The organism is Eubacterium sp. AF15-50 (assembly GCF_934835595.1).
In the GTDB taxonomy this organism is placed as follows: Bacteria; Bacillota; Clostridia; order Lachnospirales; family Lachnospiraceae; genus Eubacterium_G; species Eubacterium_G segne.
The window spans coordinates 25,802-67,506 of sequence record NZ_CAKVZL010000002.1 but is presented as its reverse complement, the minus strand read 5'-3'; the positions used below and the strand labels follow the sequence as shown (position 1 = coordinate 67,506).

36 protein-coding genes are annotated in these 41,705 nt (G+C 35.2%); 2 read left to right on the top strand and 34 right to left on the bottom strand.

The window, feature by feature from the left end; all coding sequences use genetic code 11:
• The coding region (locus Q5O73_RS10580) for a ferrous iron transport protein A (RefSeq protein WP_368076725.1) at positions 1 to 148 on the bottom strand (148 nt) is incomplete at its 3' end.
• Between the two features lie 71 nt (positions 149 to 219).
• Positions 220 to 462 carry a heavy-metal-associated domain-containing protein gene (locus Q5O73_RS00720; RefSeq protein WP_118589106.1) on the bottom strand — a complete coding sequence of 81 codons (243 nt, stop codon included), beginning with the start codon at positions 460 to 462 and terminating at the stop codon, positions 220 to 222.
• 284 nt (positions 463 to 746) lie between these two features.
• On the opposite strand from Q5O73_RS00720, the gene Q5O73_RS00715 reads away from it, so the two are divergent.
• Positions 747 to 1,838, top strand: coding sequence for a fibronectin type III domain-containing protein (locus Q5O73_RS00715; RefSeq protein ID WP_302668817.1), 1,092 nt, complete (start codon positions 747 to 749; stop codon positions 1,836 to 1,838).
• Positions 1,839 to 1,942: 104 nt separating this feature from the next.
• Here the strand turns inward: Q5O73_RS00715 and Q5O73_RS00710 are convergent, their stop codons facing one another.
• The 3 genes from Q5O73_RS00710 to Q5O73_RS00700 form a co-directional block, all read right to left on the bottom strand.
• The gene (locus Q5O73_RS00710) at positions 1,943 to 3,223 is read right to left on the bottom strand and encodes a hypothetical protein (RefSeq protein ID WP_186839767.1); all 1,281 of its coding nucleotides are present in this window, start codon (positions 3,221 to 3,223) and stop codon (positions 1,943 to 1,945) included.
• A gap of 100 nt (positions 3,224 to 3,323) precedes the next feature.
• A complete protein-coding gene (locus Q5O73_RS00705) occupies positions 3,324 to 4,448 on the bottom strand; it encodes an AI-2E family transporter (protein ID WP_021953734.1) in 1,125 nt (374 codons plus the stop codon).
• 127 nt (positions 4,449 to 4,575) lie between these two features.
• The gene (locus tag Q5O73_RS00700) at positions 4,576 to 6,249 is read right to left on the bottom strand and encodes an InlB B-repeat-containing protein (RefSeq protein WP_302668816.1); all 1,674 of its coding nucleotides are present in this window, start codon (positions 6,247 to 6,249) and stop codon (positions 4,576 to 4,578) included.
• Positions 6,250 to 6,548: 299 nt separating this feature from the next.
• Here Q5O73_RS00700 and Q5O73_RS00695 point away from each other — a divergent pair, with 299 nt between their 5' ends.
• Complete coding sequence (locus Q5O73_RS00695; RefSeq protein ID WP_302668815.1) at positions 6,549 to 7,280, top strand: polysaccharide deacetylase family protein; 732 nt, start codon at positions 6,549 to 6,551, stop codon at positions 7,278 to 7,280.
• 274 nt (positions 7,281 to 7,554) lie between these two features.
• Here Q5O73_RS00695 and Q5O73_RS00690 read toward each other — a convergent pair whose 3' ends face one another.
• The 29 genes from Q5O73_RS00690 to Q5O73_RS00550 form a co-directional block, all read right to left on the bottom strand.
• The gene (locus Q5O73_RS00690; protein WP_021953731.1) at positions 7,555 to 7,827 is read right to left on the bottom strand and encodes a hypothetical protein; all 273 of its coding nucleotides are present in this window, start codon (positions 7,825 to 7,827) and stop codon (positions 7,555 to 7,557) included.
• Between the two features lie 12 nt (positions 7,828 to 7,839).
• Positions 7,840 to 9,591, bottom strand: a complete 1,752-nt coding sequence (locus tag Q5O73_RS00685) for a Na/Pi cotransporter family protein (protein ID WP_302623973.1) — start codon at positions 9,589 to 9,591, stop codon at positions 7,840 to 7,842.
• Positions 9,592 to 9,707: 116 nt separating this feature from the next.
• Complete coding sequence (locus Q5O73_RS00680) at positions 9,708 to 11,060, bottom strand: cell wall metabolism sensor histidine kinase WalK (protein ID WP_302668814.1); 1,353 nt, start codon at positions 11,058 to 11,060, stop codon at positions 9,708 to 9,710.
• Positions 11,061 to 11,071: 11 nt separating this feature from the next.
• Entirely contained in the window at positions 11,072 to 11,743 is a 672-nt protein-coding gene (locus tag Q5O73_RS00675; protein ID WP_302668813.1) for a response regulator transcription factor, read from the bottom strand.
• A gap of 87 nt (positions 11,744 to 11,830) precedes the next feature.
• Positions 11,831 to 12,481 carry a phosphate signaling complex protein PhoU gene (gene phoU / locus Q5O73_RS00670; protein WP_118589116.1) on the bottom strand — a complete coding sequence of 217 codons (651 nt, stop codon included), beginning with the start codon at positions 12,479 to 12,481 and terminating at the stop codon, positions 11,831 to 11,833.
• Between the two features lie 2 nt (positions 12,482 to 12,483).
• Positions 12,484 to 13,233 (bottom strand): phosphate ABC transporter ATP-binding protein PstB, encoded by a 750-nt coding sequence (pstB, locus tag Q5O73_RS00665; RefSeq protein WP_021953726.1) that lies wholly within the window; start codon positions 13,231 to 13,233, stop codon positions 12,484 to 12,486.
• 3 nt (positions 13,234 to 13,236) lie between these two features.
• Positions 13,237 to 14,082 carry a phosphate ABC transporter permease PstA gene (gene pstA, locus Q5O73_RS00660; protein WP_302668812.1) on the bottom strand — a complete coding sequence of 282 codons (846 nt, stop codon included), beginning with the start codon at positions 14,080 to 14,082 and terminating at the stop codon, positions 13,237 to 13,239.
• A gap of 5 nt (positions 14,083 to 14,087) precedes the next feature.
• On the bottom strand, positions 14,088 to 14,915 hold the full coding sequence (pstC, locus tag Q5O73_RS00655; protein WP_302668818.1) for a phosphate ABC transporter permease subunit PstC: 828 nt from the start codon (positions 14,913 to 14,915) through the stop codon (positions 14,088 to 14,090).
• Between the two features lie 101 nt (positions 14,916 to 15,016).
• The gene (locus Q5O73_RS00650) at positions 15,017 to 15,910 is read right to left on the bottom strand and encodes a substrate-binding domain-containing protein (RefSeq protein WP_302668811.1); all 894 of its coding nucleotides are present in this window, start codon (positions 15,908 to 15,910) and stop codon (positions 15,017 to 15,019) included.
• 198 nt (positions 15,911 to 16,108) lie between these two features.
• On the bottom strand, positions 16,109 to 17,260 hold the full coding sequence (locus tag Q5O73_RS00645) for a leucine-rich repeat domain-containing protein (RefSeq protein WP_302668810.1): 1,152 nt from the start codon (positions 17,258 to 17,260) through the stop codon (positions 16,109 to 16,111).
• A gap of 46 nt (positions 17,261 to 17,306) precedes the next feature.
• Positions 17,307 to 19,043, bottom strand: a complete 1,737-nt coding sequence (locus Q5O73_RS00640) for a metallophosphoesterase (RefSeq protein ID WP_302668809.1) — start codon at positions 19,041 to 19,043, stop codon at positions 17,307 to 17,309.
• A gap of 27 nt (positions 19,044 to 19,070) precedes the next feature.
• Complete coding sequence (locus tag Q5O73_RS00635; RefSeq protein WP_118589122.1) at positions 19,071 to 19,508, bottom strand: GatB/YqeY domain-containing protein; 438 nt, start codon at positions 19,506 to 19,508, stop codon at positions 19,071 to 19,073.
• A 97-nt stretch (positions 19,509 to 19,605) separates the two neighbouring features.
• A complete protein-coding gene (locus Q5O73_RS00630; RefSeq protein WP_302668808.1) occupies positions 19,606 to 21,441 on the bottom strand; it encodes a YgiQ family radical SAM protein in 1,836 nt (611 codons plus the stop codon).
• Between the two features lie 188 nt (positions 21,442 to 21,629).
• Complete coding sequence (locus Q5O73_RS00625; protein ID WP_302668807.1) at positions 21,630 to 24,005, bottom strand: DUF4125 family protein; 2,376 nt, start codon at positions 24,003 to 24,005, stop codon at positions 21,630 to 21,632.
• A 28-nt stretch (positions 24,006 to 24,033) separates the two neighbouring features.
• Positions 24,034 to 24,846: a metal ABC transporter permease gene (locus Q5O73_RS00620; protein ID WP_021953717.1), complete on the bottom strand. Its 813-nt coding sequence runs from the start codon at positions 24,844 to 24,846 to the stop codon at positions 24,034 to 24,036.
• On the bottom strand, positions 24,839 to 25,543 hold the full coding sequence (locus tag Q5O73_RS00615; RefSeq protein WP_118589125.1) for a metal ABC transporter ATP-binding protein: 705 nt from the start codon (positions 25,541 to 25,543) through the stop codon (positions 24,839 to 24,841). Before Q5O73_RS00615 ends, Q5O73_RS00620 begins: the two co-directional genes overlap by 8 nt.
• A gap of 16 nt (positions 25,544 to 25,559) precedes the next feature.
• Positions 25,560 to 26,567, bottom strand: a complete 1,008-nt coding sequence (locus tag Q5O73_RS00610) for a metal ABC transporter solute-binding protein, Zn/Mn family (RefSeq protein WP_302668806.1) — start codon at positions 26,565 to 26,567, stop codon at positions 25,560 to 25,562.
• Positions 26,568 to 26,578: 11 nt separating this feature from the next.
• Positions 26,579 to 26,977, bottom strand: a complete 399-nt coding sequence (locus Q5O73_RS00605; protein WP_021953714.1) for a Fur family transcriptional regulator — start codon at positions 26,975 to 26,977, stop codon at positions 26,579 to 26,581.
• Positions 26,978 to 27,058: 81 nt separating this feature from the next.
• On the bottom strand, positions 27,059 to 27,874 hold the full coding sequence (locus tag Q5O73_RS00600) for a Cof-type HAD-IIB family hydrolase (RefSeq protein ID WP_302668805.1): 816 nt from the start codon (positions 27,872 to 27,874) through the stop codon (positions 27,059 to 27,061).
• A 478-nt stretch (positions 27,875 to 28,352) separates the two neighbouring features.
• On the bottom strand, positions 28,353 to 30,086 hold the full coding sequence (locus Q5O73_RS00595; RefSeq protein ID WP_302668804.1) for a proline--tRNA ligase: 1,734 nt from the start codon (positions 30,084 to 30,086) through the stop codon (positions 28,353 to 28,355).
• Positions 30,087 to 30,206: 120 nt separating this feature from the next.
• Positions 30,207 to 31,025, bottom strand: a complete 819-nt coding sequence (locus Q5O73_RS00590) for a fibronectin type III domain-containing protein (protein ID WP_302668803.1) — start codon at positions 31,023 to 31,025, stop codon at positions 30,207 to 30,209.
• Positions 31,026 to 31,200: 175 nt separating this feature from the next.
• Complete coding sequence (locus tag Q5O73_RS00585; protein ID WP_118589131.1) at positions 31,201 to 32,892, bottom strand: S8 family peptidase; 1,692 nt, start codon at positions 32,890 to 32,892, stop codon at positions 31,201 to 31,203.
• A gap of 355 nt (positions 32,893 to 33,247) precedes the next feature.
• Positions 33,248 to 34,687: an ATP-dependent Clp protease ATP-binding subunit ClpX gene (clpX, locus tag Q5O73_RS00580; protein WP_302668802.1), complete on the bottom strand. Its 1,440-nt coding sequence runs from the start codon at positions 34,685 to 34,687 to the stop codon at positions 33,248 to 33,250.
• A gap of 155 nt (positions 34,688 to 34,842) precedes the next feature.
• Complete coding sequence (locus tag Q5O73_RS00575; protein ID WP_302629246.1) at positions 34,843 to 36,411, bottom strand: S1C family serine protease; 1,569 nt, start codon at positions 36,409 to 36,411, stop codon at positions 34,843 to 34,845.
• Between the two features lie 148 nt (positions 36,412 to 36,559).
• Complete coding sequence (locus tag Q5O73_RS00570) at positions 36,560 to 37,882, bottom strand: LCP family protein (protein WP_302668801.1); 1,323 nt, start codon at positions 37,880 to 37,882, stop codon at positions 36,560 to 36,562.
• A gap of 23 nt (positions 37,883 to 37,905) precedes the next feature.
• Complete coding sequence (gene galE, locus Q5O73_RS00565) at positions 37,906 to 38,922, bottom strand: UDP-glucose 4-epimerase GalE (RefSeq protein WP_118589135.1); 1,017 nt, start codon at positions 38,920 to 38,922, stop codon at positions 37,906 to 37,908.
• Between the two features lie 37 nt (positions 38,923 to 38,959).
• Entirely contained in the window at positions 38,960 to 40,261 is a 1,302-nt protein-coding gene (locus Q5O73_RS00560) for a YbbR-like domain-containing protein (RefSeq protein WP_302668800.1), read from the bottom strand.
• Positions 40,191 to 41,075 (bottom strand): diadenylate cyclase CdaA, encoded by an 885-nt coding sequence (gene cdaA, locus Q5O73_RS00555; protein ID WP_302668799.1) that lies wholly within the window; start codon positions 41,073 to 41,075, stop codon positions 40,191 to 40,193. The genes Q5O73_RS00560 and cdaA overlap by 71 nt, the downstream gene beginning before the upstream one ends.
• A gap of 39 nt (positions 41,076 to 41,114) precedes the next feature.
• A complete protein-coding gene (locus Q5O73_RS00550; protein ID WP_302668798.1) occupies positions 41,115 to 41,615 on the bottom strand; it encodes a hypothetical protein in 501 nt (166 codons plus the stop codon).
• Between the last annotated feature and the right edge of the window lie 90 nt (positions 41,616 to 41,705).

Sequence of the window (41,705 nt, the reverse complement as noted above, 5' to 3'; positions counted from 1 at the left end):
GTATGAGTCCCATATCAAGAAAGTGTCGTCTAAGCTGACCCTCACCGCCTACTTTTACTATCCTTCCTGTCTGTCCCTGTTTCAACTGAGAGAGTTTCAATTTTATGCCTCCAATATGTAATACGTATATTTTCTTCCATATTACCACATTGTTGCATTATTGCAACAACTCTCTTGACAAATCATTCAGGTTTTATGAACAGTGTTTTTTTAATTGTTTTAAAAGAAAAATTTCTTTTTATATGGTTCACTGGTCATGGAAATATATGTATATCCTGTATCATTTATCACTTTTTTTATTTCTTCTTCATTTAATTCATTCTCGCTAACCACAACCGCTTCTTTTTTCTTGTGGGAAGATGTAATTTTCTTTGCCTTTATTACTTTTCTTAAGGCATCATTTACATGTGCCTCGCACATTCCACATGCCATTCCATCTATTTTTATAGTTGTTTTAATCATGTTTATTACACTCCTTTTCTCATTCTTAGTTAGTTGATTCTAACCTTTTTTTATCTTATCACACTGTTTTATTATTTCAATATTATTGCACAAAGCTTTTTCGTAATTTTTATGTAATTTTTTCGTAACATTTTCTTGAACAGGTTACCATAAAATGGTATGATATTATACGTGGGTTAAAGGTCAGATTATAATAAATTGAATATATTATTGGGACTTTTCCTGCTTAAGCACTAAGAATCGAGGAAAAATATTTGAAACATTTGAAACAATTACTATTTATTATGGTATTGTCCATAAATATTTTAGCTATATCTTCATTGATATATGCAGATGACGGAACCAACAATTTAGGAAGTGAGGACACACCACCACCGGAAACAACTACCTTGTCAGTAGACGTAACGGAGGAAGAAGCTACCACAGAGGTTGTCCCGGTTGTTCCTAAAACATATATAACTTCCATTGTAGAATTAAACAAAGGTGTTAAGATATCCTGGAAGAAGCGAAAGGATGTTACCGGATACAAGATTTACAGAAGTGTTAAACCAAACAATGGTTTTAAGCGAACCAAAACCATTAAAAAAAGCACCACCGGTACCTTTAAGGATTTAAAAGCAAAGGCCGGCACAGTTTACTACTACAAAATTAAATGTTATAAGGACAAGCTTTTATCAGATAGTTCTAATGCGGTGGTATTTAAAACTTCCGATTCGGATTTAAAGCTTGATTTTCATAAGAATCTGGGAAAATTCGTTAAGAAGTATGTACATAAAAAATATCCATGTAATGTTTTAGTTAACAAGTATGTAGAATCATGTAAGACTTTAGCTCCGGGAAAAAAAGCAACCCGTTCGGGACAGTTTACAAGTATAAAGGTAAACAAATCTCCCGTTGCCAATGACTGGAAAAGCGGAAACGTAAAAATAACTTATAAAGTTTCAAGAAAGAAATGTACTTATTACTTAAAAGGAAATATAAGAAAAACAACTTACCCGTTGTTTAAAACATCACTTAAATTAAATGATGTTGACACCGAATCTAATATGGAGCATTTAATACCGGGAGACATTATAGCCTATACCTCTTCTAGTGGACGTGCCCATCACGTAGCCATATATATTGGCAAGTTTGATACTAAGCAGGATTTAGTTAATTATCTTAATTCTGATGCCGTAGGACTTAACTGTACAGGAAATGAAAGCTGGATAAAGTCATGGAACGGCAGTTGCAAGCACTGGGTTATCCAAGGCGGCATGGGTAATAACAACGATGTTTATATATGTAACAATGCTAATGTAACAACAACAAACCGTTTTTCAAGTCATTTTTGTTCACTTAGAAAAAGATTAACGTTGTTCTCACCATTACAGTAATTAATAAACAATTTAATACAAATAAAGAAGGCAGATGGTTATTAGCCATCTGCCCCTTTTTAATTATATTAAAATTACCCTTTTTGGAAATTTTAAGTTTTTTCCTATTTAACTTTTACTTTTTTAATAGCTGACCAAACGCTATATGCTTTCTTGCCATTTACTGTCTTGTAATATCTTGCTCTGACATATATTGTCTTTTTAGCTTTAAATTTCTTTTTATTCTTAATAGTTACAACATTCTTTTTAGCCTTAACAGTTTTCTTTCCTGAATATGACTTAGAACTCTTGCTGTATGATGTGAAATACTGTACTTCGTATCCCTTAGCACCTTTAGCCTTCTTAAGAGAAACCTTCATAGTTCCTTTTTTAGCCTTTGCTGTAGCCTTTGATACCTTTGTAGCTTTAGGAACATCACTTCCTGCTACTACCTTGAAATCCTGAACATCAATTGTTCCACTCATATCATTTTCATTTGGATATTCCATTGTAAATGAACCAAATGCAAACTTAAATCCCATTGTGCTCTGCTTGTATGCTAAGCTGTCACCAGGAATTGTTACGTTAGCTGTTACAGTAACATAATCTTTATTTCTGCTGTCTAATGCGATGAATGTGTAATCACCCTTCTTGCTGTAAACAGATTTTCCATTGTATGTAGCTTTAACATTCTGTAATGTAAGAGCCGGATCGCCGTCTTTTTCATTATTTCTGTATGCTTTGAAATGAACATGCTTAACATAATTCATAACACCTGTTCCAACAACTGTTCCAACGTGGCTTACCGGATTTCCTGTAGCCTTATCCACTGTCTTACCATTTTTCTTTACAACAGAAGTAGTGTAATGAACTATTGTCTTACCCTTCTTGTCCTTTGTTTCATAGTAATATTTTCCCGGAACGTTCTGTGTCTTTTTAATTTCATTTTCAAGTGTGCTTTTGATTTTAAATGAAATTGTGTAAGTACGTCCTTTTTCAATATTAACTATCTTTGTTGCTGTAACGCCCCAAGGATTGCTCATCTTTGCTTCCCAAACAACATTTCCCAAGTCATCGACTTTCTTGCTTGGTCCCCACTGAGCACTTGAACCTGTGCTTACAATATCCATAAGGAAACTTTTAGGTGTCTTTGTCTTCATAGAAGCATTTTCTGTGTAGCTTTTGAATACATTTTCCTTATTGTCATATTTCTGACCATCTTTTATTAAAGCATTTTTCCATTCATTCTTATCTTCACCTGTCTGAACTGAGAATGATTGCCATGCTTTAGAGGCAGAGATGTCTGTACCTTTTTTTACGGCAGCAGGTACTGAAGCCGCCATGCCTACTACTAATGTCATTGACAAAAATACAGCAGACATTTTCTGGAATATACTCTTTCTCATTCTATTCTCCTCCTTTAAAATTCCATACCATAAGAATACCATTTTTGCCATTTCTTTTCAATATTAATATACGCTACAAGTAAAAAAACACATACATTTTTTAACTTTTTACACCCATCTTTTTTTCTCTTTTTTCTATGCTCTCTGCTATCAGCTTATAAAAACCTGCGAATATAGGTACTCCGATTAACATTCCGATTATTCCAAACAAACTTCCTCCAAGAGTTACTGCCGCTAACACCCATATTCCCGGAAGCCCTAGTGAATTTCCCATAATTTTAGGATATATTACATTGCCTTCTATCATTTGAACTACTACTATTAATACCACAAACAATAGTGCCTTCATTGGTGACTGGGTAAGTATCATTAATGCTCCGATAATTGCACCTACATAAGCACCTACTACAGGAATTAACGCAGTAAATCCCACTAATGTTCCAATCATAACTGCATAAGGCAGATGACATATAAGCATAATAACAATACACATTACACCTAAAACCACCGCATCTATTAATTTTCCAACTATGTATCCATGAAAACATTGGTCAAACACATTAAGCCAATGCATAATTTTATTATACATTTTTTCCTTAAAGACTACATAGGTTATTCTTTTAAACTGACTTGCCATTCTTTCCTTTCCCATAAGAAAATAGAAAGTAAAAATAAGTCCAAGGGCCACTGTCACTACTATGGAAATAACTGAAGATGCCACTTCCGCCACGGTATTTACCGCACCTCCTACTCCGGAAAACAGAAATCCACCTATTTTTTCAGCGTAAGTATCCCATTTCATGGTTCGTAATTTTTCCAATGACTTAGGAGATACCACCATTTGTACATATTCATTTTTAGAAACATAGGTTGCCAAATCCGGCAGTGCATTTAAGAAAGTTTCTATACAATTTACAAGTTCAGGAATTATCATATAGATTAATAACACAATCACACCTAAAACCATTAAAATTGCCCCTGTCATACATACAGGTCTTCTTGATTTAATAACGATTGCTTTTTTGCTGTTGGGGAAATATCTTTTTTCAAATGAACACATAAATATATTAACAATATAAGCAAAGGAACATCCAATGAGAATAGGTGTTATTCCGCTAAAGAACACTCCTATGGTGTTTCCCACCACGCTCCAGTAATTTATACATAAAAATAATATAAATACACTTACCCCTACTTTAAAGCACTGTTTCCATTCTATTTTCATAAAATCTCCTTTTCTTCATCAAACATGCTGCAATTTCATTAGAATTATTCTATCAATTTTTTTCAAAAATTAAAATCCCCTAAAACAGCTATTTGTTTAAATATCCGTTTTAGGAGAATTTTGTTATTTAATCCATAGTGTATATTTTTGTCTCAGTATAAAAATCCGTATAGGTGTCAGAATTGTAAAATCCTCTGTGCCACAAAAATGCTTTTTGGTTTACATCCACAATAGGACGGGCATTTCTTATTTGAATGGTTCCGATTTCTTCTGAATAAACCGACTCCTTCAATGTTACCTGTCCCTGAGAATAATCGTAAAGTTCTATATTATCATAATCATTTTCTTCCCTGGCAACTACAATTCTGTCAGTTCCCATAAAGGATGCTCCCAGCTGATACTTAGGGTTCCAAAGTGGATTTCCACCGTTACATATTTCAATAGTTTTATCTGTGTCATAAAGATTATACACACAATTTTTGTCTGTCCTGTCAGTTGAAAATGTTGCATATAAAATCAGTGGATTTTCCGGTGCTGTTATTGCCACATCCAACATACGCTGGGTAATATTTGCCGGTTTCTTTATCAGCACATTAAATTCTTTCCGTGATATGTTACTCTTTCCCAATTCTGTTTTGTTATCTGAATCGTACATCATTCCTGTGTCTAAATCCAAAAATCCCATTCTAATATTTGGATCTCCTGACGTTGGGTTTGATGCCATACATATACGGACTCTTCCTTCTTCTGTTGTAGGCATAAATTTACAATAATATTGTATTAATGAAGTAACTAATATAGTTTCGTTACTCCATAACAATCCGTTTGTGGAAGAACGGTATGCCCAGTTTTTATTATCAACTCTGTAAAAAATATAATACTTATTATTATACTGTAAAATCTGGCTGTAGCAGGTCTTTCCCTGAGACCTTAAAACAACATCCGTGTTGAAATTTTTAATGCTTTCTGCTTCACCTGATATTCTAACGTGAATTTCATTATCACTGTTATGTCCGCCTGAATAAACACACATTATTTTGCCGTCTCTCATAACAGTCACTGCCATTGCATTATGGTCGTCAGTAGAGGTTGTCTTTTTCAGATATGTCTTTTCTGTTTTCTTTGTATCATTATTATAGGATGCCACGCCGCTGTAACCTTCACTTGTGGTAAATCCCCAGTAAACATTATCTTTAGTGTTTGCATATGAAACCACCTGTGGATAACACCACCAGCTCCATATCATATCTTCATTTCCAACTTTATTTATATTCAACTTTTCCAGCTGCCACTTGGCATATAATGTAATATTTCCCGTTGTTCCTTTGGCAATTTTTGCAACCTTCTTTGTCAGCTTACTGTCGCTATACCACCCCATAAATACATAATTTTTCTTTGTTGGTGCAGCCAGCTTCACTGTTACCTGACATGTATATGTTTTTACGCTTGACTTATTTAAAGTTCCGCCATTTACGTTGTAAGAAATCTGATATGTTTTAGCCTGCCACTTAGCGTATACCTTTTTGTTTCCCTTTGAGCCTTTTTTAATGGTAGTTATTTTGTTTCTATAATATTTATCTGTATACCAGCCCTTAAAAAGATATCCCTTTTTAGACGGTGAATATAATTTTTTTGATTTGTTTGATTTATATTTTGAAGTGTTCTTTTTATTATTTGTTCCTCCATTTAAAACATATGTCACCTTATATGTTTTAACCTTTGTTTTCGCAGATACCTGCATACTCATTCCCAGTGCTAATACAAGGGTAAGCATGACTAACATTAAACTTTTTTTCTTCATTCTTTTGCCTCTCATTCCTCAAGAAAATATCATGACCCGTAATTTAATTCCACAATTTATTATATAAACATTTTTGCAAAAATCAACAAATTGCATCATTAATATTATTCCCGATAATATTTAATCTCTTTCTTATTTTATTAAATAAAATTAATATTAATTTGATGAATTGCACAATCATATTATATTTTTTTTTAGCATAAATTATAATAATAAGTTTCCGGAGAATTGTTATGTCTGGTTCACAGCAAATTTCATTATTGAGGCGAAGTATTTTTTGGCTATGCATTCTTATTGCAGTGGCTGGTGTTACATACCATTATCAGGAAAATATTTTTAAAGAAGGCTTTGATTCCCTGACTGCTACTAATACCCCAAAGGACATTCCTATATGTAATGTAAAAACCAATAAAAAACTTGTTTCCCTTTCCTTTGATGCCGATTTTGGAAACGAAGATATAGAAAAGATTTTAAGTGTTCTAAAGAAATATGATGTTAAAACAACATTTTTTATTACAGGAAACTGGGTTGAAAAATATCCTGAGGCTGTAAAAAAAATGCAGGCTACCGGTCATGATTTGGGTAATCACAGCTACCATCACAAACATATGCCTGAATTAGATGCCGCCGGAATATCTGACGAAATTAATACTGTAACTGAAAAAGTAAAAGAGCTTACCGGAGTTACCATGAATCTTTTCCGCCCTCCTTATGGTGACTATAGTAATGCCCTTTTAACCCAGGCTAAATCTCTTAATTATTATGCCATTCAATGGAATATTGACAGTCAGGATTGGAAAAACTATGGTACCGATTCTATTGTAAGTACCATCCTTAACCACAAAGATTTAAAAAACGGTTCTATTATCCTTATGCATAATGGTGCAAAATATACTGCTGAAGCTTTGCCTAAAGTAATTGAAGGTTTGAAGAAAAAGGGCTATGAAATTGTTCCTGTATCAAATCTAATATATATGGACAATTTCCATATCGAACCAGATGGCAGTCAGGTACAGGATACAAGTCAATAACTTTATATACGCCCCCACCGGCTTAGCCGGTGGTTTTCTCTGTACTCATAAGGATTTTCTCTCAACTTATTTTATGTTACACACAATTCTAAGCTGTTTATTCTTTTGTATGCCTGTTTATCTGCGTTCTATATATTTTCGTTTTTATTTAACAATCTTAGTTGTTATTGACAAGAATATTTTTAAATGATACCCTCAATAACATGGTGACTTTTGCTGCTACACTATAATTTTCGGTTTAAAATGCTAACATTTTTTAACCTTATATATTTTCTTAATTTTCCAAATCATCCGGCTGGGTATTTCGCAGGATGAACATGAAACCTCCACCGAATCCCATTATCATTCCCAGATAACCTGCTGTTGCAAAAAAATATAATGTGCTAAATATGTATGGTGTCAATAAAATGGCAGCTCCATATAGTATCATTCCCATTAAACACCATAATAAAGTGTTTAATGCCAGATAACATCCTCTTTTTGACACCGGCAAAAATTCGTGTATCCTTAATGCAACCTTCCATATAACTCCATACATTTCATGCATAATAGTGCCTCCTTACAATTCTGCTGTATATTTACTAAGCTTATCTTTATATATGTTGTAAAACTCACTTCCCGGCATTTTGTCAATTTCCCTGCTATACTCATGAAGTCCAAGACTGCCGTGGGCAATTTCCTCAACACATCCGGCTATATTAGAACAATGGTCTGATATTCTTTCCAGTGCAGTAATAATATCAGTCATAATAAATCCCTGTTCAATAGTACATTCACCTTTTTTAAGCCTGTCTATATGACGTTTCTTTAGTTCATGTTTAAGCTTATCTATCACCCTTTCCATTGCCTCAACTGAAACGGCAGCATCTGCATCATTATTTATATACGCCATATTAGTTTCTTCCAAAATTTCAGCTACCGCTGCTATCATTTTTCTTATTTCTTTTGAAGCATTATCAGAAAATTTCAACTTCTTTTCAGCAATCTCTTCTGCTGATTTTGCAATTCCAACAGAATGGTCGGAAATTCTTTCTACATCACCGATAATATGAAGTAACTCGCTTACCACACGGCTATCCTGTTCACTTAAATTTTGCTTACTTACATGTACAAGATATGTGCCTAACTTGTCCTCATATTTATCAATTTCCTTTTCGCAATCTTTTATGTTTTCAAAATTCTTTTCGCTATATTCACTTATTAATTGGCAGGCAGATTTAACACCCTGTATTGTTTTGTCAAACATAGTCTGAACCTGTTTCTTACACTGTTCAATAGCTATAGTTGGTGTTGCCAAAAGTCTCTCATCTAACAACTGAAGAGAATCTCCAACTTTTGCATCCCTCACAATAAAGCATGCCAGCTTTTCCAACTGATTTGCAAATGGGAACAACAGCATTGTACATAAAATGTTAAATAACGAATGTATTACTGCAATGCCAAGCAGGCTGGCACTTTCATCTATAAAAGAAAAATGTATAAGACTGTTTACTATACAAAATACCGTAAGTATTACCGCTGTTCCTATAATGTTAAATGTAAGGTGAACAACAGCTGTTCTCTTGGCATTTTTATTAGCTCCAACAGAAGAAATCATTGCAGTAACACATGTTCCGATGTTCTGTCCCATTATAATAGGAATGGCACTGCCATAGCTTACTGCTCCTGTAGATGCTAATGCCTGCAAAATACCAACTGATGCTGATGAGCTTTGTATAATTGCAGTAAGGGCAGCTCCTGCTAACACACCTAATACAGGATTGCTAAACATTGTAAGAATATGTTGAAACTGGGGGACATCCCTAAGAGGACTTACTGCCGATGACATTGCCTCCATTCCAAACATAAGCACTGCAAATCCTAATAATATGTTTCCTAAATCAGCATTTTTTGAATTTTTCTTTCCCATCACAAGAATTATTCCAACCATTGCCAAAATCGGTGTAAATGATGTTGGCTTTAAAAGGCTTACTAAAATGTTGTCACTGGTAATTCCCGTAAGGCTTAATATCCAGGCTGTAATGGTTGTACCAACGTTGGCTCCCATTATTATTCCAATAGCCTGTTTAAGTGTCATAATACCTGAGTTTACAAATCCTACTACCATAACAGTAGTGGCTGATGAACTTTGTATTATGGCAGTCACCCCTGCTCCAAGAAGGAATCCCTTCCATCTGCTGGATGTGAGTTTTTCCAAAATTGACTTTAACTGATTACCGGCACGCTTCTCTAAGGCTTCTCCCATAATGTTCATTCCATAAAGAAATAGTGCCAGACCACCTATTAGCGATAAAAAATTAAATATGTTCATTTTTTCCTCCACTATAAAATATTTGGTTTCTTTTTGTTTCTTTAATTTTATAGTATAGGTGCCTTGTAAATTGTAATTATTTGTAATGTAAAATCTAAGTTAAATTTGCGAAAAAATTAGAATAAAATGGTGATTTTTGTTCCTTCTTTGTATTTGCTCTTAACAAAAACCTTGGCATTATGAAAATTGGCGCCATGCTTTACAATGGAAAGCCCCAGTCCTGTTCCACCTATTTCCTTAGAATGACTTTTGTCTGCCCGATAAAATCTTTCAAATATTCTCCCGATATCCTCGTCTTTTATTCCATTTCCCGTATCTTCCACCGACAAATTTATTCCATCGTCATTTTTTAAAATATTCACATAGATTTTTCCACCGGTTTTATTATATTTTATGGCATTGTCAATCAGATTAAATATCATTTCCTCAATAATCTGCTCTGCCCCGGTAATTACCAGATGCTTTCCTGAAAGAAACATTTTGATATTTCTCTTTTCCGCTGCCGCCTCTAAATGTCCCATAACTGCCTGACTTGTTTCATATAAGTCAATTGGTTCCATTTTCACGGCAATATCCTTGCCATCTAACTGGGAAAGCTTAATAATATCACCAACTAAAATAATTAATCTTTGTGCCTCTGAATGTATTTTTCCTGCAAATCTTGTAATGTCCTCCTCTTTCACCATTCCGTTTTGAATTATTTCCGCAAAGCCGGATATGGAAGTAAGAGGTGTTTTTAATTCATGGGATACATTGGCAGTAAAATCCCGCCTTAAATTATCCTGCTTTTCATGTTCCATGTTAAGCTGCTCTATCTGTTTATCTATCTGATTGTTTTGCTTTATGATTTTATCTATTAAAGGTTCAATTTCATCATATACCTTTTCCCTGTCAGGTTCATTTAAATCGATTTGATTTATTGGTGTGGTTACTGCCTTTGAAACCCTTCCTGCCATATATGCCGCTATAAGAATGGCAAAAACCATAACACATATCATGGGAAATATTGTATCCATAAGTGTTGACCACACTGTAGACATATCCTTCGACAATCTTAGTACATCTCCGTTATTAAGAAGCTTTGTTACATTTATTGTTTTCCTTGATAGTGTATCAGAGTATCTTTCAGAATAACCTGTACCATTTTCTCTTGCTTCCCTTATTTCTTCCCTGTCATTATGATTTCCTAAACTGTTAATATCATTTCTATTGTCAAATAACACCTTGCCGGAACTATCTACTAACGTTATTCTGTGTTTTCCACTTAAAGATTTCAAAAAGGCCACACCATTCAGTTCTACTCCGCTTGATGTGGCCGTTAATTCGCCCTTTAAGGCTGCAATATTTTGATTTGAAAAACTTTTGTAAACGATTACTACAGTTAGAATGGTAGTTAATGCTATTACAACAGAAGAAATGATAAACATATTAAGAAAAATCCTTTTGCTCATTTTCTTTATTCTTATCATTTTTATTCCTCTTAACTATTACTTATTTTATATCCTACACCACGTATAGTCTTTATTACATTGCCTGCAGTGGTTAGTTTCTGGCGCAATGTACGAATATGTACGTCTACTGTTCTACTTTCTCCGTCAAATGAGTAACCCCATATTTTATTTAAAAGCTGATCTCTTGTAAGGACAATTCCTTTGTTTTTTATTAAAAGACATAACATTTCAAATTCCTTTAAAGTAAGAATTACTTCCTTACCATCCACCTTTACTATATGCTTTGCCGGACACACATATAGATTATCTATTGTGTAATCTGACTGATAGCTGTTAAATTTCGACCTTCTTAGAAGTGCCTTAACCCTTGCTACCATTTCCATCATACTAAAAGGTTTTGCAATGTAATCATCAGCTCCACTTTCTAAACCGTTTATTTTATCATATTCACTGGTTTTGGCTGTTGCCATAATTACCGGAACCCTTTCCGTCATGGGATTTTTTCTCAGTTTTTGAAGTATCTCTATACCGCTTTCTTCCGGAAGCATCACATCCAGAATAACCAACGACGGCATTTTTGTATTTAAGGCTTTCCAGAAATCCGATGGTTTTTCAAAGCCTTCTGCCTGTATTCCTGTACTATTTAATGTATATACAACCAGTTCTCTTATACTGCTGTCATCTTCGACTAAATATACCATCTTACCGTCCTCCTTTATTCCAGAATAATCCTCTTTTGTAATTTTTAAGTTAATCCTATGTAAATTTTAGGTCAAATTATAAATTAATTATTCACCTTCATAATGAGTTCCTAAAATGGAGTATTCTACCCATCCGGCAATATTTGTTGCATGGTCACCAATTCTTTCCAAATACTTGGCAATCATAAGAGTGTCAATACATTCCTCTCCACCTTCAGTATCTTCAGCAATTTTAGAAATAAGTTCTTTCTTTATTTCATCAAAATAGTTATCAACTACATCATCACTTAAAATAACACTTTTTGCCTTATCTAAGTCCTTGCTTACAAAGGAATCAACACTTAAAGTTACCATTTTAATAACCTCATTTGCCATATCATTTAAATGTACCTGATATTTTAAATTGCTGTCCTTTATGTATTTGGCAAGTTCCACTATGTCTGATGCCTGATCACCAATTCTCTCCATGTCCGATATCATTTTAAGGGCTGAGGAAATCACTCTTAAATCCCTTGCTACCGGCTGTTGTCTAAGTAAAAGCTTCATACAGATATTTTCAATAACTCTTTCTTTTCTGTCAATTTCAGCATCTGTATCAAGAACTTCTGCCTTTAATTCCTCATTGGCATGGTCCATTGTCATTTTAATTGCAGCAGCTATAGCCTGCTCACATAATTTTCCCATTTTAATCATTTCATCATTAAGATTATGCAACTGTTCATCAAATTTATTTCTCATAATTAACCAAACCTTCCTGTTATATAATCTTCTGTTCTCTTATCCCTAGGCATTGAGAACATCTGCTCTGTATCACCGAATTCAATTACTTCACCTAATAAAAAGAATGCTGTTTTGTCTGATATTCTTGCTGCCTGCTGCATATTATGAGTTACCATAATTACCGTGTAATCCTTTTTAAGTTCCACAGCCAAATCCTCTATTTTGGATGTAGAAATAGGGTCAAGAGCTGATGTAGGCTCATCCATAAGAATTACTTCCGGATTAACTGCCAATGCCCTTGCAATACACAATCTCTGCTGCTGTCCACCGGACATTGCCAAAGCACTCTTTTTAAGTTTATCCTTTGTTTCATCCCAGATTGCTGCCTGCTTAAGTGTTTTCTCCACAATCTCATCTAACTTAGCTTTAGAGTGAATACCGTGGGTTCTAGGCCCGTAAGCAATATTGTCATATATGCTCATTGGGAACAAATTAGGTTTCTGGAAAACCATTCCTACTCTCTTTCTAAGAATATTTACATCCATGTTTTTATAAATATCTTCACCGTCTAAGGTGATAAGTCCCTCAATTTTACAATCCGGCACTAAATCATTCATTCTGTTAAGCGATTTTAAAACTGTTGATTTACCACATCCTGAAGGTCCGATAAATGCCGTTATTTCATTTGGCGGTATATTAAGATTTACATTTTTTATTGCATGAAAATCACCGTAGTGAAGTTCCATATTTTGTATGTCAAATTTTCCCATTTTTTATTCCTTCCCAACTTTCTTTGCTGCCAGACCTGACAGTCCGTTAATAATTAATACAATTACAAGAAGTATTACTGCCGTAGCATATGCCTGATTAGTGTACAATCCTTCATTTAACAGCGAATACATATGTACCGCCAGGGTTCTGGTAGATGAAAACAGACTCTTTGGCACTTCTGCCACTGTTCCTGCTGTAAATATAAGAGCTGCACTTTCTCCTACAATTCGTCCAATGGCAAGAATTACTCCCGATAGTATTCCGGGGATTGCTGCCGGAAGAACAATAACGAATATTGTTCTAAGCTTTCCTGCCCCAAGTCCATAGCTTCCTTCTCTAAACATATCAGGAACTGCCAAAAGAGATTCCTCGGTAGTTCTTACTATTGTTGGTAAAACCATCATGGTAAGGGTAAGTACACCTGCTAACAGTGAGTTTCCCCACTTAAGTAATAATACAAATACAATAAATCCAAAAAGACCAAATACAATAGAAGGAATACCTGCTAATGTTTCCGTTGTAAGTCTTATTACCTTAACTAATTTTGAGTTTCTCTTTGAGTATTCTACCAGATATATTGCTGCTGCAATTCCAATAGGTACTGCTAATAACAGTGTTAAAAATACCATTATAATTGTGTTTATAATTGCCGGCGTCATTGATACATTTTCTGTATTATACTTCCATGCAAATAAATCCGGTGTTATATATGGGATTCCATTTACAAGTATGTATATAACCAGATAAATCATTGATGCCACCGTAATTGTAACGGCTAATAATATTAAAATGAGCATAATTAACGAGCCCGACTTTCTCAAATATTCTTTTACTTTATTCATAACCATTCTCCTTAACTCTCACTTCTTCTATTTAAAATCGAGAAACATACGTTTATCATTAAAATAAATACAAATAATACAACTGCCGTGGCAATAAGTGCCTTTCTGTGTAACCCTGTGGAATAAGCCATTTCCAACACAATGTTAGTTGTAAGGGTTCTTGTTCCGCTAAGAATGCTGTCCGGAAAAATCGGCTGATTTCCTGCTATCATAACTACAGCCATTGTTTCACCAATTGCTCTTCCCATTCCAAGAATTATTCCTGACATAACTCCTGACTTAGCAGCGGGTATCACTGTTTTAAATATGCTTCTTTCCTTTGTCGCTCCCAGCGCCAGTGCCCCTTCAAAATAACTGATTGGCACTGCTCTTATAGATGATTCCGCAGTGTTAATTATGGTAGGGAGAATCATCATCCCAAGGAGGATAGATGCTGCAAGAATCCCTTTTCCGCTGGTACCAAATATATCCTGAATAGCCGGAACTATCGCTACTAAACCAAAGAAACCATATATAATAGAAGGTATTCCGGCCATCAGGTTAATGATAGGTTTTATTACTTTATATAATGTAGAGGGACAGTATTTTGCGAGGAATACTGCAGTAAGAAGACCTATCGGTACACCTATTATCATTGCACCGGCAGTAACATAAATACTGCCAATAATCATTGGACCTATACCGAATATTCCCTGACCCGGCTTCCATTCCGTTCCAAAAAGAAATTTGATAGGCCCTATTTCCTGTATTGCCGGCATACCATTAGCGAACATAAATATACAAATAAGTACAACTGCCGCAATTGATATACATGCACATACAAGAAATACTATTTTCATTAAGAATTCTAATCCTTTATTCAAAATAATTACTCCTTAACTGACTATGCAAGAAGCACCGCCCATTAAAATGGTACGGTGCAATCCTGAAAAATCATTTACTATTTAACGTCTTCCCACTTTGTTGTCTCACCTGTATAAATTCCCTTAATCTGGTCACTTGTAATATCTGTTAATGGGTTAGCGTTGTTTACGACAACTGCGATACCATCCATTGCAATCTGTTTTGATGTAAGACCTGCTGATAATTCTTCATCCTTCAATTCTCTAGATGACATACCAATCTGTGCTGCACCTTCTGTAGCTGCCTGGATACCTGCTGAAGAACCTGATTCCTGAATTTCAATTGTTACATCAGGGTTAATTGCTGTGTAAGCATCTTTGATTTTGTCCATAAGCGGTGAAACTGATGTTGAACCTGCTAATGTAATCTTACCCTTCTGCTTGCTGCCTGTATATTTTCCTTCCGGAGTAAGTCCAATATATCCTTCATCATTTACAATCTTCTGTCCTTCTTCGCTCATTACGTAAGAAATGAAGTCTTTATCTAAATCTGAAAGCTTATCCTCCTTGTAGCAAATGTTAAATGGTCTTGATACTTTATATGAGCCTGCCTTAACATTTTCTGCTGTTGCCTCAGCTCCGTCAACCTTAAGTGCCTTAACATCTGTTGATAAAGAACCAAGAGATACATAACCGATTGACTTTTCATTCTGACTTACTGTCTTAAGCATTACTGATGTACTGTTTGTGATTTCTGCTGTCTGGGTTGTAATGTCGTTATCCTGATCATCAACTATTCCCATAAGTTCTACGAAAGCTCCTCTTGTACCTGAACCATCCTCTCTTGAGATAACTGAAATATCTCCGCTCAGTGCTGTTGATGCATTTGTTCCTGCATCTGTTGTCTTATCATTTGATGAACTTCCACATCCTGTAAATGCCATTGTTGTAATAACTGCTGCAGTCATAACTGCTAAAAATTTCTTTCTCATTTTGTTTTCTCCTTTAAAAAATCAATTATTTTTTTCCTTTCACGATGTATAATATTAGACTTATGTAAAAAGCAATGTCACGTTAATGTTAAATCTATTTAAAATGTGGTGAGAATTTTTAAAGGGTCTGGCATCGCCAGACCCTTTAAATAAACTCTTCTATAAATTGACAAACTCTCTAAAACTTTGATGTTCCCTTTAATATTCTTCAATTGTATATTTTCCGGTAGGTGGATTGTCTCTAAAGAACTGCTCCACCTGTGAGTCTTTCTTACAGTGAATCGTCAAACCTTCTAAGCCTTCCTCTGTGTCAAATATTCCTTTTTGCATATTTTCCACAGTTTCCGGGAAATATATATCCTTTATTTCACTGTCACCAAAAGCCCATGTTTCTATTCCATTTACACCTTCTTCAATTACTACCGTATCAATTTTAGAAAAAGAAAATGCTCCGCTTTCTATCTTTTTAACATTAGAAGGAATTGTAACTTTTTTCGTATTTAATCCTCTTTGATAGTCAGCGGACATGGCATTTTCGGCTATTGTATTTACTTCCTTCGGAATAGTAATTTCTGCTGCATTTCCAACATATGCTAAAAGATTTCCCTCTCCGTCAATTGCGAAACCATTATCGTCAACCATTCCTGATTTTTCATAATACCTGTTGGTTGAAAGATTAGCTTCTAACTGGTCTGCCGCACTATCCTCCCGGGAGAAATAATCAATCCTGTCATTATCCTTATCTTCCGTGTAAAAATATTTCCGAAGCTCATATTCCGATACGTTATCTTTATCTATTACATCCTTAAACTGCTCTTTTTCATCAAAATAATTCATGTAAATAGCCTTATTTCCCAGTTTAAGCTTATGATTTTCTATGATATAAGAACCTGAATCCATCTTATTTCCAGACAAATCCTTTTCTTCATATTTACCACCCTCAGTAAAAGAGACAACGGTTATTTCATCCAAATCAACCTTGTACCACTTGCCTGCAATACTTAGTTTGTCATAATCAACTACGTACTCATAATTGCTATTTTTAATATATCTAATAATCCCAAACATGCCAAAAATAACAAGAATTATTACAACATCAATTATAAGAAGTCTTCCGGTGGTGATTTTTCTGCCACCTTTTGCAGCGGATGTTTTTGGCTTATCAGCAAGATTTGTTCCCTTAGCTGAACTTATCCTTTTAACGGTATTTAATCTTCTAATGCCAGACCTCTTCTTCGCTCTTCCTCTAAAATGTATCTTAGTATGATTCTTTATCTTCCTAGTTGTCCGGATAGTTTTATTATTTATGAGTTTTATATTCTTTTTAATAACAATTTTACTTTTGCTCATTATATCTAAAACTTCTTTCTTAACCTTATTTATTATTTTGCATTAACTATTTTCCGGTTTTAACCTTTTTAGTTGCTGACCAGCTACCGGTTATTCTGTAGCCAAACTGATACCCCACTGCCCTTACTCTGATATAATACCTTGTATTTTTCTTTAGGCCCTTTATGGTATATCTGTTGGTTTTTACGGTCTTGGTTTTAGCCTTCTTAAATTTGTTGTTAGTAGAATACTGCACCTGGTACTTTGTAGCATTATCCACTTTTCTGTATCTTATTGAAACCTTATATTTTTTAGACTTCTTTGATAATTTTTTAGCTTTGCTTACAGAAGATATCTTTGCTTTAGCAATTTTAAGCGCCGGCTTAGGTGTGGATTTCTTTCCATCTTTATTTAAATAAGATGCATATGCTAAATACTTTCCTTCTTTAAAATCAACCCCTAAATAAACCGTAGACTTAAAATACTTAAGGGCAATGGTGCCCTGAGACTTTAAGCCGTTGTTTTCCTCACGGGTGGTGGAATTTTCCTCTATTGTACGAGGTGCACTGACACTTGCTATATGAACAAGGGACGCTCCGGTAGCTTTTTTATTAATATTTCCAATATTTAAATTAGAATTATACTTCTGCTGGTCATATGCCCAGTGGGAATGTCCGCTAAACATGGTAACATTTGGATACTTATTTAAAAGTTTTCTAAATCTTACCTCATCAGAATTTCCAAATATATATGTCAAGTCATAAGTGTATCCCCCCGGATTTTTAAGGTTTCCCACAGCCTTTGTTGCATCTCCCTTTTCATCTGCAAAATATGTGTGGAAAAACAGGTAAACATTTTTATTGGCATATGTATTTAGATTTTTCTCCAGCCAGTTAAGCTGCTGCTCGCTTACAATAGAAATATTTTTTCTGTAAAATCCCCTTGTCTGACTGAAAAATATAAATATATCACCATTTTTTTCGTAAACAAAATCAACACCGTTAGAACTTATTGTACGGATATTTTTGTCAGAAGTTCTTTTAGTATTAACCTGCTTTGCAAAAGACTTAACATGTGCTTCCTGACTTCCGGTCCAGGAAACATCATGGTTTCCCATACATGTATAAACCGTCATGCCAGGATATTTATTTATGGCATTATTAAATTTTTTGTAGGAATCATCCTCACCCTGATTACTTAAGTCTCCTGTCATTCCTACAAAATCAATATTTCTGTCGTTTATAAATTTAAGGGCATTATTAAAAGCCGGTACTGAATCATCCTGTGAATAGTCATTATATCTGTTAAAGTGAACATCACTCATAAGACCAAAACTATAGGAAACCTTTCCCTCATTAAACTGTTTGCTTTCCGGTATGTCACACTTGTAAGGAGTTTTAGTTTCTTCTTTATAAACAAGAACTTCCTTTGCTCCCTCAGGTATAACTAAATATGGAGAGGTAATCCGATAACTGCCCTGATATTCACTGTTATTATTTACCTCGTCTGTAGTGATTGTGCCAAATTCCGTAAACTCAATGTTATCATATTTTAATTTGTTACCTTCTCCGTCGCCCCAGTATAAGTCGTATGAAGCTTTCTCATTGGTAACCAGCTTCACGGTGCCATATGCCGATGCTGCATTAAAGTTGGCAAAATTATATGTTACTCCCAAATCTATAGGAGCCGCACCGGTGACTGTGGCTAACGCTCCTAAAGGATATCTGGAAGAAAGCCCTAATACAAGTACTATAATAAGCACTAATGATACAAAGCGTGCTTTAAATGCTCTATTATTTGTCATCTGTTCATATTCCTCCCGCTAAATGTATTACTGGCAAAGCTTTGCCACTATCTGGTTTATAACTTTTCCGTCGGCTCTTCCTTTAAATGCCGGCATTACAGTTTTCATAATCTGACCTTTGTTCTTTGTAGCAATAACATCAGCGAATTTTTCAGTAAGTTCAGCTTCTACCTCTTCTGCACTCATAAGCTTTGGTGCATACTCATTAAACACATCGTATCTTGCCTGATACTCTTCAATTAAATCTGTTCTGTCGGCAGGGCAACTGTCAATCTGTTCCTTAACTGTCTTTAATTCCTTTAAAATAACTTTATTTACCATTTCTTCAGGAATATCCTCCCTGCATCCTGCGTCAATCCCTGCTTTCTTTACCGCCTGAATCAATGCTGAAATTGATTCCTTTCTAGCTTTATCTCTAGCCTTCATGGCTGCAATCATATCTTTTTGTAATACTTTAATATCCATTACTTAATACCTCTCTTTCTCTATCTATTCTACATTTCAAAAATTCTATGGTCAACCCTGTATATGTCTTTTTTTAACATATATTCACAGAGACTTTTTATTTTCTTTTTCCTTTTTTTACGGCAGCTCTTTCCTTCTTTATCTGACGGGGTTTTATAAGGCATTTTTTATCAAAACCAATTAAATCTTCCCTGCCTGCAATATGAAGTGCTTCCTTTACCAGCTTGTAATTTTCAGGCTTACGATACTGCATCAATGCCCTTTGCATAGCCTTTTCGTGAGGATTTTTAGGCACATACACCAGCTCCATGGTTCTTGGATCAACTCCGGTGTAATACATTACCGTAGACATGGTAGATGGTGTTGGGTAAAAATCCTGAACTTGCTGGGGATTATAGCCTATATCCCTTAAATACTCAGCTAACTTTACTGCCTCCTTCATATCAGAACCCGGATGTGAACTCATAAGATAAGGCACAACAAACTGTTTTTTCCCTTCTTTTTCATTCATTTTATAATACTTGTCTATAAACTTCTCATAAACACAATGAGGCGGCTTTCCCATATAAGATAAAACCTTATCGGAAATATGCTCCGGTGCCACCTTAAGCTGCCCGCTTATATGGTATCTTACAAGGTCGTTGAAAAACCTGTCGTTCTTATCCTCCATAATATAATCAAACCTGATACCTGAACGGACAAAAACCTTCTTAATTTTGGGAAGTTCCCGAAGTTTTCTAAGTAATTTTAAATATTCACTGTGGTCGGTATCTAAATTTTTACACGGAGTCGGCCACAAACACTGCCTGTTTTTACAAACACCTGAAGTAAGCTGTTTCTTACATGATGGATGGTAAAAGTTGGCTGTAGGACCTCCCACATCATGAATATACCCTTTAAAATCAGGCATTTCCGTTATTTTCTTTGCTTCATTTATAATAGACTCATGACTTCTTGTCTGAATAATTCTTCCCTGATGAAATGTTAATGCGCAAAAACTACATGCCCCAAAACATCCCCTACAACTTGTAATGGAAAACTTGATTTCCGAAATAGCAGGTATGCCTCCATCCTTTTCATATATAGGATGATATGTTCTCTCATATGGCAAATCATAAACATCATCCATTTCCATTTGGGTAAGTGGCTCCTGAGGTGGATTTTGCACCACATACACTCCGTTAGGGTATGGTTCCACTAATGTTTTTCCATTATAAGGGTCTGTATTTTCACTTTGTATCTTAAAGCTTTTGGCATAATTTAACTTATCCTCCTTCATCTCATCAAAAGAAGGAAGGATAATGGGGTCATATGCTAAAGACAAATCTCTTGTTTTAAAAACCGTTCCCGGTATATAGGTAATATCCTTAACATCCATTCCGCTATCCAATGCATCTGCAATTTGAACTATGGATTTTTCACCCATTCCATAACAAATAAGATTAGCCTGGGAATCTAACAAAATAGAATGTTTAAAGCTGTTACTCCAGTAATCATAATGTGCCATTCTTCTAAGGCTTGCCTCTATTCCTCCTATAATAACAGGCTTATTCTTATAAGTTCTGCGAATGAGATTTGAATATACAACTACTGCATGGTCAGGTCTTTTCCCTATAACTCCTCCCGGAGTGTAGGCATCTGTTTCCCTTCGTTTTTTTGAAACATAATAATGATTTACCATGGAATCCATGTTCCCACTCATTATTAAAAAACCAAGCCTTGGTTCTCCCAGAATATTTATGCTGTTGTCGTCCTTCCAGTCCGGCTGTGAAATAATCCCCACAGTGTATCCATGTGCCTGAAGAACCCTGCTGATTATGGCATGACCAAAGGATGGGTGATCCACGTAAGCGTCACCTATAATATATACAAAATCCAGCTGTTTAATTCCCTGCTTTTTCATATCTTTTTTTGAAATCGGTAAAAATGCCATAATCTTCTCCACTCCATAAATCTCTTATTTGTTACCTGACATCCTTATATCATAGTATATAAAATGATTGCTTTCAACGGATATTTTAATTAATTAAGGTATTCCCATAAAGGAAAAATAACTGCAAAAAATACTAATCAGGGAGTACAATTTGCAGTTAATATTCCATTAAAACACAATTAAATTATTTATTTAAGACTTGCTTCTGCTTCCTCTAAGCTTTTGTAACCCTGCATCTTAGCAGTGTTTTCAATAGTCATTTCTGCTAAGTTTTTATTGTTTTTATATAAATCCACAATAAAATCTGCATACATAAGCAGAAGCCTGTCTGAGTATGTCAAAAGCTCTCCCTTTAAGTAGGTTTCATAGCTGGCATTATACTCATAGTCAGCATCACTGGTAATATCCCTTGCATTAGCTGCAAGCTTCGGATAGCTTTTGGCAAAATCCTTCATCCATTCCACCTGAATTTGTGCAATCTGATTTACGATTTCCTTTGCTTTTTCAGATTTTGGTGGGAAATTATCCTTAATTTCCTCATATTCCTCAGGCACCGTACTTTCCATCATTCTGCCATACTTTTCAGTAATCATATTTATGCCTTTTTCCTTATTATCAAGCCACAAATCCCTAATTGTAATAAGCATGTCATCTGTCCATGTAAGGTACTGGCTTTTTCTCATTACATAAAACACCGGCCAGTTATCCTGACATTGTGCCCTGCCCCCTTTATTATTTACCTTGTCAAAAGCGTCAAATTCCAAATGAATAATATCGTTAATTACCTTTTCCCTGTCAAACTCTGCCTTGCTTACAATTTCCGGCACATAATCATTTAGAAAATCAGAATTTATATTATTAACAATTCTCTGATTCTTAAGCTCATTTATTATCATTTTGGCAACTTCTTCTATAATAACTGCCGCCTTATCTTCTTTATTATATGAGGTATTATCATAAGCATAATTATCCCATACCGCCTTCTGGCTGTTTAATACCGACAATTCTTCTAATAAATTCATAACCTGCGGCATAAGTTTATACTTCTTAATTCCTGCTGCCATCCACTTGTAATACGGAGAATACATGCCATTTAAAATATATATGCAGTGCATGGTACTTTTAATAAACTCCGATATACATATATTGGCACTAACATAATCTTTCCTTGCCATTGAACGGCCATAATTACTTTGACCTGTCTGTGCCATTTTTGACACTTCTCTGGCTAACTTAATGATTCTTGCTTTCTCCGGCTGACTTCTGAAGTGATTTCGTATATCTGTAAAAATACCCTCATTATCTCTAAAAACCTCTCCGTTAGTCACTGTTGCTAACTTGTCATCATCAATATCTATCCACTGGGAAACCTTTTCGGGACTTTGTCTGTAACCTGTGTATTTTTCGTAAAAGTCTCCAATAAGGCATACTCCCAATCTGCCTTTAGCCATTTCAGTGTCCATTCGTCTGACACCCATATATTCTTTAGGCAACTTCTCATATTCTGCCTGAAGTTTTTCCCCTATAAGGTCGTAAGTGGACTTAGTTACCCACATGGAAAATCCCGGACCGAAATCATGGTCTCTTGAATAAATATCATCAAATCCAAACCGTTCTGAACCTTCTCCCACAAATCCCACGGCAATTTTATCTTCATATTCTTTAAATTTTTCAGCAATCATAGGTGCTCCATATTCTTCATAAAAGCCCTTGGCAAGCTGCAACCCCGATATGTTTTTTTCCGTATTCCTGTTTAAATTTCCTTCTATGTTTTTAAGCTTATTTTCTACCTTTTCCAAATTATCTTTGGTAATTTTATAAGCTGTTCCTTTTCCCATGTTAATTTCTATTTCCCCTAAAGCTTCCCTGTATAAATTTTCTGCTTCATAGTACTGGTGCTTTTTACACATTGCCCCTGCCATGGCACATAATGCCCCGCTATAATGGAAGTTCTTAACTTCATCCCTGCGGTATATTTTCAAAGCCTTATTTAAATATTCAACGGCTTCATCCACTTTATCTAATTCCACTAAAGATGCCCCTAAATTAGAATAAGTGGTGGCAACCTCTATTTCTGCCCCCTGTATATTTTTAATAATAGAAAGAGCTTTTTTCAAATGTGCCACTGCTGTTTCATAATCTCCTATTTCCTGATATAAAAGGGCAATGTTGTTATGTAAACTTGCAAATCTGTAATCATTACTATCAATGTTTCTTTCGTATATTTTAAAAGCCTCCATATAATACTGAAGTGCTTCTTTTAGCAATCCTGCTGCTCTGTGGGCATTGGCAATATTTTGAAGGGAAGTTGCATAATGGACACTTCCCTGTATTCCCATTTTCTGCATAACGTCAATGCATTGATGACATGCCTTAATGGATTTCTCATACTCACTAATATCCCTGAAAAATCCCATCATTTCATTTAGAATGGTAAACTGAGCAGAAAGGTCATTTTCCCTTACAGCCTCCTTGTAATTTTCCTCCAAAAAAACCGGAACTTCATTTATTTTTTTCTTTTCAAATAAATTATCTAAACTATTTAAAAACTTCTCAACATCCATAACTGCCTCCAAATCCTATATAACCTAACTATACACGTTTCTTTACGGCGGAAACTACTCCAAAAATAATAAACACAGCTAAATTTACCACCACTACGCTAGCTCCTGCCGGTATTGAAAATACATATGAACATATGAGTCCTATGGTAAAGTTTATAACTGCTAAAATTGCCGAACAGATAGTTACACTGATAAATGACTTAAATATTCTCATTGATGTAAGCGCCGGGAATATAATAAGACTTGATATTAACATGGCACCCATCATTTTTATTCCGATTACCACGGTAATTGCCGTGAAAATTGATATAAGGGTATTGTAGTTTCCCACTTTAACTCCCGTAGCCTTTGAAAAGTTCTCATCAAAGGTTACTGCAAAAATTTTGTGATAACAGAATATAAACATTACAATAACCACTGCTGATAAGCACACGCTAATTACCACATCATCCTTTGACATGGCAAGTATGCTTCCAAACATATAACTATATACATCTGTGCTAAGACCTGTTGTAAGTGAGGTTACAATTACACCTATGGCAAGTGCCGATGCCGATACCATGGCAATTGCCGCATCACTTCGCATTTTGCCGTTTTCCGCTAATCTAAGGAGCAAAAATGCTGCCACAATAACTACAGGAATGGCAAATTTAATAGGGGCGAATCCACAGGCTACCGCAATGGATAATGCTCCAAAGGATACATGAGATAACCCGTCACCTATCATGGAATATCTCTTTAAGACAAGGCTTACTCCTAAAAGTGCCGCACAAAGGGAAACTAATACGCCCCCAATGAAAGCCCTCTGTATAAATTCATATGAAAACATCTGACTAAGCATTTTCGCCACCTCCTAAAAACATGTTTGACACATTGGATTTCTTATATTCTTCCACTGTTCCGAAGAAGTCATTTTCCTGCTCTAAATGAAGAATATGGGTAGCATATGTCAGTGCGTTTTTTATGTCGTGGGTTACCATTACAATGGTAACTCCCTCCTTGTTTAATTCCTTGATTGTATCATAAAATTCCAATGCTGCCGCCGGGTCTAAACCGGTTACCGGCTCGTCTAAAATAAGGGCGCTGTCTGTGGCACATAATGCCCTTGCCAATAATACCCTTTGCTGCTGACCACCTGAAAGTTCCCTGTAGCAGTGCTTTTTTAAGTGTGCAATTCCTAATTTTTCCAAATTAACCATTGCCTCTTTTTTGTCCTCTTTGCTGTAGAAAGGACTTTTATGCCTTGTGTTTAGCACTCCTGACAACACAACCTCCCACACACTTGCCGGAAAGTCCCTTTGTGCCTGGGTTTGCTGTGGAAGATATCCTATACCTTTTTTGCTTTTTTCCGCGTTAATACTTATCTTTCCCTGCAAAGGACTAATAAGCCCTAACAAAGTCTTAATAAGGGTACTTTTTCCTGTTCCGTTCTCTCCTACTATGCAAAGATAATCTCCCTGATTTATACTGAAATTTACATTTTTTGCAACTATTCTGTTTTCATATCCTAATGTTACATTTTTACATTCTATATTCATTTTTAACTCCCTGTGTCTACTTAACATTTAGTGCCTTTTTAAGAACATTGGCATTTTCCTTCATAAGGTTTACATAAGTTATGCCTTCCTTAAACTGTTTTTCCGTTATATTATGGCAGGAATTAAACTGATATTTTTTTACTCCTGTATCATCACATATAACGTCTGCCATTGCCTGACTGCTTAATTCCAAATAAAAAATTCCATGAACATCCTTTGCCTTAACCTTGTCTATTAAAAAAGCTACTGTTTTGGCACTAGGCTCCATTTCTCCGCTACAGCCATCAAATGCCGCATAATATTTAAGTCCATATTCCAGTGCAAAATATTTAAGAGGGAATTTATCAGCAAAAATAATTTCTTTCTTATGTGCTTTATTTGTAATACTTCTGATTTCCTTATCAACATTTTTTATCTCATTAATGTAGTCTTTAGAATTCTTATTAAATACATCCTTATATTCAGGCATTTTTTCCGACAGATTATGGCATATATTTTCCACCAGTTTTTGTGCCATAACAGGTGATGTCCATATATGCTCATCGATTTCGTGATGGTGTTCATCCTCATGCTCCGGATTTTCATCACCGTGGTCATGGTCATCTACTGCAAAAACCTTCTCCCGCTCTTCTTTCTCTGCTGCCACCTCTATTTCCGGTTTCACGCAATCTATCATTTTTATTACTGTCTGGCTTTTATTGTCAAGGGATTCTAATACAGTGCTGACCCATGTTTCCAACCCTCCGCCATTGTAAATAAAAACATCTGCATTGTTTATTTTCACCACATCAGCAGGTGTAGGTTCAAAGGAATGGTCATCCTGTCCCGGTGATACTAAAAGCTCCACCTCTATATTATCAATTCCCTTTGTAACTGCCCTTGCAAAATCATAATAAGGAAACAGCGTTGTCATAATCTTTATTTTGTTTTCTTTTTCATTATGAAGGATTTTATTACCGCATCCTACCGTTAAAACAGCCATTGCCATAACAATCATCCACACAGTTATTTTCTTAATCTTCATTTCATTCTCCCTTATTTTGAACATTTACTGCATTTTCCATAAAAAACCGTTCTTTTAGGATTAATACTGAAATGATGATCCACACTTACATGGTTGTATAGCTCTGCTAAATGATGGCACTCCATCTTTTCTACCTGTCCACATTCCTCGCATTCAATGTAGAATCCGTCCTCAGCCTCGTTTGCAATGTATCTGTAACATGCTCCCGTCTGCTTTTCCACATTAATTCGTGCCACAATTCCATCCTGTTCCATTTTCTCTAAATGGCGGTAAATAGTTGTAAGACCTACAGAATAGTTATTATTTTTAAGATATTTTTCAATTTCACTAACAGTAACATAACTGTCTTTATTTAATTCAAGGCATTCCCTTATAGCTGCCTGTTGCTTTGTTTTATATTTTCCTGCCACAATAGTACCTCTTTTCAAATTTGAAAATCATTTTCATTTTCACCCATTGTACTATTGCAGACAGGAATTGTCAAATAAACTTTATTCACTTAACAAATATTTTTCAATTGCTTCGCCACAGCCGTTATGGTCGCAGTCCCTTACCGTAACATCACATATTTTCTTAACATTATCATTAGCATTTCCCATGGCTACCGCAAGTCCTGCCTTGCTTAACACATCTAAGTCATTATCTGCATCTCCTACAGATATAACCTCACTTAAATCTATGCCTAAATAGTCACATAACTTAGCTAAACCGGTTCCCTTGGTAGTTCCTGCAGCTGAAATTTCAAGAGATGTTTTTTCCGCATTTACCATAACAAAGTTTTCTTTTTCCAGTTTTTTTCTTGTTTTTTCACGATCTTCCTGAAATGCATGATATAAATTAAGCTTTAATACATCTACCTTATTTTTTATGGAATACTCTGCAATATTATCTACAGGTGTTGCTACCTTTTCAAATAAGGGCTTGTACGCTCCCATTCCATAATATTCCATATTCTCCATCTGACCTTTTTGAACTAATGATTTTTCTGATAAGACATGTGGCAAAACATCCACTCCTTCTATGGCATCAAATATTATATCCACCTGATTTTCAGGTATTTTGTTTATATAAATCTCTTTTTTCTCTTTTAAATCATATACTAAAGCTCCACTTATGCCGATAATATATCTCAGGTCTTTTATCTGTTCAATATATTCCTGTAATTCCGGTATGCATCTTCCTGTACATAAAACCACTTCCTTACCGGCATTAAATGCTTTGTTTATTGCCTCTAAAGTTGCCTTTGAAATTTTCTTTTGTGAATTTAACAACGTTCCATCCATATCCAATGCAATCATTTTGTACATATTTTATTTCTCCTTTTGTCTTATTTCTTCTTATTATTTCTTATTGTAACAATTATTTTACAATATAAACACTAAATTTTCACGTTTTATGGTTATTATTTAACTTGTAAATAACTTATAGGGAATTTATAGGGAATTATTAGGGAAGTTATTTACTCATTGTTTTTAATTTTTTTATTTTTTTATGAGACTATTTTTAGTCTCCTCTCCTTTTATTATGTATATTGTGAGAGAGGAATGTTAAGTTTTTTAGTTTTTCTCGCTTATCATTCCATTCCCCATTTTTAGGGAATTGAACGTATTGGTCGTGTTAATACGTTCAGACATATGGCAGGTCCCTCCTGTCATATGTTTTCATTAATGGTGACTTGGGTAGGCGCCACGCCTACCCATTTATCATTTTACGGAACTCTAAAAAATAAAAAGAGTGCAATGCAGGACTATCCCCCGCATTGCACCCTTTTTATTATATATTACTTTATTTTACCTTTTCATAAATACTGTCGGTAAGCTGCTTTATAACATTATCAACTTCCTGCTCAATTTCATTCATTGGTACCTTCTTCTGAATACTCTTATCTCTTGTAGATAATTCCACAACACTTTCCTTTAAGTTTCTTGGACTTACAACTACACGTACAGGAACACCTAAAAGGTCTGCATCTGCAAACATTGCTCCCGGTCTTGCCTTTCTATCATCATAAATAACTTCAATTCCCTTATTCTGTAATGTATTGTATAAATTATCAGCAAATTCCTTACACTCAGCATCATCTGAACGTAAGCAGCAAAGATGTACCTGCCATGGAGCAATTGTAATAGGCCAGATTGGACCATAATCATCATGACGTACTTCACATATGGAAGCTGCCATACGTCCCACACCAATGCCGTAACATCCCATAATAGGGTACTGCTCTTCACCGTTTTCATCAGTATACTTAAATCCCATAGCCTTTGAATATTTAGTTCCCAGCTGGAATATATTTCCTACTTCAATACCTCTTGAAATTGTAATATGAGGCTTTCCGCACTGAGGACAAATGCCACCTTCCACAATCTTTGCAAGGTCAAAATATTTAGCATCAGGACAATCTCTTTCAACATTAAATCCTGTGTAATGGGTATCCACCTTGTTTGCTCCTGTTACAAGATAATCTATATCCTTAAGAGAATTATCAAAAAGAACCGTTACCTTTTCATTAATACCTACAGGTCCGATAAATCCTGCTGTAAGGACGTTGTCGTCTTCAATAACTGCCGGATGAATTTCACATCCAAGAGCATTAGTCAGCTTTGTTTCATTAATATCTAAATCACCACGGATAAATGCTACAACATAGCTGTCATCGGCATTTCTCTGATATACAACTGCTTTTGCCGTATTCTCTGCAGGAATATGTAAGAACTCACAAAGTTCTTCTATTGTTCCTGTTCCCGGTGTTGCCACCTCTTTTAATTCCTCTTTAGCTATTGTATTTTCATTTTTAACAATGCTTGGAGCAGCCTCAACGTTGGCACTGTAGCCACACTCAGGACAAATAGCTATTGAATCCTCTCCTGCTGCTGTAAGAAGCATATACTCATGAGAAATACTTCCACCCATCATACCTGAATCAGACTTAACTACTGCTACTTCCGGTATTCCGCATCTTGCAAAGATACGATTGTATGCATCATAGCATCTCTGATAATACTGCTCTAAATCCTCCTGAGATGTATGGAATGAATAAGCATCCTTCATGGTAAACTCACGTACACGGATAAGTCCTGCACGAGGTCTTGCCTCATCACGGAATTTAGTCTGAATCTGGTAAATCATAAATGGATATTTAGCATAACTGTTAGCATATTCACGAACTAACTGAACTGATGCCTCCTCGTGAGTCATTCCCAATACCATCTTGCTTCCTGTTCTGTCTGTAAATCTTAATAATTCAGAACCAACACTTTCGTATCTGCCTGACTCTTCCCAAAGACTTCCCGGAAGTGTTACAGGGAACAATACTTCCTGTCCGTCAATTTTATCCATTTCATCCCTGATAATATTCTCTATTTTCTGTGAAATTCTCTTCATTGGGGGGAACTGTGAGTAAATACCATTTGCCACATTCTTGATATATCCTCCTCTTACCATTAATGCATGGCTGTCAATAAGACAGTTTGCCGGTCTTTCTTTAAATCTGTCCCCAACAAGTTTTGATAATTTCATCTTTCTTTCTCCTATGATATTTATTTTTAGTATAACAACACTAACTAAATTATTTTAATACAGTTTATAAAAAAAATCTATACTCTTTCGGAACTTTCTTTTCGTTATGCCCTATATTTTTCAGCCTCCTTCATAGCAAAGATAAACTAACCTATAGTTCTGCTTAACACTTTTCACCACGTAAACCTCCATATGTCCCCTTATTACTATTCCCTGATTATCCTCTTCATTTTCAAATACCTTTACCGTATTGAAAAAGTCTTGACTCTTTATTATGTTCTTTTTCTTCAAATTCCACCAATCTATCTCCTCTACAGCCGCATCATAAATGCTATAACTGCTGTTTTTCGAATTTTGAATGAGTTTATCTGTTTTGGCAAAATCAGTCTCACTTAACTGTATTTTTGCAAATATCCTGCATCCTTTATAACTCTTCCCATTAAACTCATATTTTTCTTCACAAGTCTTATAATTTATAACTTTTGCATTTAAGGACAGTTTTAAATTGTATTTTGAATTAATAAGATTTATGACATCTATACTGCTAGAATTTAATGTTACTTTTTTTATATTACTCCACTTTCCTTTCACTTTTCCCTTTATTCCTCTTATTCTGAAATAATAATTTCTATTATTTTTTAATTTATATACTTTGCAACTTCTACGTTTTTTTACTGTTTTAATTATTGATTTTTTCATGTTCTTATTTGTAGAATATTGTATTTGATATTTATTAGTTTTGGCTATTTTTTTCCACCCTAACTTAATTGTATTCTTATTTACAATATTTACATACTGTATCTTTCCTTTTGATACTTTATCTTTTGTTTTTTGTGTTGCATAAACGGATTTTCCATTAAATCCCGTTACCAGCATTGTCATTACAAGAAGCCATATGGATATCTTTTCTAATGCTTTTTTGTTTACTCCGTGTTTCATAAATTTTTTCCTCCCATTTAATTGTTTTCATTTTATAAAATAAACGCACCAAACCTCTATTCTGACTTCAGAAGTTTGATGCGCTATGTTCTCTAATCATGTATTTTTCATCCGCCCTACATTTGATTTTAGTATATTATGTTATAAACTTTTTTTCAACATATTTTCCATAATGTCATGTTCTTGTAATAATAAGAAAGCTGTTATATACATTTATTTCTCCATACCCCCATATTGGGCTTGGATATTCCACATCCCGCTCTCTTTTTGCACCTCTTATAAGATAATTTTTAATATAATTAGTTCTCATATAAGGCTCGTTTCCCTGAACATATCCCCACTGAAGCATTTGGGCGCAGCATCCTGCCGTAAGTGCTGCCCCAATGGATGTACCTGATTTTCCGGTAAAACCTCCTGTGGTATTTGGTGCATATACACTAACAGCCGGTGCCACTATATCCGGCTTAATCCGGTTATCCCTTGTAAATCCCCGTCCTGAAGGAGGATATATTGAATTACTTTGATTATCAAAACCACCTACGGTAATTATATTCTGGGCACTTGAAGGCACTGTCAGGGTTCCTTCCGGTTCCGGCTTTAAGAAAAATATATTCTCCGTAAATTGATTGAGATTTCCCCAGATATTGTAAGCTCCGTTTAATATGTTATTTCCGTATACCCTTATAACCCATATGCCTTCCGAGGGATTGATAAACCTTAAAAAAACAAGTTCCTCTCCTGTCCCGGACTCCACTAATCTGTAATCTACTTCTACGGTAGTTCCGTCAAGAAGGAAATTAACAGTCTGACCATAATTTTTTCTTGCAGGTATTCTTGGAATGCTTTCTCCTAAAGGTGATATTAAAGATACGGAAAACACGTCAGGAGTATTTCCCCATAGTTCAAGAGCAAAGCCTTTGGTATCTGCACCTACCCTAAACTCCACATCCTCCGACATTCCATCTCCTAATCTTCCCTGATAATGAAGTCTTGCATTTGCCTCATTTCCACTACATACCACAACACAGTTTCCTATTATCTGCCCCATTTTCCCTAAAAGCTGGGCTAAAGGTGAACCTCCCGTTCTGCTTCCGTTTCCCGTTCCAACTCCCAAAACAATTACCAGAGGTCTGCTATACCTCATTCGTAAATCCATTAAATATGAAACTGCCAGCATAATATCGTTTTCCTGATAGGCATCCACCCCATCCTTTATAAAAAAATGGTCCCGTAAATATTGTTTTGCAGGTTTTAATTTCACCACGGCTATGGATGCGTCAGGTGCGCTTCCCACAAAATCCCTTTGTCTGTCATAGCCACCGCATGCCACTCCGGCCATTATTGTGCCATGACCATTTTCATCTCTGTGAGGTACTACACTATATGGGTTAGTGTCCCCTAAAGCCCTGTTTATATCTACTGCCGTATACAGGCTTCCATAATCAAAACCATCCGGAATATTTCCTGAACTGTCACTTTGATCCCATATTTCCAGTATCCTGGTTTGTCCTGTGGAATTTTTGAAAATACTGTTGGTGTAATCTATACCTGTGTCAATAAAACCAACAATTACATCTCTTCCTGTAAGTTCAAACCCTGTCTGATTTTGAAGCCTTATGGCTCCTGTGGCTGCTACTGCCGTGGTATCCATTAATCCGAATAATTTGGGAATGGAACTGTAAGAATAATTTCTAAGACCGATTTCCCTTATTCTGTCTAAACGCTCATAGGCACATACATACCGGTAATTTATCAGCTGCGGACAATACTCACTGTACTTCTGACGGATGATTTCCGGATTTTCAGCAATTTCCCAGATAAAATCCCCATACTCCTCTGATGTAATTATATCCTGACATTCAGGCATGGTTTCACCTGCTTTTTTTAACAGCCTATGTTAAAAAATTCAATATTATGATATAAGCATAAAAATTATAAATTGCCACTGTTTTTTCCACAAATAAGCAATTTATACTTTTTAACTGCCTGTGGAACATCCTGTAACCGCCGTTGCTGCAAGAGCCATGGCTACTAATAATGCTAATGCTTTCTTTCTCATATCAATCATCTCACTCTCTTTTTAATTTAAAATAAGTATAGATGACTAACCTTAATTAAACTTAAAATTATTTGATATAAATTTAAATATATTTTAAGGGCAAATCTGTTTTATAACAAATCTGCCCTTAGTTTATATAGCATTCAATTTTGGTTTACATAATTTATTCTATGCAATTCTGCCCTCTCATTCCTATAATTGGACCACCTGTTCCGTTAATGTATTCCTTAGTAATTTTTACAGTTCCAATATGGTCATCCTTTGGAATCTCATACATAATATCTAACATAAATTCCTCAATAATTGCACGAAGGGCTCTTGCTCCGGTTTTCTTTTCAATGGCTTTTCCGGCAATTGTTTTAAGGGCATCCTCAGTAAATTCCAGCTTTACCTCGTCTAACTCTAAAAGCTTCTGATACTGCTTAATTATGGCATTTTTAGGATCAGTAAGTATTTTTACCAGCATCTCCTCTGTTAAGCCCTCTAATGTAAATACAATAGGAAGTCTTCCTAAAAATTCCGGTATCATTCCAAACTTTCTTAAGTCATCTCCCGTAACATTTTTTATAATGTTTTTGTCATTATCGTATTTATCTGACAAATCACTCATAAAGCCAATTGCAGCCTGTTTATTTAATCTTTCCTTAATTATGTCCTCTAATCCCGGGAAAGCTCCGCCACATATAAAGAGAATATTCTTGGTATTAACTGTAGCTAAAGGAACCATTGCATTTTTGCTTGTTGCTCCCACAGGAACCTCAACTTCACTTCCTTCTAAAAGCTTAAGCATTCCCTGCTGAACTGATTCACCGCTTACATCCCTGCTTCTTGAGGTGTCTTTTTTTGCAATCTTGTCAATTTCGTCAATAAATACAATACCTGTTTCAGCTTTTTCCACATCATTATCTGCTGCTGCAAGTAATTTTGAAATTACACTTTCAATGTCATCTCCTATATAACCTGCTTCAGTTAAGGATGTAGCGTCTGTTATGGCAAGAGGAACATCCAATAATTTTGCCAGTGTTTTTACAAGGTATGTTTTACCACAGCCTGTAGGCCCAATCATCAGCATATTAGACTTTTCAATTTCTATTTCATCCATTGTATTTGTTGCCACACGCTTGTAATGATTATATACAGCCACTGACATTACCTTTTTGGCATATTCCTGTCCAATTACATAATCATCTAATTTTTCCTTTATAATATGTGGTGCCGGAATTTTATTTATATCAATAACCGGTTCTGTCTTTTCACCATCAGCTTTTTTCTTTTTAATCTTCTGCTTATGAGGTACATTTCGTATAAAATCCTCCGGATTCATCATATGTACCCCCGGCATATTTAAAAGATTCTTTAATTCCTCTTCGCTGATATTTACATTCATACCAACGTTTTGAAAGTTGTTAAAACTCTTTTGCAGACAATCTGTACACACGCATATCCCACCGGGCATATCTATCATTTTTCCCGCCTTACTTTCAGGTCTTCTGCATACGTAACAGATTTTTTCGTAATCATCTTCTTTATTATCTTTAGATGTTTCATTTGAATTAACATCTTTTAACTCTTCTTTTTCTAATTCGTCCTTGTTGTCACTCATACCTGCCTCCTGTTCTCTGATTTCTTTTGTCACAGTGGTAAGTTTATCACATATCACAAAAAACGTAAATAATCGGGTAAGACTGAACTTACCCGATTATAAGGAAATTTATTAATTAATGAAGAAATATTATAATCTATTTCTCATGATGGGGGCTAATTTTGTGTATTAGAAGCACCTACGTCACTGGCACTGGCAAGAGTTACTGTTACTGTTTTTTCCTTGTACTCTCTTCCGTCTGCATAGGCAATCTTCACTTTAACCTTTTCTCCTGATTTGTAATATGCCATTACACTCTTTAATGTATCATAAGATGTAATCTGCTGGTCATCAAAGGCTGTTATAATATCTCCTGCCTGAATACCTGCCTTGTCTGCCGGGCCATTCTTTACAGTCTCGTAAACATATACACCTGTTGGCATTCCATATGCCTCTGAAACATCTGATGTAACATCATATTTGCTGCTGATTCCTAACCAGCCCCGTTCATCTTCACTTACCTTTGTTCTGGTCTGCTTAGTCTCTAAGTTGTTGATAATATCCTTAACTGATGTAATAGGAATTGCAAATCCCATTCCTTCAACACTACTTGAAGTGCTAGAACCGTTAGAAGAATATTTAGCAACATTAATACCGATTACTTCACCTTTTGAGTTAAGTAATGCACCACCACTGTTACCACCATTTATGGCTGCATCTGTCTGAAGAAGTTTCATTTTCTTTTCTTCTATTGTAACTTCTCTGTCTTTTGCACTAATAATACCTGTCGTAACTGACTGTCCATATCCTAATGCATTACCAATGGCAATTACACCTTCACCTACTGTAACTGAATCTGAATCACCTAATGTAGCTTTCCTTATTGTATCTAATGTTTTGCTTGGAATATCTTTTAATTTAACTGCAACAACAGCCACATCTGCATTGGCATCTGTTCCTTTTGTATATCCGTCTACTGCTTCACTTGCTTCCATTCCGTCAAACTGAATTTTTAAGCTGTCAGCACCTTCAACTACATGGTTGTTAGTAACTATTAATAACTCTGTATCTGTCTGGTCAACAATAATTCCTGAACCGGCAGCTTCCTGCTCGTATGTCTGTTTTCTATTGTTACCGCCACCGAAATAATAATCATATATTGAATCATAACTGTTTGACTCAATTAATGTTTTGCTGGTAATGGCTACTACTGATGGCATTGTGTTATCTACAACTCCTGAAACATCTGTTACTGTAACTGCTCCTGATGAACTTGAGCCTGATTTGTTTGTGTTAGTAGAACCAATATCATTGTATGTTTCACCTTCTTTGGTTTCACCCTGTGATAATATACTGTCAATAGTAGATTTTCCATTTTTACTGTTACTGTTTGCTACTGCAAATATTCCCATTATACATGAAACACCTACAAGAACTGTAACAGCCGCCACTGCAATTACAACCGGTAGCTTATTTTTTTTCTTTTTGTCACCATTGTTTCCATTATTCTGATAATTTCCATTGTAGTTACCATTGTTATAATTACTGTTATAGTTGTTACTGTAATTGTTATTATAATTGTTGTAACTGTTCTGAGAATTGTCTCCCTGGGAATAATAGGTATTCTCATATTCTTTGTTTTCTGAGTTTTCTGTGTTACCTGTGTCATTTACCTGCTGTTCATTTTGTGTCTGATTCTCCTCCGGATTTGTGTCAAATCCATTTGTATTTTCATTGTCTAACATGATTCCTACTCCTTTCGACAAATTCTTTTTGATTTATTTTATAACTAGAGTTTACAATTTAGTTGTGATTATTCTGTGTTTTAACTGTTAAAAACCTAAGAATTAAAATGCCGGCACACCTTTTAAGTATGTCGGCACTTTATCCTATTTAATAGAAATCACTTTGTCCTTTGTCATCGTAATCATAATCTGTATTATCAACTGTTGCCGTGGTTTCTTCATTAGAGATAGTCTTTCCTGATTCAATTGGATTGTAACCATCTGAACCGGATGTAACTCCTGTATAACCTGCTACATAATTTTCAACTGCCACTACATTATCGGTAGGCTGATAGTTTTCTTCACCATATAAGAACTTGTGAAGTTCCGATACATTGTTCGACAAACCTCTTGCAACTACATAGCTTGTACCATCATAGGTTCCTGTAGTAAGCTGTGACGGAAATCCCTGACTTCCATTTAATTTAAAATCAAATATAACAGGTATCAGATTTACTATCTCATCAAAGGTAAAACTGGTTGAAATTATTCTGTCTCCTGCCTTATCGTCATTCATTACTGTCTGCACCATAGACTGGAGTTCCGTAATTCCTGCACTTTTTGCCTTTTCAACTAATTTCATCATAACTGAACGTTGTCTTGCAGCACGTCCAAAATCATCTGACACTCTATCCCCTGTATCCGGATCATAAAATGTCGCTTTTCTTATTCTACAGTATGTTGTAGCCTGTAATCCGTTAAGCTTTATATTTTTGCCGCTTTTCTTTACCGGGGTAGCATATTTACCCATGGCATTTGCTGTTCCCAGTAAATGGAAATTAAGCTGTGACAACTCATCATCTGTTAAATTGACTGTTATTCCGCCTAACTTGTCTATGATTTCTGCAACTCCTGCGAAATTAACCGTAACGTAATCCTGAATGTCCAAGTCTAAATTCTTATTTAAAGTATTTATTGCTGCTTCAGGTCCTCCTGCTGCATATGCTGAATTAACCTTAAAATACTTGTTCAGGTTTCCATCTGCATCATATATTCCCAACATGGTGTCTCTGTAAATTGATACCATTTTCACTTCACCTGTTGTGTTATGAATATTTACTACCAAAATGGAATCACTGTTAGAAGCCTCCACTTCACCCTCTCTTGAATCTACACCAAATAAAACGAAGGTGGTGTATTCCTGAGAATAGTTGTACTTAAGTTCATTGGTCTTTAACTTAGTATTATCAAAGTTTGAGTCAAAAACACTGTGTACATATGCTTCACTTCCAAACCAGGAAATAATTTTCTGACCTATAGGTGTTGTTGCCATTCCCTTTATAATTTCAGCCTTCACATTAGGTACAAATAGAATTACCATTGCCGCAATAAGTATTATTCCAAAAATCACCTCAAAAGTTGTAGCAATTCTCTTCCATATTTTAATTGTTTTCAACTGTTTTTCCGGTGTTTTATTTTTATTAGAACTCATGGTCATCTCCCATCATATTTTACTTATTTGTATCCATTAGGATTTTTCTGCTGCCAGTTCCATGAATCTTCACACATTTCCTTAATTCCGTTTTTAGCAACCCATCCTAATTCTTCTTTTGCCAATGTAGGATCAGCATAACATTCAGCAATATCTCCTGCTCTTCTGTCTGTAATTACATATGGAATTTCTTTTCCAACAGCTTTACTTACATTATTAATAACATCAAGTACACTGTATCCGATTCCTGTGCCAAGGTTGTAAACCTTTACTCCCGGATTTTCTTCTATCTTCTTTATTGCCTTAACATGACCTTCTGCTAAGTCTACAACGTGAATGTAATCTCTTACACCTGTTCCATCCGGTGTCGGATAATCGTTGCCAAATACATTTACATGTGGAAGCTGTCCAATGGCAACCTTCATAACATATGGCATAAGGTTGTTTGGAATACCATTAGGATCTTCCCCCATTAATCCGCTCTTATGAGCTCCAATCGGATTAAAGTAACGAAGTAAAATAACATTCCATTCTTTATCTGCAAACTGAATGTCTGTTAAAATCTGCTCTAACATTGACTTTGTCCATCCATAAGGGTTAGTACACTGTCCCTTAGGGAACTTTTCAGTAATTGGAACTGATTCAGGATCTCCATATACTGTAGCTGAAGAACTGAAAATAATGTTTTTAACATTGTGCTGTCTCATTACATCGCACATTTCCAATGTTCCTGATATATTGTTTTTATAATATTCTAAAGGTTTCTGAACTGATTCTCCAACAGCCTTAAGTCCTGCAAAGTGAATTACTGAAAAAATATCATTTTCTTCAAACACCTTTGCCATAGCTTCTCTGTCAGCTATATCATTTTCATAAAACTTTACTTTCTTTCCTGTTATCTGTTCAACCCTGTTCAATGCTTCTTTTGATGAATTGCTAAGGTTATCTACAACTACTACGTCATAGCCTGAATTTAATAACTCAACACATGTATGACTTCCAATATAACCTGCTCCACCTGTTACTAAAATAGTGCTCATTTTTTTCCTCCTGCATAATACTTAATGTCTTATGACATTATTTCTTTTTGGAAATTTTCACCCTGACCCTTACATCATTAACTAATGTAGCGCCATCAGGCAAGGTAACTGAAACATTTACGGTTTCTGTTCCTTCTTTATAATTATTTAAATTAATACTTGCGCCAATGTCATTTAAAGTGATTTTCTTAATAACATCATCTTTTCCCTGAAGTTCAACGTTAATGTTTTTACTTACAAATGCCACTTCATAGGAATTGTTTAATCCGTCTATGGCTATTTTGTCTGTATTAATGGTAAACTTCTTAGACACAAGTTTATTAATTTTAATAACAACGCTTATTACATCCATTTCTCCCTGACCTATATCTGTGCCTTCCGGAAGATATTTTCTTATATTTATCTTCTCCACAGTGTCAGTAGTCTTCCCGGATATATTAATAGTATCACTTATAACCAGTTTTTCAACTGTGTCTAAAACCTCTTTTTTCCCTATCAGGGTAATATTTTCCGGTGATACCGTTACTTTTCCTACATGATATCCTGTCTCAGGAGTTCCAACTGAAGGTGTTTCTATTGGAACCTGCTTTTCATTAAGAATGGTAACTGAAACACTTACTCTCTTAGATGAAAGTTTTATTTTATCAGACTTTAATATATTATCATGCTTGTCATATACATATAATCTGCTTTTTGTTGTAAAGTCCTCATTTTCTCCGTCAATGTCACATCTTGCTACAACACGGTCAATCTTGTCTAGTAATGACTCCGGTGCCTTCACAGTAACCATATTCTTTGAAAGAGTATAGCCACCTGCAACATATCCTTCTTCAGGACTTCCATTATACTCAACAGATACACTGTATTTCTGCTTTTTAACCTGCTCTATGCTGACTTCCAACGTCTGTTTTGACTGCTTCTCAATTGTAATTTTTCTTCCTATATAGTTTTGCACTGCTGATACCTGAACAGGTATTGCATTAACCTTTGATAACTCCTTAAGGGAAGCTGTTGCCGTAAAGTCTTCTGCTGATAACTTACTTACAACTGAACGTTTTCCGGATACTGTAATGTTTACGGTAGCATTCTTGTCGGAATCATATACCATATTCATATCAGTAATTACTTCCTCATGAGTTACGTTAATAGGAATGTTATATATTATCACTGTCTTTTCAGGATCACTTATATTTACAATCATAAGCCAGATTAATGCAGCAATAACAACCGCAATAACCTTTATACCTACGTTGTTTGTAAGGGATGCCTTAATTTTCATCATGGCTTTTTTCATTGCGGTTCCTTCCTTTCCATATTTTTTTCTTTGTTTTAACTTCATCCTTCGCCTGGGCTTTTGTAAGTTCATTCTTCAAAATAGCCGCATCTGCATATCGGATAAGTTTCCCGTCTTTTGCTATGGAAATACTTCCCGTTTCCTCTGATACAATTATTATAATACTGTCTGTAAGCTCACTTAAACCAAGACCTGCCCTATGTCTTGTGCCTAATTCCTTACTAAGAGATGTACTGTCTGACAACGGTATATAACATGTTGCCGCAACAATTTCATCTCCTTCTATTATAACTGCACCGTCATGAAGAGGAGTATTTTTTTCAAATATATTAATAAGAAGCTGACTGGTAATTTTGGCATCAAGCCTGATTCCCGTTTCAATGTACTGTCCTAAGTCATGTTCCTGGGTAATTACCATTAATGCTCCTGTCTTCGCCTTTGCCATTTCAAGGGTAGCCCTTGTTATTTCTTCCACTGACTTATCGCTAAAACGTTCATTTTCCAAAGTATTTCCCAATTTAAATACATTAAACAAAACGTTCTTTTTTCCTAATTCCTCAAGGGCTCTTCTAAGCTCAGGCTGGAAAATAATAACCAAAGCGATAATTCCGACACTTAACGTCTTATCTATAATCCATAAAAGAGTAGTCAGGTGAAAAACCGATGCCACAACCATGAATAATACAAGCACAAGTATCCCTCTAAGTAAAATCCATGCTCTGCTTTTTTTGAACCATAATATAATGTAGTAAATCAAAACTGCAATAACAATTATTTCCACGATATCGCTGGCATAAATGTCAGGTATTGTCAAATATTTGTCTACAAAATTCTGAATATAACTTAATACTGCACTCATCACCCTGTACTCCTTTCTCTATATTTCAATAATCAACTGTTATCTTCTCTTTGGCTGAACCTTTCTCTTTCTTTGAGCGTTAATACGCTTAACATTCATCTCCGGAGCTGTTACGTTTATTTTTGGAACAGCTTTTACATAATAATAATACTCATCATCCTCAAACTGGGTATGTTCTGTCCTTGAATAATCCACTGAAAACAGGAAGAACTGCAATATAAATGCAAGGAGTATGGATATTATCGTCCCTATAATAATCCAAAATATTGAACTTTTTGTGTTCAACATAATACTTCCCACCAAAGTAATTACAAAGTCTACTATGGCTCCTGTAATAATTGCCACCGCCCAGGCATTGTTAATTGTTGCCCTTCTTATTATATACACCACCATTATGGTAATGGCTGATGCAATAACTGCCAACATCATTGCCTTATTATTACTCATCATATTAATAATGGCATTTATGCTAGCTGATCCTATAGTACCATCCGATGAATTAGTTATAACTGTAGCATTATTGCTGATTACATCTATCATATAGTATAATACCGTTCCAAATGCTACCGATACAATAGATACCGGAGAACATATAAGTCCCACTGCTATAGGAACCACAAATGGTATTTT

Excerpts from the sequence above, each read along its gene's own strand:
- Q5O73_RS00690 (WP_021953731.1), bottom strand. The coding sequence starts at position 7,827 with ATGCATGAAATGTATGGAGTTATATGGAAGGTTGCATTAAGGATACAC.
- Q5O73_RS00625 (WP_302668807.1), bottom strand. The coding sequence starts at position 24,005 with ATGGATGTTGAGAAGTTTTTAAATAGTTTAGATAATTTATTTGAAAAG.
- Q5O73_RS00630 (WP_302668808.1), bottom strand. The coding sequence starts at position 21,441 with ATGGCATTTTTACCGATTTCAAAAAAAGATATGAAAAAGCAGGGAATT.
- Q5O73_RS00635 (WP_118589122.1), bottom strand. The coding sequence starts at position 19,508 with ATGGATATTAAAGTATTACAAAAAGATATGATTGCAGCCATGAAGGCT.
- Q5O73_RS00680 (WP_302668814.1), bottom strand. The coding sequence starts at position 11,060 with ATGATAAGAATAAAGAAAATGAGCAAAAGGATTTTTCTTAATATGTTT.
- Q5O73_RS00640 (WP_302668809.1), bottom strand. The coding sequence starts at position 19,043 with ATGACAAATAATAGAGCATTTAAAGCACGCTTTGTATCATTAGTGCTT.
- Q5O73_RS00570 (WP_302668801.1), bottom strand. The coding sequence starts at position 37,882 with ATGAGTTCTAATAAAAATAAAACACCGGAAAAACAGTTGAAAACAATT.
- Q5O73_RS00675 (WP_302668813.1), bottom strand. The coding sequence starts at position 11,743 with ATGGTATATTTAGTCGAAGATGACAGCAGTATAAGAGAACTGGTTGTA.
- phoU (WP_118589116.1), bottom strand. The coding sequence starts at position 12,481 with ATGAGAAATAAATTTGATGAACAGTTGCATAATCTTAATGATGAAATG.
- Q5O73_RS00575 (WP_302629246.1), bottom strand. The coding sequence starts at position 36,411 with ATGTTAGACAATGAAAATACAAATGGATTTGACACAAATCCGGAGGAG.
- Q5O73_RS00685 (WP_302623973.1), bottom strand. The coding sequence starts at position 9,591 with ATGAACATATTTAATTTTTTATCGCTAATAGGTGGTCTGGCACTATTT.
- Q5O73_RS00590 (WP_302668803.1), bottom strand. The coding sequence starts at position 31,025 with ATGAAACACGGAGTAAACAAAAAAGCATTAGAAAAGATATCCATATGG.
- Q5O73_RS00710 (WP_186839767.1), bottom strand. The coding sequence starts at position 3,223 with ATGAGAAAGAGTATATTCCAGAAAATGTCTGCTGTATTTTTGTCAATG.
- Q5O73_RS00610 (WP_302668806.1), bottom strand. The coding sequence starts at position 26,567 with ATGAAGATTAAGAAAATAACTGTGTGGATGATTGTTATGGCAATGGCT.
- pstB (WP_021953726.1), bottom strand. The coding sequence starts at position 13,233 with ATGGGAAAATTTGACATACAAAATATGGAACTTCACTACGGTGATTTT.
- Q5O73_RS00550 (WP_302668798.1), bottom strand. The coding sequence starts at position 41,615 with ATGATAGATGTAATCAGCAATAATGCTACAGTTATAACTAATTCATCG.
- Q5O73_RS00560 (WP_302668800.1), bottom strand. The coding sequence starts at position 40,261 with ATGAAGTTAAAACAAAGAAAAAAATATGGAAAGGAAGGAACCGCAATG.
- Q5O73_RS00715 (WP_302668817.1), top strand. The coding sequence starts at position 747 with ATGGTATTGTCCATAAATATTTTAGCTATATCTTCATTGATATATGCA.
- Q5O73_RS00600 (WP_302668805.1), bottom strand. The coding sequence starts at position 27,874 with ATGTACAAAATGATTGCATTGGATATGGATGGAACGTTGTTAAATTCA.
- Q5O73_RS00615 (WP_118589125.1), bottom strand. The coding sequence starts at position 25,543 with ATGAATATAGAATGTAAAAATGTAACATTAGGATATGAAAACAGAATA.
- galE (WP_118589135.1), bottom strand. The coding sequence starts at position 38,922 with ATGAGCACTATTTTAGTAACAGGTGGAGCAGGTTATATTGGAAGTCAT.
- pstA (WP_302668812.1), bottom strand. The coding sequence starts at position 14,082 with ATGGTTATGAATAAAGTAAAAGAATATTTGAGAAAGTCGGGCTCGTTA.
- Q5O73_RS00700 (WP_302668816.1), bottom strand. The coding sequence starts at position 6,249 with ATGAAGAAAAAAAGTTTAATGTTAGTCATGCTTACCCTTGTATTAGCA.
- cdaA (WP_302668799.1), bottom strand. The coding sequence starts at position 41,075 with ATGAGTGCAGTATTAAGTTATATTCAGAATTTTGTAGACAAATATTTG.
- pstC (WP_302668818.1), bottom strand. The coding sequence starts at position 14,915 with ATGAAAATAGTATTTCTTGTATGTGCATGTATATCAATTGCGGCAGTT.
- clpX (WP_302668802.1), bottom strand. The coding sequence starts at position 34,687 with ATGAGTGACAACAAGGACGAATTAGAAAAAGAAGAGTTAAAAGATGTT.
- Q5O73_RS00645 (WP_302668810.1), bottom strand. The coding sequence starts at position 17,260 with ATGAGCAAAAGTAAAATTGTTATTAAAAAGAATATAAAACTCATAAAT.
- Q5O73_RS00705 (WP_021953734.1), bottom strand. The coding sequence starts at position 4,448 with ATGAAAATAGAATGGAAACAGTGCTTTAAAGTAGGGGTAAGTGTATTT.
- Q5O73_RS00650 (WP_302668811.1), bottom strand. The coding sequence starts at position 15,910 with ATGAGAAAGAAATTTTTAGCAGTTATGACTGCAGCAGTTATTACAACA.
- Q5O73_RS00620 (WP_021953717.1), bottom strand. The coding sequence starts at position 24,846 with ATGCTTAGTCAGATGTTTTCATATGAATTTATACAGAGGGCTTTCATT.
- Q5O73_RS00720 (WP_118589106.1), bottom strand. The coding sequence starts at position 462 with ATGATTAAAACAACTATAAAAATAGATGGAATGGCATGTGGAATGTGC.
- Q5O73_RS00595 (WP_302668804.1), bottom strand. The coding sequence starts at position 30,086 with ATGAAATTATCAAAACTTGTTGGGGACAGATTTAAAGAAAGACCGGCA.
- Q5O73_RS00585 (WP_118589131.1), bottom strand. The coding sequence starts at position 32,892 with ATGCCTGAATGTCAGGATATAATTACATCAGAGGAGTATGGGGATTTT.